The organism is Anoxybacillus pushchinoensis, from assembly GCF_900111795.1.
In the GTDB taxonomy this organism is placed as follows: domain Bacteria; phylum Bacillota; class Bacilli; order Bacillales; family Anoxybacillaceae; genus Anoxybacillus; species Anoxybacillus pushchinoensis.
The window spans coordinates 1-55050 of sequence record NZ_FOJQ01000014.1; the positions used below are offsets into that span (position 1 = coordinate 1).

Consider the following 55050-nt stretch of genomic DNA (forward strand, 5'->3'; position numbering starts at 1 on the left):
AGGTTCTTTGAGATTCAGTACAAATATGAAATGCCTGAAGATCAAAGAGAATTAAATGACCAAAAAGCACTGGCGATTGATTTAGGATTAAATAATCTTGCCACTTGTGTCACATCAGACGGCAAATCGTTCATCATTGACGGGCGGAGATTAAAAAGTATTAATCAATGGTTTAACAAAGAAAATGCCAGACTTCAAAGCATTAAAGATAAGCAAAAAATCAAAGGTACAACTCGTAAACAAGCTTTGCTTGCTATGAATCGCAATAATAAAGTGAATGATTATACCAACAAGACTTGCCGTTACATCATAAACTACTGCATTGAAAATCAAATTGGCAAACTTGTCATTGGCTATGCTGAAACATTGCAGCGCAATATCAATCTAGGAAAAAAGACAAATCAAAACTTTGTCAATATTCCTCTCGGTAACATAAAAGAAAAACTAGAATATCTTTGTGAATTTTACGGCATTGAATTCTTGAAACAGGAAGAATCATATACGTCTCAAGCCAGCTTTTTTGACGGCGATGAGATTCCTGAATATAATGCCGACAATCCAAAAGAATATAGGTTCAGCGGCAAACGTATTAAGCGAGGTTTGTATCGAACAAAGTCCGGCAAACTAATCAATGCTGATGTAAATGGCGCATTAAACATCTTAAAGAAAAGTAAAGCTGTAGACCTGAGTGTCTTATGCTCTAGCGGCGAAGTGGACACGCCTCAAAGAATAAGGATTGTTTAAAGCAGTCAAACTTCTTTGGAAGCCCCCACTTCAAATTTTCGCTAGAAAATTAAGTGGGGGTAGTTCACGGGTTAAGAAAATGGGATCATGACATGGCCATTGTAGCGCAATGTCAATATATTGCATCGTGCGAAAAAATTCAGTGAGATACATTTACTCTAAAATCAACTTACTGAAGGATGAGAAGAACATGAGGATTGTACCAAAGCACATAGTGGCTGTCTCTGGTTATATTGTAAATGACCATGGGGAAGTATTGCTTGTCAAAACACATTACCGTTCCGATACATGGGAACTTCCTGGTGGACAAGTCGAAGAAGGAGAGTCTTTGCATCATGCACTAGTAAGGGAAGTACATGAAGAAACAGGATTGAAAATAGTACCACTAGGAGTAACAGGAGTATATTACAATGCTACGGACCATATATTAGTTGTTGTATTTCGTGCGAAGTATGAAGAAGGTGATTTGAACATTCAGACCCAGGAAATAAAGGAAGCAAATTTTTTTCTGCTAACTAGTAAAAACATTTCAAAATATATAACGAGACCGCATATCGCTTCACGAGTACAGGATGCGATGAAATGTAATTGTTTAGTACCGTATGAAGCATGGGAAGTGTCACCGTGTCGAACGCTAGGAAGGGTGGGCGTATAACCGAACCTGTTTATCACGCCTATTTTCAAGATCATGATCCGAAATCACTTGAACGGTTAGGTGAAACAGAACAGTTAGAGTTGTTTTGAGTATAGGGAAAAAAGAGTCATTGTCTTTGATTTTCAATAATGTGGAGGAAAATGTATGTATCCGAATTATCGAATTTCTGTTGAAGTGATTGTATGGCACGATGGGAAAGTTCTTTTAACAAAACGAGCAGAACATTGTAAGGTAGCTCCGAATGTATGGAACGTTCCGGCTGGAAAAATTAAGTACGAGGAAATTCCTGTCCAAGGTTTGTTCCGAGAAGCAAAGGAAGAAATTAATTTGGATGTACAATTGCTAGAGGAGTTATTTGTTCGCAATTTAAAAAGCAAAAGTGGTGACGAAGATATATATCGGGTTGTTTTCACGTATCTTGTCAAACCAAAAAATGATGATATTTCTTCACTTACACTAAACGACGAACATTCTGAATTTGCTTGGATAACGAAAGAAGATCTCAACGATTCTAAGTATGAAACGCTTCATGACGACATACGACACATTTTGTTGACAAAAGTGTTTGTGTAAGACGATGTGAAACCATCTCTGCAATTTATGGAGGTGGTATTTTTTATTGAGCGAAACTTTTGCTTTTCTTTGTTTCTTCCTTTTTAATGAAGTTACGAGGTATTTTTTGTAGAGGATAGGAGAGAAAGAAATGAAAATTCAATCGATTGAACCAACGCCAAGTCCAAATACAATGAAAGTGTTGCTTGATGAAGAGCTTCCATTTGGCACAAGTTATAACTATAAACCTGCGCAAGCTGCGCATGCGCCTGCCATTATCCAGCAATTGCTGCAAATTGAAGGCGTGAAAGGCATTTATCATGTCGCTGATTTTTTAGCGATCGAACGGCATGCGAAATATGACTGGAAACCGATTTTAACGAAGGTGCGTGAAGTATTTGGCGAGCAGGTGGAGGAACTCCAAGATAATGAGCCCGTACGCAACGATCATTTTGGCGAAGTGAAAGTGTATGTGCAAATGTTGTATGGCTTGCCGATGCAAGTGAAGTTAACGGACGGTCACGAAGAGAGACGTGTTGGCTTGCCAAAGCCGTTTGTCGATGCGGTGCTAGAAGCGCAAAAACATGCGGGGAATATCGTCATAGAGCGAAAATGGGTCGAAAAGGGCGTGCGGTACGGAACGTTTGAAGAAATCGGCGCTGATATTGTTGAGGAATTGTCTGCCGCTTATCCACCCGAACGGCTTGAACGGCTCGTGCACATGTTTAAACAAGGCGAACAGGCAAAAACACAAAAACGAACAAGCATTCAAGTAACAGAACAAATGCTAGAGAACCCAGACTGGACGAAACGATATGCGGCGTTGGAACAAATGATAGAGCCGAAGGAAACCGATTTGCCTGTATTGGCAAAGGCGTTAAAAGACGAAAAAGTCGCCATTCGTCGCTTAGCGACTGCGTATTTAGGAATGATTGGTGGCAAAAGCGTGCTTCCGTATTTATATGAGGCACTAAAAGACCCAGCCGTTTCTGTGCGCCGTACCGCTGGTGACTGTTTGTCTGACATTGGTGACGTGGAAGCCATTCCTGTCATGGTTGAAGCGCTAAACGACGCAAGCAAGCTCGTTCGCTGGCGTGCCGCGATGTTTTTATACGAAAATGGTGATGAATCCGTCTTGCCTGCATTAAAAGCGGCCGAAAACGACCCGGAATTTGAGGTAAGCATGCAAGTAAAAATGGCGATTGAACGCATCGAAGGCGGCGAAGAAGCGAAAGGATCCGTTTGGAAACAAATGACGGAGAGTAGAAAAAGATAAATATCGTTATTTTAGTGGAGAGGAAAATTTTAATGCGAATACGCAAATGCGCTAGGGCAGTAATCACCAATGAATATCATGAAATTCTTCTTCAAAAATTTGAATTTACGGATGTCATAGGAAATGTCGTGTTATGGGTAACTCCCGGAGGTGGCATCAAGGGAAAGGAAACCCCAATCGAAGCTTTGAAAAGAGAACTACGTGAAGAGCTTGGAATTGTTGTTGATATTCGTGACGAACCACTATTTGAAATCGATGTATTCATTGAAGGAAAAAGCGATTCTTTTATAAGCCGGGAGATTTATTATAAGATAACGATTCAATCCGACACGATGTCATCGATTGAAAATATGACTGAAAAAGAGAAAGATACGTTTATTGATTTAAAGTGGTGGAGTAAGGAAGAGTTGAAGAAAATAAAAAACTTTGCGCCACATGAAATATTGAACTATTTTTAGAAGGTAAATACATTTAGATGTGATGCTTGTCACACTTTAAGCAGATGATTTGAAGTGAGAAAGATATGTTCGTTACAATAAGGAAGAAAATTTCCTCCGATCTGGAGGACAAAACTGAGGTGTCACAATGAAAATTGAAGTATGGTCCGATTTTGTTTGTCCGTTTTGTTATATCGGCAAGCGGCGGTTAGAAGAGGCGCTTGCGTCTTTTCCGCATCGGGAGAATGTCAAGGTCGTCTTCCGTAGTTTTGAACTTGATCCGCATGCAAAAAAAGAAACACCATTTAGCATTCACGAAATGATTGCGCAAAAATACGGCATTTCCGTAGAAGAAGCGAAGCGGGCAAACGCCGATATTGGCAAGCAAGCGGAGGCGCTTGGTCTTACGTTCCGTTTTGAGACGATGAAACCGACCAATACGTTTGATGCCCACCGTCTCGCGCAATATGCGAAAGAAAAAGGGAAGCTTGATGAAGTAGTGGAGCGGCTGTTTTACGCCTATTTTACCGAATCGAAGCGAATTAGCGACCGCAACGTGCTACTGGAGCTTGCTGAAGCAGCAGGGCTTGACCGGAAGGAGACGGAAGCGGTGCTTGATAGCGAACGTTATGCCGAACACGTGCGAAACGAAGAAGCGATAGCGGCTCAACTCGGCGTCCGGGGCGTTCCGTTTTTCGTCTTGAATCAAAAATACGCCATTTCCGGTGCCCAGCCTGTCGAAGTATTCAGGCAGGCGCTAGAGAAAGTATGGGCAGAAGAACAGCAGTCCTCATCGCTACAATTGCTTGCGGAAAAAGGAAAAACGTGCACGGACGAAAATTGCGCTATCGACTAAATTTAAGCAAACGAAAAGCCGGCTAGGGAACCCCGAACCCTGACCGGCTTTATCTTATTCCACATCATCCATATGCAAGATGGAATTAAGCGAAATTGCTAAATCTGGATACAAAAAAGACGTTAACACATCTTTCGGGCCGAATACTGCGCGTTTTTGAAACCGCCCGTCTTCTAAGCCGATGACTTCAATCGTCCGATTGCTTGGGTCGACCATCCAATACTCTTTCACGCCGTTTGTTTCATATAAATAATATTTTTGGTTTCGATCTTTAATTCCTGTGCTAGCGGATAACACTTCGATCACGAGATCAGGTGCGCCTTGTACTCGGTTTTTCTTCAGTTGATTTACGTTGCAAATGACGAATAAGTCTGGCTGTACAACGGTTTGCGCTTCTTCTTCATTGTTATCTGTATCGAATTGCACGTCAAATGGGGACAAGATGAGGCGGCATCCACGTGCTTTGAAGTAAGGAGCTAAGGCGAGATGCAGTTCGCCGACGACATATTGATGAATATACGAAGGCGATGCAAGCAAATAAGGAACACCGTCAATTAGCTCCCAATTTCCTTCCCATTGCTGAATATCTTTATATGAATACATACGACCGTGTTGTGCTTTTTCCATCTCTCCCACATCCTTTTTTCTACATTATATCATAATGAGAAAGTACTTTTGACATACGACGAAACCGACACTTCATTTGTTTTGTCTGGACAAATTTCGACAAAATTTTGTCTTCATATTTGCTATAGTAGAATTAATATTGATCGTAAAGGGAGATGGACATGATTCGTAAGTTGAATAGCGCAGATCATCATGTTGTGTTTTCTTTTTTAAGGCAGGAGCCTTCATTGAATCTTTTTATTATCGGTGATATTGAAGCGTTTGGATATGAGCAAGAGTTTCAAGAGTTGTGGGGCGACTTTGATGAGAATGGCAAGTTGCGAGCTGTATTGTTGCGATTTTATGATTCGTATATTCCATATGCTTCGGGGGAGTTTGATATAGAAGGATTTGCGAAAATTATGAGACATGCTGCTCAGCCTGTTCGACTCTCAGGCAAAACCGAGCTTGTCGCAAAATTTGAACCTCTCTTATCACTTGGAAAAAAGCGTGTCACGTATTTTTGTGAATGTAACGAAATCACATTTCCAGGAGCGGAAAACCGATATGAAATAAAACAAGCAACGATTGATGATGTCGATCGAATACTTGAATTGCGCAATCGTATTGCCGAATTTTCGGTGTCCCCTTCATCGCGAGATATGCTTGTCAAATCGTTAGAAACAAATACAGGGCGCGTGTACTATATCGAGGAAGCTGGTCGCATGGTGTCGTCTGTTGCGACAACTGCAGAAAATACGCTATCTGCGATGGTTGTCGGCGTTTGCACAGATCCGAATTATCGGCAAAAAGGGTATGCAAGCGAAATTATGAAACGAGTTATCGAAGATTACGTTCGCGCTGGAAAAACGTTATGTTTATTTTATGACAATCCGAATGCGGGACGCATTTATAAAAGACTTGGTTTTTATGATATCGGGATGTGGACGATGTATGGATAATTTCTAGCTATGATATGAAAAGCGTGAAGTTGCCGAGCTTCACGTTTTTCTTTTGTTGCATAGGTGAGCTATAATGGAGAGGTTAGATGAACGGAAGGGGAAGGATTGGTCGGTCATGCACATCATATTATTTGATGGCATTTGTCATTTTTGTAGTGCAACGGTTCGTTTTATTATTGAAAGAGACGAAAAAGCTTATTTTTATTTTGCTTCGTTGCAAAGTGAAGCAGGGCAAGCGTTGTTGAAAAAATATCATATTCCCCAACAACTCGATAGTTTTATATTAATCGATGAATGTACATACTATGTTAAATCTACTGCAGCGTTACGCGTATGCAAACATTTGCGAGGGTTTTGGAAGTACTTATATTGGCTTATTCTTATCCCTTCTCCTATTCGCGATCGAGTATATGATTGGATCGCGAAAAATAGGTATCGTTGGTTCGGAAAGAAGGATTGCTGCTTTGTTCCGACAGAGGATATAAAGAAGCGCTTTTTATAAGGAGATGTTGTCAGCAAAGGAGGAAAAATGATTCAAGGAGAAAGTTTGTTGCTTGTAGCAAGTTTGGTTATGACATATTTATTTTTTTATTATGGTGTGTTCGTTTTAAAAGCGGAACGACGCATGATGGATGTTATTTTTAACAGTTTCATATATGGCTTAGTCATATGGAAATTGAGTTACGGTATTGTACATCCAAACATGGTGCTGGAAAATCCGTTAACGCTTCTTTATTTTAACGGTGGCGTTGTTGGACTTGTTTTAGCGGCTGTGTTTATTGTTTTTTATACATATTGGCATTTGAAAAAAGAGCATATTTCGTTCGACACTTATATACGTGTAGCTACCCCGATATATTTTGGATATTGGATTGTATTTCTCTTATGGAAGGGAAGTGGATTTCCAGAAGATCGCTTTATTTGGCTACAAGCTGTCGTCGCTGTTGTTTTCTTTATCGTTTCTTCACGTATGAAAACGACGAGAAAGTTATGGCAATTGTTTATTTCGTTCCATATTCTCGTCTTCATCTTCTCATCAATATCGGATATGACAAAAGAAGCAACTTCACAGCAAGCGATTTCGAACATTGGAATTGATGTAGGAGAAATTGCCCCTGATTTCGAGTTAATGACATTAAAGGGTAAGAAAATGAAGCTGTCTCAATTTCGCGGGAAGAAAGTGATTTTAAACTTTTGGGCATCATGGTGTCCTCCATGCCGTGCGGAAATGCCAGAGATGCAACGATTTTATGAACAGTATGGACAACATGTCGCGATTGTAGCGGTCAATTTGACGAATAAAGAAAAAAATCATCAGGCTGTCGAGACGTTTATTAACGAAAAAGGAGTATCATTCGATATTATGCTTGATGAGCAAGGGACGGTTAGTAAAAAATATGAAGTGATCACCATTCCGACTTCGTATATCATTGATGAACAAGGAGTCATTCGTAGCAAACATGTCGGTCCACTTTCATATGATATGATGAAACGAACCGTTTTGTCGGAATGAGGTCGCATGTTGAGCGAACAGCTATTATATCTGTTCGCTCATTTGTTTTTGCGATTTTCTATTTGCCATTTGGGCATATAGTTCAGGAAAGCTGCAATGGGATGCAATTGACTCAATTAATATTTGTTTTGTGTCTCTCTTTTGTAATTTCATATTCATTTGTAATCCGATCTGAAGTAGTTGTTCTTTTTTGAAAGACATTAAAAACGTTGTTGCCTCTTCTTTGTTCATGTTTTTCATTTGTTTTATGACGTTTGCATAGTCCGTTACGTTTGTGGTTTGCTTTTTTCGTGTTTGATTTTGCAACTTTGCAGAAAGATCATCGAGCATTTCTTCGACTGTACAATGCTCATAATGTTTTAAAAGAACGAGTATTTTTTCTAACATATGCGTTAATGTGTTTACGTTCATACAACAATTCCCCCACCAATTCGGTTTAAAAATTCGAGCGTCATTTTCTTCACACATTCACTTTGTTTCCCTTGATGGTTTTCAACAGCAAACACAGGATAACTGAGCATGGATGCGCGCGTGATGGCGTCACCATATGGTAAATAGCTGTTAAATATCATGTCAGACGAAAGCGTACGTTTTAATGTAGTGATCATATTTTCCTGTGTTTGTTTTGGTTGATTTCCGTATTCGCGAATGAAATTGAGGACGATTCCGATCAGTTTTGTATGGCTATATTCTTTTGAACTCGACTGAAATCTTTCGTTTAACTCATCCACTTTATTTTTAATGGCTGAGATACCGTATGAAGAAAGACGATCAGGAATCGCGGGAATTAAATAGTAATCGCTTGCGTACAGGGCGTTTTGCGTAATGTAATTTAAATTCGGTGGACAATCGATAAAAATAAAATCATATTCATGTTTTATCGTGTTTAAAATATGGTGTAGCATTTGAAATTTATAAATGTCCGAACCAAATAAATGTTCTTTGAAATATGGCCTTGAGTAAACGGCAATATCCATGTCTGTATGGATAAGTTCAGCGTGTGCTGGAAGCAAATCAATATGTTCATACACTTTCTCATTTTTACTTCGCACGCACGCTTTTAAAATAAAGTCGTCCACATCTACTTGTGGATGCTCATTTTTCAAGTAATGTTCGATTAAATCTTTCAATGTGCCGATCGGAGGTGTTTTATGATAGGCTAATTGTTCAAACCGTTCGGGTGTTAAACATGAAATAGAGAGGTTACATTGTGCGTCTGCATCTACTAACAACACTTTTGGTTGAGCATGTTCAAAACCAAACAGTTCTAATTCGTCGGATGATAAATGTTGTAGTCCTGTCGCTAAATGATGAGTGACGGTCGTCTTTCCCACCCCGCCTTTCCAGTTGATAATACTAACGACTTTCGCCTGTTGCTCCATGATGATCGCCTCCTGTTGCATATGGACGATTCATGTGTATGAGAAAAAGTGCAAAGTTATGACGAATTATTTGCGTAATATTAGGATGATGGACATATTGTTTTGTGTCATAATGTTGATAGCAGAAGATGAGAGATGTAGCGAGGAGGAACACTTATGGAAGTTTTTGAACAATATTTAGCAAAGATTGATCATGTCGACCATCGCAACCGAGTAGAGGAAATTTTACGGTGGGTTTGTGATACGTTCCCACAGTTACAACCGCAAATCAAATGGAATACACCTATGTTTACCGATCACGGGACATTTATCATCGGCTTTTCTACAGCCAAACACCATGTGAGTGTGTCACCTGAAGAAGCACGCATGGCTCATTTTGCTGATGGGATTGCCCAAGCCCAGTAACAGGTGAAATGTTTTCAAAATATTCCCCATCTATTGGCGGGACCCATTCCCCACCGATGAAATTTTCATATCTCTTTTTGAATGTAATGAGTGAACCAGGTTGTCCCGGCTGGGCGTAAATCATGTAAATTCCTCCTTTTGTATCCGTTTTCAAATAAAAATAAGTGACCAAGTCTGATATAAAAATATGTGTCGATTTGGTGAAATATGATATGTTTGTTGGGGAAACGTTAGAGAAGTCTCATCTGATGTTATTTTATTGGGAATAAATATATTTGGAATGATGGAGGTAGAGAAAGGGAGGAACACTTTGTTCACCTCCCAAAACGGATCCAATATTCGTCTTCTTGTGATGCAACAGTACAAACAAACGAGCAACTTTTATTGCTCTTGTTCAGTTTCCGGGATAAAATGGTTATCGTTTCGTGATGCCACAAGATGAAGCAGGAGTCGAGTTTGTTGTTGATGCGAGGAACCATCGTTATCCTTTTAACCGAATTGTTGGATATCATCAAATAGTACACGTTTAAGTGTTAGTATTGATGTTTTTTGTATTGGGTAGAGCCAGCCCCTATCTTTTCAGTGTACTGGGTTCCTCAGAAGCAGAAAATCACGAATGTCTTTGGGGATATTGTCTAGGCAACATATAGGGATCTTTCAGTAGAAATAATTGAAAAAGGCATTGAAGAGGAAAGCAAGAGCAGGGGGAATGTCCTGCTCTTGTCTTTATTAGAATGACGTATCTTCGGTAATTGAAAATATTTTATAAATCTCTGATCTTCTTCCTTTTTCGATTAATATATAAACAACATCATTTTCGTGTAATCTCACGTTTCCTTTCGGGGTAATAATTTTATCATTACGAATAATAGCCGTAATTAAGCAATCCTTTGGCAATGGAAGTTGACTAATCGTCATATTTAGTAAATGTGACTGCTTATTACTGATATGGACTTCAACAATTTCCTTATTTGCTTTCGTCGTTGACATCAGTTCGATGGAGTGAGCCACTTCCCTCTTTTCTCCGAGTAGCAGTCCTAAATGCTTGGCTAAAAAAGAAGTTGTTGATCCTTGAATAAGGGCGGAAATGAGCACAATAAAGAAAACAATATTAAAAATGAGCTGACTATTTTCAATGTTCGAGGTAAGTGGGTAAGTTGCCAAGACGATCGGAACAGCACCTTTTAGCCCAGCCCAAGAAAGGAATAGCTTTTCCTTAATAGAGAAATTCATGTTTATTGTACTTATCATGACGCTGATCGGCCTTGCCACAACAATAAGTAGGATAGCTAGGGCGACACCTTCCCATGCTACTTTTACTAGTTCATTTGGAAAAACGAGTAGTCCGAGTAAAATGAACATAAATATTTGCATCATCCATGCTAGCCCTTCGTTAAAACGAAAAATAGAATGGCGATAAACGATTTGTGCATTGCCGACAAAAACGCCCATAATATATACCGAAAGAAACCCACTACCTTTTAGCAGGGCTGCTATACTATAAGAGAGTATCGCAAATGATAAAGATAGAGTGGGGTATAATCCCGAGGAATCAAGATTTATTTTATTCAAACACCACACAGTTAATTTTCCTAATCCAAGCCCAACAAGAATACCGATAACGATCTGCCAAATAAAGCTGAGAAAGGTGTGGGAAATAGTTAGTTCTGGCTGTTGGATAAATGTAATCAAGGAGAGGGTTAAAATAACGGCCATCGGATCGTTCATCCCCGACTCAGCTTCTAGTGTTGCTGAGAGACGGCGTTTTACATTGACGCTTCCTAGCGTAGCAAATATTGCTGCAGCGTCAGTCGAAGAAACGATAGCGCCTAATAGAAATCCCTCGGCCCATGAGACGTGTAAAATGTATTTGGCAAATATGCCTACGCAAATGGCAGTAATTAGCACTCCAAACGTTGCAAGGGAGGAAGCGGGAACTAAAACTTTTTTTAATGTATTCCACTTTGTGTTCATCCCACCTTCAAACAAAATAATGATTAACGCAAAAATGCCAACAATCTGGGTGAGAAAAGCGTTATCATAATATATAAATTTGGATAAAATCATTCCGACGAGTATGTAAAATACAAGTGATGGCACGCCTAGCCAAGAAGAAAACTTCGTTGTTAATACACCGATGATTAGAAGTAATCCTAACAAAAAAATGATGAAATCTGTGAGCAAGCAAGTCACCTCTTTCCATACTTTCTACTTAAAGTTACGACTTAAATTTAAGCTATAGTAAGTGGAATGTCAATGAATATGACTTAAATAACATTTTTTGTAAAAAAGTACAAGCTGAGCGCTATCTCTCAGCTTGCATGATGTTTGTATATTCAACAAATTGTTTTGCCTTTTCTTTCATTCCTTCGCTTTGTAGTGTTTTTTGTAATTCATGAGAAATATTCATTGAACAAAATTTCGGACCGCACATCGAACAAAAATGAGCAAGCTTTGCTCCTTCGGCCGGTAGCGTTTCATCGTGATATTCACGTGCGCGCTCAGGATCTAGTGACAAGTTGAATTGATCTTGCCAACGGAACTCAAATCTCGCCTTTGATAATGCATCATCACGCGTTTGTGCGCCAGGGTGTCCTTTTGCTAAGTCAGCAGCGTGGGCAGCAATTTTGTAGGCGATGACTCCTTGGCGGACGTCTTCTTTATTCGGTAGGCCAAGATGTTCTTTTGGTGTCACATAGCAAAGCATGGCCGTACCGTGCCAGCCGATAAGCGCTGCACCGATAGCTGAGGTGATATGGTCGTAACCTGGTGCAATGTCGGTAGTGATAGGGCCTAGCGTATAAAAAGGTGCCCCATGACAAATTTCAATTTGTTTATCAACATTTTCTTTAATTTTATGCATTGGAATATGCCCTGGACCTTCGATCATCACTTGGACATCATGTTCCCAAGCGATTTTTGTCAACTCTCCAAGTGTTTGTAACTCGGCGAATTGCGCCTCATCGTTTGCGTCTGCAATTGAGCCTGGACGTAATCCATCCCCAAGTGAAATAGCAATATCGTAAGTTTTTAAAATTTCGCAAATTTCTTCGAAGTGGGTGTATAAAAAGTTTTCTTCATGGTGTGCTAAACACCATTGTGCCATAATTGAACCACCCCGAGAGACAATACCAGTTGTTCGGTTGACTGTTAGTGGGATATAGCGAAGTAAGACACCCGCATGAATAGTAAAATAGTCTACGCCTTGCTCGGCTTGTTCAATTAATGTTTCTCGATAAATGTCCCATGATAAGTTTTCGACAATGCCGTTCACTTTCTCTAACGCCTGGTAAATAGGTACAGTTCCAATCGGCACAGGGGAGTTTCGAATAATATATTCTCTTGTCTCGTGTATATGTTTTCCTGTCGATAAGTCCATGACTGTATCGGCACCCCAACGAACAGCCCAAAGCATTTTTTCAACTTCTTCTTCTAAGGAAGATGTGACAGCTGAATTTCCGATATTTGCGTTAATTTTCACATGGAATTTACTTCCTATAATCATTGGTTCACTTTCAGGGTGGTTAATATTAGCTGGGATAATTGCTCTTCCTGCTGCCACTTCCTGTCGAACAAACTCTGGATCCATCTGTTCGCGAATAGCAACAAACTCCATTTCAGGTGTAATGATTCCACGTTTTGCATAGTGCATTTGGGTCACAACTTTCCCTTTTTTCGCACGAAAACGTCTAGGTGAAAAAGGAATGTTTGTTCTCACTAATGAAGGGTTATATTCTTCTACATCGCCACGCTCCGTTATCCATTTTTCTCTTAGTTTTGGCAATCCTTTATCAATATTCGGCGTGAAAAGTGGGTCGGTGTATGGTCCACTCGTGTCATAGACTCGAATAGGATCATTTTCTAGCATCGTTGTACCTGTTTTGGTTGGAGAAAGTTGAATTTCTCGCATTGGCACACGAACATCTTCACGCGTTCCGAGCACATACACTTTTTTACTCGAGGGAAATGGCATTGATGAAAATAAGTCTTTCATTTTTAATCGCTCCTTTTCATTTTTTAGTTGGAGCAACGCCAATACGTAAAAAGATCAGGCTCCATAACGAGAACCTGATCTTGTCCGCAAATAGCACAAGTAAAGAACACTCGTGCCATCTACTTCCCTACGCTGGCATCACCCAGATCAGGTTCAAAGGGTCAAAGAACTTTTACGCGTTCCTCTCTCAGTCCAAGCTATTGGACTCCCCTAGTAGATGAGAAATTATGAACTTTAAAAATAGTCTAACATATGATAAAAATGTTGTAAAGTTATAAATGAAAAACTTGTTAAAATGGGGGCATAGTGGACGTACGAACCGATGATTTCGGGATGGAGTTCGTATGTTAGAAGTGCAGTGATAGAAGCATGAAAAAGGGGAGTGTAAGAAAACGGGGAATGTTCTATCGAAACGTGCTGTGTCTATATGGCGCATATATGGAGCTATTCGTTTCATTATTTTTTCCTTTTGTACGTAATTGTTAGTTTTTTCGTTTCAACATGGGTCGTTTTGATGTTTGTCTGTTTGTCGATTGTAGATGGCATGTTATTCGTTTTCTTCGTTCCACGCTGGAAATGGGAACGTTGGCGGTATATGATTACGCGATCAGGAAATCGAGCTTGAGCATGGGGTGTGGATTCGTAAGCGTACGCTTATTCCGCTTCGCTGCGTGCAACATGTTGATGTAAAGCAAGGTCCATTAGCAAGAAAGTATAAACTTGCTTCGCTTTATATTTATACAGCAGCAATGGCACATGAAATTCCGTTCCTTGATGAACAAGAAGCAGAGAAGTTGCGTTACACATTTCTTCTTTAGTAAAGGAAGATGAACATGATGAATGAAGCGAGAAACGGTTACATCCGATTGCGATTGTTATTTACATAACCAAGCGGTTAAAGCATCGTATTCAATCGTTAACAATCTCTCAATCTCGTATGCAACAACGACTCGGATTATGTACCGTACACGCAACGGTCATGCCAGGTATATGCAAAAAAGTCGTTGATGTGGACGAACATGAGGCACAAGCAATATACGAATCGTTTTTGGGAAATAAGGTATGAAAAAGAAATATTTCAAGTGTCCCAAAAGAGCACGCTTTTGGGACACAGTTATTTTTAAAGTAATTCGTCAATTTCCTGCAGCATTTCCCCAATTTTACGGTCATGTATGAGTAAATCTGCCCAATCATCTAATGGAGTCGGTTCCATATTTACGATCACGAGTTTTGCACCTCCTCGTTTAGCGGCGACAGGAAGTTCGTTAGCTGGCGATACTTGTAAAGAAGAGCCGAGTACAATCCATAAATCTGCTCGTTCGGCTGCTGTCCATGCTTGTTCAAACGCATCATACGGCAACGATTCGCCAAATAAAACGACGGAAGGACGCAAAAAGCCACCGCATGTGCACGTAAACTGTTCCTCTACATACCGTTTTGCGTCGTATGTTTGCCTGCAACGCGAGCAATGAACCGTTCGCAATGTTCCATGTAATTCAATGACATTTGTACTGCCTGCTTGTTGGTGAAAGCTGTCAACATTTTGTGTGATAATTTGATGAATAAGCCCTCGTGTTTGCCAATTTGCTAAAATTGTATGTCCAATATGTGGTTGGCATTCAAGAAGTGTGCGAATACGATATTGATAAAATGCGATAAACTCGTCTCGATTATGTTGCATAGCATACGTACTTGCCAATTGTTGTGGATTTTTCGTGCGCCAAAGTCCTGATTTTGTCGAACGAAAATCGGGAAGCCCGCTTTCTGTAGACATTCCTGCTCCAGTAAATACGACTGTATACGAAGACTCTTTCAACCATCTTTCTAGCATTATCTCCCTCCCCTATAGATCAACAATTACTTCTATGTTAGCCCTGTTCTTCCTTTATTTTCACATATGTTTATGAGAAAAAAGGACTTTCGATTCATGTGTATAAAAAATAAGAGCAGCATACCAACCTTGTGGGTGCTCTTTTTTTGTATATTTTTAACGTGAAGCGTAGATGATAATAATCATTTGAAGGGAGGGAAACAACATGAACGTAACACGTGCGCAACAAATTGCTCAATCGCCCGATATGAAAAATGTAACGTATAATGGAAAATCGGTATATATCGAACATGTCGATGCGCAAACGGAAACGGCAACAATCCATTTTTTAGACAATCCGGAAAATCAACAGCGTGTTCCAGTGTCACAGCTAGCAGAGCATTAAGACGAAAAGGGTGTAACAGAGCAGGATAGCCGTGCTCGTTACATCTTTTTTCGTTCGAGAAAATCAATAAATAAATGAACGATTTTTTTGCTTTTCATTGTCGGTGCATAAAGATAAGAAAACGTTCGGTAAAAAGGGGGGTGCTTTAAACAGACGATCGATAAGTGACCTTGTTTTAATTCGCGCTCAATTACATGGCGTGAAAGAAAGGCTAACCCGTTTCCGCGCATTAACGTTTCTTTAATTCCTTGATTGCTGCTGATGATCATGAGCGATTTAATTTTTAATCCATTTGAACGAATAAAATGGTTAAAGTATTCACGTGTGCCAGAGCCTAATTCACGCGTAATCCATATTTGATTTTGTAGATCGCTTATACATACTTCTTGTTTGTGAACGAGCGGGTGATCGTTTGAAGCCACGATGACAAGCTCATCTTGCATGAATGGATAAACAGCCAATTCTTTTTCGTTCGTTTGCCCTTCAATTAAGCCAATATCGGTTTCATATGAACGGACAAGCTCGACGATCTCCTTCGTGTTGCCAATCATCACTTCGAAGTGTAGTTCTGGATAATCGTCTTGTAAAGAAAGTAAAAAAGAAGGAAGCACATATTCCCCGATCGTAAAACTAGCCCCGATTTTCAACGTTCCTTTCACACAATCGTGGTATTCTAAAATATCTTGTTTTGTTTGTTCGTACAAGGCAATCATTTTTTTAGCTCGATCGTAAAGTAATTCGCCAGTCGCTGTCACTTGTAGTTTTTTTGGCGAACGAATAAATAGTTTCGTTTGAAATTCTTTTTCTAAATTTTTAATGTGCAAACTGACGCTCGGTTGGGATAGATGGAGAATTTCCGCAGTTTTTGTGAAGTTTTTCACCTCTACTAAAGTCATAAATGTTTTTAATTCGTCGTACACAGCTATCGCCCCTTAATCATTAAAAAAATAAATAGTTCTGATAATTTATATTTATTTTACTAATTTTATTTTTTGCGGTAAAGTCAAATAAAACATACTTGATTTATAGGAATAGTAGAAAAACGAGAGGTGAAAGATGTTGCCGTTTCAAGTGACGAATAGCCCATTTAACGAACAACAAGTTGACTTGCTCAACCGACTTTGGCCGACATTAACGCCAGCGCAAAAGCTTTGGTTAAGCGGATATTTAGCTGCTACCGAATTTGCGAGCACAGCGGTACAGCAAGAAGCCCACGTATCGAAAGAAATAACGATCCTTTACGGCTCACAAACAGGAAATGCACAAAAATTGGCGGAAAAAACTGGAGAAGTACTCAAAAGCCATGGGTTTCATGTTCATGTTTTATCGATGCTTGATTTCAAACCAAACGACTTAAAAAAAATCGACACGTTGCTTGTTGTCGTTAGCACGTATGGTGAGGGGGAACCGCCAGATAATGCTTTATCATTTTACGAATTTCTCCATAGCAAGCGCGCACCAAAACTTAACCATCTGCGCTTCTCGGTATTGGCGCTTGGCGATACGTCGTATGAACATTTTTGTAAAACAGGAAAAGACTTCGATCAACGGCTAAAAGAACTCGGAGGAGAGCGGTTATACGAACGCGTTGATTGTGATGTCGATTATGAGGAAGCAGCGGCGAAGTGGCTTGATGGGGTGCTTAGTGAGTTGAATAAGCAAGGTGGGGGTTCCGTCACCGTCCTTCCCCAGCAGTCGCAAGTGAAACCTGTTTCTAACTACTCGCGCAAGCATCCGTTTCAAGCGGAAGTATTAGAAAATATCAATTTAAATGGACGCGGCTCGAACAAAGAAACACGCCATATTGAATTATCGCTCGAAGGTTCAGGATTGGTATTTGAACCAGGCGATGCGCTTGGTGTTTTCCCGAAAAACGATCCAGAACTTGTAGATCTCATTATTCAAGAAATGAAATGGAATCCAGACACACCGGTTTCTGTTGAAGGAAAAGAAGAACCGTTACGCGAAGTGCTGCTTTCCCGATTAGAAATTACGGTGTTAACCGAGCAATTATTGCAATCGCTTGTTTCGTTTTCACGCCATCCAGATTTTCATGTGCTCCTTTCTTCTGAGCAAGAAGTGAAAAGAAAGGAATATATGAAAGGGCGTGATGTGCTCGATGTTCTTCGCGATTTCGGTCCGTGGGATATGTCGCCAGATCAGTTTGTTTCTTCTTTACGTAAGTTGCAGCCGCGCTTTTATTCGATTGCAAGCAGCTTGCTTGCTTATCCTGATGAAGTGCATATCACCGTCGGTGCAGTGCGTTACGAAGCGCACGGACGTTTACGTAAAGGTGTTTGTTCGACGTTTTGTGCGGAACGTTTACACGTTGGTGATCAACTTCCGGTGTTCGTTCATCAAAATCCGAATTTTAAGCTCCCAAAAGACACAAATACGCCAATCATCATGGTGGGACCAGGTACGGGTGTTGCGCCGTTTCGCAGTTTCTTGCAAGAGCGCGAGGCAATAGGGGCGAAAGGGAAGTCGTGGCTATTTTTTGGCGATCAACATTTTGTGACGGATTTTCTCTATCAAACAGAGTGGCAAGCGTGGTTGAAAAATGGTGTGTTGACAAAAATGGATGTTGCGTTTTCACGTGATACAGATCAAAAAGTGTACGTGCAGCATCGCATGCTAGAACGAAGCAAGGAGCTGTTCCGCTGGCTTGAAGATGGAGCTGTCGTTTACGTTTGTGGTGATAAGCAGCATATGGCGCGCGATGTACATCAAACGCTTATTCATGTGATTGAAAAAGAAGGAAACATGACAAGCGAACAAGCAGAAGCGTATATAGCTGAGATGCAAAAACAAAAACGATATCAGCGCGATGTATATTAGGGGGGATATGAATGGAAAAGTTTGTATTAACACCACCAGATGGACCACCGAGCGATGTTGAGCGCATTAAACGGGAGAGCAACTATTTGCGTGGCACGTTAAAAGAAACGATGGAAGATCGCATTACTGCCGGTATTCCAGAAGATGATAACCGGTTAATGAAATTTCATGGCAGTTATTTACAAGATGATCGTGATTTAAGAGCAGAGCGGCAAAAACAGAAGTTAGAGCCTGCATACCAATTTATGATTCGCGTTCGCACGCCGGGTGGAGTAGCAACACCAGAACAGTGGCTTGTGATGGATGAACTAGCAAGAAAATACGCCAACGGGACATTAAAGCTTACAACACGGCAAGCGTTTCAGTTTCATGGCGTATTGAAATGGAATATGAAAAAAACGCTCCAAGCGATTAATGATGCGCTATTGACAACGTTAGCGGCATGTGGTGACGTGAACCGGAATGTTATGTGCAATCCGAATCCGTATCAGTCAGAAGTACATGTGGAAGTGTACGAATGGGCGAAAAGATTAAGTGACCATTTATTACCACAAACAAGGGCATATTACGAAATTTGGCTCGATGAAGAAAAGGTGGCAGGAACGCCGGAAGTCGAGCAAGAACCAATTTACGGGGCGCTTTATTTACCTCGAAAATTTAAAATTGGTATCGCTGTACCACCATCTAATGACGTCGATGTATTTTCGCAAGACCTCGGTTTGATCGCTATCGTTGAACAAGGAAAGCTTGTTGGTTTTAATGTGGCAATCGGTGGTGGAATGGGCATGACCCATGGCGACCGTACGACATATCCGCAATTAGCGAAAGTGATCGGCTTTTGTAAACCAGAACAAGTTATTGATGTCGCCGAAAAAGTTGTCACGATTCAGCGTGACTATGGGAATCGTTCTGTGCGCAAACATGCTCGATTTAAGTACACGATCGATCGCCTCGGCCTAGAAGCAGTGAAGGCTGAGCTAGAGAACCGCCTTGGATGGAAGCTAGAGGAAGCGCGCCCATATCATTTCGAGCATAACGGTGATCGTTACGGTTGGGTAGAAGGTGTAAACGGAACGTGGCATTTCACGTTATTTGTCGAGGGTGGTCGCGTGAAAGATACGGATGATTATTTGTTAATGACAGGATTACGGGAAATTGCGAAAGTGCATGTTGGGGACTTTCGATTAACTGCTAACCAAAATTTAGTCATTGCCAACGTGCCAAGCGAGAAAAAAGAAGAAGTTGACGCGCTCATCAAGCAATACAAATTGACAGATGGCAAACATTATAGTGCGCTTCGCCGCAATTCATTGGCTTGTGTTGCGCTACCGACATGTGGGTTAGCGATGGCGGAAGCGGAACGTTATTTGCCAAAGCTACTTGATCAAATTGAAGAAATTGTTGAAGAAAACGGCCTTCGCGATGAGGAAATAACGATTCGCATGACCGGCTGCCCGAACGGCTGTGCACGTCATGTGCTTGGGGAAATTGCATTTATCGGTAAATCGATCGGCAAATATAATATGTATCTCGGGGCTGCATTTGATGGCAGCCGTCTCGGTAAATTGTATCGAGAAAATATCGGAGAAAAAGAAATTTTATCCGAACTTCGTACGCTCTTTTCTCGGTATGCGAAAGAACGCCTCCCTGGCGAACGTTTTGGCGACTTCGTTATTCGTGCGGGCATTGTGAAAGAAACGACAGATGGAATGAACTTTCATGACTAAACAAATCGGCTTCCTGTTTGGGAGCCGATTTTTAATTTTACTGAAACATAAATTAACAAAATATTTAAACAAATATGATATTCAATTAACAAAAGAGAGTTAAAATGAAAAGCAAGAAAAGTGAATACAGAAAAGGTAGAGAAAAGGAGAAACCATAACAACAGCGTAGGGGTCATTCTGCCGTTGTTTTCGGTTTCTCTTTTGTTTATGTGAGGGGGAAGAAGCATGTTTCTACAAGAAAAATTTATTGCAACTATTAAGCATCCAAAGCATATGGAATATTTCCTGAAAACGAGATGGAAAACAGCATTTTTACAAACAGGAACGATTAGTGTCATAAAACGATATGTTGATTTGTTGAAAGAGAACGATCGTTATGTGTTCATACATGTTGAAAAGATCCCTGGTATTACTTGTGATAAAGAGGGGTTGCAATTTTTAGCAAAATTTATCCGGCCACACGGAATTGTCACGACAAAAAGTTCACTTATTCATTTAGCAAAAAAAGAAAAGTTGTGGGCGATCCAACGATTGTTTTTAGTAGATACGGATGCAATGATGAACGGTTTGCATTCAATTCAGCAAGTGGCTCCGGATGCGTTGGAGGTTATGCCCGGCATTGTACCAGAGATGATTGAGCATTTAGTCAAAAAGACGAATATCCCAATTATTACAGGTGGATTAATTCGAAATAAAAACCAAATATTACAATCTATACAAAAAGGAGCACAAGCTGTATCAAGTGGTAACCCAGAGATATGGAAATTAGTTGAGGAAGAAGGGATATAATGATTGAATTAATAAATGTTCGTAAATCGTATGATGGGAAAACATTTGTCATTGATGACATAAGCATACAAATTCGAGAAGGAGAATTTTTTGTGCTTGTTGGACCTTCAGGTTGCGGTAAAAGTACATTACTTCGAATGATTGCTGGATTAGAAACAATTACAGAAGGACAATTAAAAATAGCTGGGAAGGAAATGAATTTTGCTCATCCAAGTGAGAGACATTTGTCAATGGTGTTTCAAAATTATGCTTTATATCCTCATTTAACAGTTGAAGAGAATATTGCACTAGGTTTGTACGGGAAGAAAATGTTGAAAAAAGAGAAAAGAAAAAAATGTTTGGAAGTATCGGAAATGCTCGGTTTAACAGAGTACATGAAAAAGAAGCCGCGCCATCTTTCAGGGGGACAAAGGCAGCGAGTAGCTTTAGCGCGTGCCATTGTTGCAGAAACTCCGATTTGCTTAATGGATGAACCGTTATCGAATTTAGATGCTAAATTGCGTTCACATATGCGTACATATATTCGTCAATTGCAACGGCAATTAGGTATGACAATGATTTATGTTACACATGATCAAGTAGAAGCTATGACAATGTCTGATCGAATGATGGTGTTGTGTGACGGACGAATTCAGCAGGTGGGAGAGCCTCTGCAAGTGTACAACAGTCCTAGCAATGTGTTTGTTGCATCGTTCATAGGGTCTCCCCCGATGAATATGGCAAAAGTACAGCGACTTTACGACTCTTTTTTACTGCAACACGAATGGATTGTGAAAATTGCTGGCGATGCACATGTTCCAAATGAATGCGTCACAATTGGTGTTCGACCGGAGCACATTAGATTGGCTCATTCGCACGAACCTCATGTTTTGTTAGAAGTCATCCATGTCGAAAGATTAGGTACGGAAACACTTGTCACATTAAGATTGACTGAACATGATCAATGGATTGCACGCTGGCATGGACAATATCAGATCGAAGTAGGACAGCAAGTGCGAATTGCTATTGATGACGAACGTATCATATTCTTTGACGACAAAGGAAGAAGAGTGAAAAGGGAGGGAGATTCTTATGCCGCATACGGTGAAACGAGTTATTGAAGGGGGGATGTATATTCTTCCTTCCTTGCTACTATTCTCGATTTTTGTATTTTATCCAATGATTCGCACACTTTATTTGAGTATGCATATGACAGATTTTCAAGGGAATCCAACGACTTATGTCGGATTTGAGCACTTCGTTTACTTATTTGAAGATCGCAATTTTAAAGAAAGTATGAAAGCGACATTTTTGTTTGTGATATATACCGTACCACCAACTGTCATCATTTCTTTATGTTTGGCTCTTTTGGCGAATGAGAAATTACGAGGAATACAATTATTTCGTACATTTTTTTCATCAACGTTAGGGATGAGTGTGGCAGCTTCTTCTGTTATTTGGATGTTTATGTATAACCCTGCTGTCGGAGTAATCAACAAGATTTTAATCGCGCTCGGTGGAGAAGAACGGCAATGGCTACTCAATCCAGATACAGCTTTAGCGGCGGTTGCCGCAGCTACAGTTTGGATGAATATTGGATTTGCTTTTTTAATCTTGTTGGGTGGGTTACAAAATATTGATTCCACATTGTATGAAAGTGCAGAAATTATAGGGATGAGTCGTTTGTATCAACTATGGCGAATTACTTTGCCGCTGTTGTCCCCCACTTTGTTTTTCGTTATAACTGTTTCGCTCATTCACGCTTTTCAAACGTTCGGACAAATTGACATATTGACGAAAGGGGGACCAATGAACACAACGACAGTTCTTGTATACTCTATCTACCGCGAAGCATTCGTTAATTACAACTTCGGATTTGCGAGCGCTCAGGCAATTGTTCTGTTTTTCATCGTTTTAATTGTGACTATTGTACAATTTACTTTTGCTGAAAGGAAGGTGCATTATCAGTGAGCCTTCTAATAAAAAAAATTAGTCTATATGCAATATTGGTTATTTGTACCATCATCATGATGTTTCCAATTGGATATGCATTTTTAATTAGTTTTTTAAGCGGTGCGGAGTTATTACAGGGGAAATGGTGGCCAACAACTTGGTCAATTAAAAATTATGTTATAGCTTTTGAAAAAGTTCCTCTTGGTCGTTATTTATGGAACAGCTTTGTTGTTTCTTTCATCGTTATGGTTGGGCAGCTAGTTGTCTCTAGTTTGGCAGCATTTGCATTTGTATTTCTTCGTTTCCCTGGGAGAGATCTTTTGTTTTTCCTAACCATTTTAACAATGCTGATTCCTTGGGAAGCGACGGTCATTCCAAATTATTTGACCGTTCAATCTTTTGGATGGACAAATAACTATCTTGGTTTGACAATTCCTTTTTTTGCATCAGCATTCGGTATTTTTTTACTCCGTCAACACTTTAAGACGATTCCGTTTGAATTGTATGAATCAGCACAAGTGTCAGGAATGAAACATTTTCGCTTTTTTTGGTATGTTGTTTTACCGCTGTCGAAGACGAGTTTAGCGACTTTAGGAGTTTACAGCTTCTTAACGACATGGAACATGTACTTATGGCCACTTCTTGTGACGAATGATGAGAGTGTGCGTACCGTTCAAATTGGTTTAAAGCAAATGCAAACTCAAGAAATGGCTACTGAATGGGGGGTGGTGATGGCTGCAGTTATGATTATCATTTTGCCAACATTAATTTTGATATTTATCGGACAAAAGCAACTACAAAAAGGTTTAATGCAAGGAGCAATCAAATAATGAATAGGGGGAAAACAGAGTGAAAAAGTGGATATCTACTTTGCTTATTGCATCAACTTTAGTTGGATGTAACAGCGGAAGTGACGAAACGGTATCAAAAACAAATGATCAAAAAGATGAAGAACAACAAGTCCAAAAAACAGAAGTTGTATTTTGGCATGCGATGAGTGGGGACTTGGAAAAGGCGTTAAATGAAATAGTTGCTGATTTCAATGCTTCACAATCAACAATTGAAGTAAAGCCTGTATTTCAAGGGACGTATGAAGAAGCGTTAACTAAGTTCAATGCGGTAGCAGGAACAAAAGACTCTCCGACTTTAATGCAAACATTTGAGATCGGAACAAAGTACATGATTGAAAGCGGAAAAATCGAGCCTGTTCAAAAGTTTATTGATGAAGAAGGATATGACGTATCACAATGGGAAAAAAACATTGTAAACTACTATACAGTAAATGGAACGATCTATTCTATGCCATTTAACTCGTCGACTCCAGTACTCATTTACAATAAAGATGCTTTTAAAGAGGCAGGTTTGGATCCTGAAAAACCACCAATGACATATAGTGAGTTGAAGGCGGCCGCAAAACAGTTAACGAAAGACGGCAAATACGGATTTTCGATTTTAAATTACGGTTGGTTTTTTGAACAGATGCTAGCTGTTCAAGGTGGCCTTTATGTGAATGAGGAAAATGGTCGAAAAGGTGAGGCAACAGAAGTAGCTTTTAACGGAAAGGAAGGGCTACGTGTATTTGAATTAATCTATGATATGTATAACGAGGGTACTTTTTATAATGTAGGTCAAAATTGGGATGACATGCGTGCAGCGTTTCAATCAGGGAAAATGGCTATGTATCTAGATTCATCAGCTGGGGTACGGACGATTGTGGATAGTGCGCCGTTTCAAGTAGGAGTGTCCTATTTACCGATTCCAGATGACGTGGAGCGGCAAGGTGTCATTATCGGAGGAGCTTCATTGTGGTTGATGAAAGATGTAGACGAGGAGAAGAAAAAAGCAGCGTGGGAGTTCATGAAATATGTGACAACACCAGAGGTGCAAGCGAAGTGGCATGTAAATACGGGTTATTTTGCGGTTAATCCATCTGCATATGATTTACCAATTGTGAAAGAGCAGTGGGAGAAATATCCTCAGTTGATGGTGACGGTAAATCAATTAAAAGAAACAAAAGCAACACCAGCTACTCAAGGGGCATTAATTTCTATCTTTCCACAAGCTCGCCAAAAAATTGTAAGTGCAATGGAAAGTCTATATCAAGGTGTCGAGCCAAAGGAAGCACTTGAACGAGCGGCAAATGAAATTAACCGGGAGCTAGAAATGGCGAAAAAAAGATAAGAGGGGTGCCCACTAAGGGCATCCTTTCATCATGTGAGAGGTGAAGTTGTCATGTACATTTATGCGCATCGAGGATTCAGCGGTAAATATCCTGAAAATACAATGATCGCTTTTCAACAGGCATATGATTTAGGTGTAGATGGTATAGAGCTAGATGTGCAAATGACGAAAGATGGGGAGTTAGTGGTCATTCATGATGAACGCATTGAACGAACGACTGACGGAATTGGTTATGTAAAAGACTTTTCTTATCGTCAACTTTGTCGTTTTGACGCAGGAAGTTGGTTTCATCCACGTTTTGCAGGAGAACGTATTCCAGCATTAACAGACGTTTTAGATTGGCTAGCTAATCAAAAGAGATCAATTGTTTTGAGTATTGAGTTAAAAAATGGTATAATTCAATATGATGGGATGGAAGAAAAGTTACTAACGTTGTTGGATTCATATCGTTTATGGAACCATCATGTCATTATTTCATCTTTTTCTATTCAGAGCCTATATAAGATGCGGCAACTCGCGAAAGACATCAACCTTGCCCTGTTAGTGGAAGGAACTGAGCAAAATGTATTAGATGTTGCTCGGTCGTTAAACGTAAAAGAAGTTCACGTCGACTGGACATTTTTTATTTCAGCAGAAGGGGAGAAAGTAAGGCAAGAGGTAGATACTTGTGTATACACAATTAACGAGGTATCATTGCTTAACAAGCTGATCGGAAGTGGCGTGAAAGCAATCATGACCGACTTTCCTGATCGTATGATTAGGAGATGAAAGGGATATGTATTGGTTGTATTTGTCGATCGCAATTGTATTTGAAGTTTTAGGGACGACTGCGATGAAATGGTCGAACGGTCTTACCAATGTGTGGGCAACAGTAACGATGATAATTAGTTACGGGATTAGCTTCACGGCACTTGCTGTAGCTTTGAAAGGAATTGATGTATCAGTTGCTTATGCCATTTGGTCAGGGTTAGGTATTGTTTTCATCTCACTCGTCGGATTTTTCTTGTTTCAGGAAATAATGAGTTCCAAAAAAGTGATGGGGATTATTTTTATTCTTTTCGGAGTTATCCTATTAAAAACAAATTGAATAAATATAGGAGGTCATTTTTCATGATCGTCACAACAACAAATAGCATCGAAGGAAAGCAAATTGAGCAATACCTCGGTTTAGTGTCTGGTGAGGTGATTTTGGGGGCCAACGTTGTTCGTGATTTTTTAGCGAGCATTACAGACATTATCGGTGGACGAAGTGGAACGTATGAAAGCAAGTTAGCAGAAGGACGTGAAATGGCTGTGCAAGAAATGGTGAAAAAAGCGCGCAATATGGGAGCAAATGCAGTAATTGGTGTCGATCTTGATTTTGAAACGTTGCGCGATGGCATGATGATGTGCCTTGCGACAGGTACAGCGGTGAAAGTGAAGGAATAGGGAATGTGAGAAGAAGCGGAATCGGCTTCTTCTCTTTTAATTAAGGTAAGAAAACATTCTTGTTAGAAAGGTTTTCGGGGACTTGAAAGAAAAAAGCTCTCTTGGTATGAAGAGGGGGTGCCGATGAAAAGTTGACCCTAACATCAGACGTACACAAAATTGTGAAATTGAACACTTGTGGTGAAGAACCTTTGTTTTTTTCTCGTGTATGCATGGCTTGGGGTGTCATGAATGATTGACAATACTGACGTAATATATAAAAATCACACAAAGCGTTCAGAAGAACAGGCAGTCATCGCCCTTGGTGGAGATGCGGGAGTGAAAGCCCACCTGAAGTTTTGTGAATGAAGTCGATCCATAGCGGGAGGGGCTATAGATTTTTGTTTTACCACTATGCAATAGGCGAGCTCGTTACGTGACAAGGATGGTGTGTGTTGCCATTGTCGTGTTTTTGTTGTATAATTGTGCATAGAATAAACGCTGTCGTTCGTATGGATGGCAGGTCAAGAAGGGAGCGGCATCGTGTCGCTCCTTTTGTTTTTCATGTGGGGAGGGATGTTTTTGTATTCACGAATCGCCTTATTTATTGATGGCGGGTATCTTGACAACATATTGAAATGGCGTCAACTACCCCCACTTAGCTAACGCTTGAAGCGGGGGCTTGCAACTCCCCAGAAGTGCGAACGGACTTCGTCCTCCTTCCTTGACTTGGGGTTGCATCAGGGGCAGGTTGACGACTACCCAACGACATAGGTCATGCCTATATCGCTACCGAGTGGCTCGGCATGTCTGTAGGCAGTACTTGACTTCCACGCACAACAGACGGATGTACGCTCGATGTTTTACGGTTGCAACGTTTCCTGCAACCAACTCCCTACATCGAGTAACGGGAATTGGAGTGCCTTGATTCAACGGTTTTCTCCACGTTTTTATTCTATCATATACAGAAGAAAGGAGGAAGGGCGATTCCTCCCCGACTTTCGCTCTCGCTTAGAAGCCGGGGTCTCCTCGCCAAAGATGATGAAAAAAGACCGCTATATTTATCCGGCTATTTTCGATGATGACAGTGACGGGATATCTGTGGAATTCCCTGATCTTCCTGGATGTTTCACGTGTGGCGATACAGAAGAGGAAGCGCTGCAAATGGCAAAAGAGGCATTGGCACTGCATTTATACGGATTAGAACAGGAGAATGAAGTCATTCCGAATCCTTCAAAATTGTCGGACATTCCATACAAAAATAATAAAACCGTTGTCTTTATTGAAGTATGGATGCCGCCTTTTCGCTATGAAATGGAAGCTTAGCTATAAAAAAGACGTTAACGATTCCAAAATGGCTTGATGATTTAGTGGAAGAACAGTATGTGAACGATTCGTAAATTTTTTAAGAGATGTTAAAAAGCATTTGCACGGTTACGATTGAGAAATAAAAGAGGATTATGTATAACAGATGTGGGAATGTTTGTATATGAATAAGTTAGGAAAAGATTTGAGAGGATGGAACAGGCAGCCATCGCCCGTGGTGGGGATGCGAGAGTGCCAACCTGCCTGAAGTTTTCTGAATGGAGTGGATCCATAGCGGGAGGGGCTATGGATTTTTTGTTTCACTAACATAATTACATTATTTTTCATACGACAATAATATATATTATGTAAACTGATTAGACAAAAGAAAACAAGGCAGGAAATGTCGTATCTGATTACAAAATGTGAAATATATGGTAAAATGAAACTAATAACGTGATAGTAGAAGAATGAATAATAAAGAATGGTGGGGTATATATGTCGCATAACTTTCGCTTTTTAGAAGAAAAGTGGGAAGTGCTTGCAAGAGTTGGGGAAACGGCAGAACGCAACGTATATGAAAACCCAAATGTAACAATCAGCGAACTTCGGAAATTTGCCGAAACAATTACAAAGTATATTTTAGCACTGGAAGAGATTCGCGAAGAAAAAGGAACGGATCAGCAAGAAAGACTCAAAGTGCTTTTTTATGACCAAATCATCCCAAAAGAAATATACGACTTATTTACGGTCATTCGTTTGAAAGGGAATTTAGCGGTACATAACCCAAGCTATGGGGAAGTAGAGGAAGCAAAAGCGTTATTACATATGGCATTTCGCATCGCTGTTTGGTTTATGGAAGTGTACGGCGATTGGTCATTTCAACCACCAGCATACGTCGAGCCAGTACCACGTGTTAAAATGCAAGAAGAAGAACTGCAGCGCGTGATTCAGTCGTATGAGCAAAAACTTTCTCAGCTAGAAACAGAACTTGAGAAAATACGCAAAGAACAGCTATATGTCTCGAGTGAAGAGAAACAAAAACGCCGTGAACTTTCGCAGCGGGCGGTTATCGATATGGAATTGACCGAAGCGGAAACGCGCATCCTTATTGACCAGCAACTGCAAGAAGCAGGTTGGGATGCCGATTCGGAGAAATTGCGATTTTCCAAAGGAGCTCGTCCACAAAAAGGGCGAAATATGGCGATTGCTGAATGGCCGTTACGAAATGGCTACGCCGATTATGCTTTATTTGTTGGGCTTGAATTGGTTGGAATCATTGAAGCAAAGCGGGCGAGCAAAGATATTCCATCCGATATTGAACAGGCGAAAGAATATGCAAAATCGATTGTTCGCTACGGTAATGAAATCATTCACGAACCGTGGGGCGATTATTTTGTTCCATTTCTCTTTGCGACAAACGGGCGACCTTATTTAAAACAGTTGGAACAAAAATCAGGCATTTGGTTTTTAGATGCGCGAAAATCAACGAACCATCCGCGCCCACTGCAAGGATGGTATACGCCGCAAGGATTAAAAGATTTGCTCAAACAAGATATTGAACGTTCCGAGCAGCTTTTGCGCGATGAAAAGTTCGACTATTTAAAATTGCGCCCTTATCAAGTAAAAGCAATTCAAGCGGTCGAAAAAGCGCTCGAAGAGAAAAAGCGCAGCATTTTAATTGCGATGGCGACAGGAACAGGGAAAACGAGAATGGCGATCGGGTTAGTTTATCGATTAATTAAAGCAAACCGTTTCCGCCGTGTTTTATTTCTCGTGGATAGAAAAGCGTTAGGCGAGCAAGCCGAAGGGGCATTTAAAGAAAGTAAGCTCGAAAACTTCTTGACGTTTACGGAAATTTATCATTTGCAGTCGTTGTACGACCAAAAACCAGACAACGAAACGAGAGTGCACATCGCGACGGTGCAAGGAATGTTAAAACGCATTTTTTATAACGATCGGGCAGAAGATGTTCCGCCAATTGACCAATACGATTGCATTATTGTCGATGAAGCCCATCGTGGATATACGTTAGATAAAGAAATGGATGAAGTGGAACTACAATTTCGCAACCATCAAGATTATGTAAGCAAATACCGCAAAGTACTGGACTATTTTGACGCCGTTCGCATTGGGTTAACAGCGACGCCAGCATTGCATACGACCGAAATTTTCGATCCCCCTGTGTTCACGTATTCGTATCGGGAAGCGGTTATTGACGGATATTTAGTCGATCACGAACCTCCTTACCAATTTGAGACGGTGCTAAAAAAAGAAGGGATTACGTGGACAAAAGGGGAAACGGTCGATGTGTACGACACGGTATCGGGAACGATTTCGCAAGAGTATTTAGAAGACGAAGTGAATATCGACGTGGCACATTTTAATACAAAAGTCATTACCGAAAGCTTTAACCGTGTCATTATTCGTGAGTTGACGAAATACATTTCCCCTGACGATGAAGGAAAAACGTTAATTTTTGCAGCGACGGACGATCATGCCGATTTAGTCGTGCGCATTTTAAAAGAAGAATTTGAAAAAGTATATGGGGCAGTCGAAGATCAAGCCATTATGAAAATTACGGGTTCGATTAAAGACCCTTCTGGCGCCATTCGCCGCTTTAAAAATGAAAAACACCCAACCATTGTCGTGACGGTCGATTTATTAACAACAGGCATCGACGTACCATACATTACCAACCTTGTATTTTTGCGCCGAGTTCGTTCGCGCATTCTGTACGAACAAATGCTAGGACGCGCGACGAGAAAATGCGACGAGATTAAAAAAGACCATTTCAACATTTTCGACGCCGTTGGCATTTATGAGTCGTTAAAACCGTATACAAGTATGAAACCAGTAGTGACACGACCGAATATCTCGTTAACACAACTCGTCGAAGAATTAGAGAAAATGGAGAAACAAGAACATCTCCAATACCAAAAAGAACAAATTATCGCGAAAATACAGCGGAAAAAGAAAACATGGTCAGAGCGTCAACACCAAGACTTTCACGTGCTATCTGGCGGAAAAACGGTCGATGAATTTATTGATTGGATAAAAGACTTGCAGCCGGAACAATTACCTGTAGAATTAAAAGAGTACAAATCAATGTTCCGCTATATGGACGAAAATCGCTACCGAGAAAATAAGCAATTTATTTCGAATCATGAAGATGAACTAATTGAAGTAAAACGCGGATACGGCAACGCAGAAAAGCCAGACGATTATTTGCAGTCATTTGGCGAATTTATTCGCAACAATATGAACAAAATCCCTGCACTCATGGTCGTTTGCCAACGCCCTACCGAATTAACAAGGGAAGAGTTAAAAAAGCTTTTACTTGAATTAGACCAGAAAGGATTTTCTGAGAAAAAGCTACAAGCGGCATGGAGAGAAGCGAAAAACGAAGACATCGCCGCAGATATTATCGCCTTCATTCGCCAGCAAGCATTAGGCGACCCGCTCATTAGCCATGAAGAACGAATTAAAAACGCGATGAAGAAAATTTATCAAATGAAAGCATGGCCGCCGGTGCAAAAGAAATGGCTTGAACGCATCGAAAAGCAGCTGTTGCAAGAATACGTCCTTCACCCCGATCCAGAAAAAGCGTTCGAATACGAGCCATTTAAGAGCCATGGCGGATTTAAGCAAATTAACAAAATTTTCGACGGACAACTCGCGCAAATTGTCCGCGAAATTAACGTCAACTTATATAACTATCACCCAAAAAAGGAGCAAGCCTAAATGAACAACCGAGAAATTGTGCAGAAGCTTTGGAATTTATGTAACGTTCTTCGCGATGATGGAATTACGTACCATCAATACGTGACAGAACTCACGTATTTGCTGTTTTTAAAAATGATGAAAGAAACAGGACGAGAGTATATGATCCCAGAAGCGTATCGCTGGGATTCGCTCGTGACAAAAAGCGGCATTGAGTTGAAAGACCATTATCAACAGCTTTTACTTGCATTAGGAAAAGAAGAAAATGAATTGTTAAAGCAAATTTACACAGACGCTGCTTCGAACATTCGTGAGCCGAAAAACTTAGAAAAAATCATTCAATCGATTAATAGTCTCGATTGGTACAATGCAAAACAAGAAGGACTAGGCGATTTGTACGAAGGGCTTTTAGAGAAAAACGCGAACGAAGTGAAGTCAGGAGCGGGGCAATATTTTACGCCTCGCCCGCTCATTGAGGTCATTGTGGAATTAGTGAATCCACAGCCAGGGGAACGTTGCCACGACCCAGCGGCAGGAACGTTTGGTTTTATGATTGCCGCCGATCGCCACGTTCGCAAGCAAACGGATGATTATTTTGATTTGTCGCAAGAAGAAATAGAGTTTCAAAAATATAAAGCGTTCTCCGGCGTAGAGCTTGTCCGAGATACGCATCGCCTTGCGGTCATGAATGCACTGCTTCATGACATTCATGGGGAAATTGTATTAGGCGATACGCTTTCATCGCTAGGGGAAAGCTTGAAAAACTATGATGTCATTTTAACAAACCCTCCGTTTGGAACGAAAAAGGGCGGCGAACGCGCGACGAGAACAGATTTTACGTTTATGACATCGAACAAACAGTTGAATTTCTTGCAGCACATTTATCGTGCGCTCAAACCAAACGGAAAAGCGCGAGCAGCCGTCGTCGTGCCAGATAACGTCTTGTTTGAAGGCGGAGTCGGGGCAGATATTCGCCGGGATTTAATGGATAAATGTGAGCTCCATACGATTTTACGTTTGCCGACGGGCATTTTTTACGCCCAAGGGGTAAAAACGAACGTCTTATTTTTCACGCGCGGCACAAGCGATGTCGGCAATACGAAAGAAGTATGGGTGTACGATTTGCGGACAAACATGCCGTCGTTTGGAAAACGCAATCCGCTCACGAAAGAACATTTCGCCGATTTTATTAACGCGTATACAGCGGAAGATCGCCATCAAGTGCAAGACGAACGCTGGAACGTATTCACGCGCGAAGAAATTGCGAAAAAAGGCGACAGCTTAGACATCGGCTTAATTGCCGATGAATCGCTATCGATTTACGAAAACTTACCAGACCCGATCGACTCAGCTGAAGAAGCGGTAGAAAAACTGGAATTAGCTATTTCTTTATTAAACGAAGTCATCGCCGAGCTAAAAGCGGTCGAACAACCTAATAGCTACCAAGCAACGAACGAAGTGCTGAAAGTGGCAGAAACATCTGAGGTGCTTAAAAAATGAGCAAAACGAGACAAAAATCGCTGGAAGAACTACTGGAAGAAGCACTAGTGCCGGAAGAAGAACAGCCTTATAAAGCGCCGGAGAATTGGGTGTGGGTTAGACTAGGTAGTATTAGTAGGTTTATTGACTATCGAGGTAAGACACCTAAAAAAACTGAATCAGGTATAAGACTAATCACCGCTAAAAATGTTAGGATGGGTTATATCCAAGACGAACCTAAAGAATTTATTAGTGAAAAAGATTATGATTCATGGATGACTAGAGGGATTCCAAATGTGGGTGATATATTATTTACAACCGAAGCACCTTTAGGGAATGTGGCTCAATTAGATATTAATGAGAAAATTGCGCTCGCTCAAAGGATTATCACAATCTCCCCTTATCAGCCACTTGAAAAGACTTTCTTTAAATATTGTTTAATGAGTCCACAAATGCAAGCTCTAATTAAAAGTAACGCTACTGGAACTACTGTTTCTGGGATAAAAGCGAGTAGGCTAAAGGAAATAGAGGTGCCTTTAGCTCCTTTACACGAACAAAAACGTATTGCTGACAAAGTCGAGAGACTTTTTGCTAAAATTGATGAAGCGAAGCAGTTGATTGAGGAAGTGAAGGGGTCGGTTGAGTTAAGACGGGCGGCGATTTTGGATAGGGCGTTTAGGGGGGAGCTAGGAACAAATGATCCTTTTGAAGCTCCTAATCAAATAAATGAAAAAGAAATCGTTCCACCAAATGAACAACCTTATCAAGTGCCGGAAAATTGGGTGTGGGTAAAATTGAAATCGTGTTTAAAAAATTTGCAATATGGATACACTGCTTCGTCATCAGTATCGGAAGAAGGTCCAAAATATTTGCGTATAACCGATATACAAAATGGTCATGTTGATTGGGAAAAGGTACCCCATTGCAAAATAGATGAAGAGCAACTAGAAAAGTACCGTCTCAATAAAGGGGACATTGTTATCGCTAGAACGGGCGCAACCACTGGAAAGAGTTTTTTGATTGATGACGTGCCTTGTGCAGTATTTGCTTCTTATCTTATTCGATTGACTATAAATGATTATTTAGATGCCCGCTATTTGTGGAACTATTTAAAAAGCCCAATGTATTGGAAACAAATCACTGTTGTGCAAAAAGGAATTGCGCAGCCAGGAGCAAACGCCCAGATTATAGGTGGACTTAGTCTTCCGTTACCCCCTGTTAGGGAGCAACAACGGATTGCAGAAAAAGTAGATTTTCTACTAAATAAGTTGGACTCAGAAAAACAACTCGCTTTAGAAATCGAGCAAAAAATAGACTTAATAAAACAATCCATCCTCTCCAAAGCCTTCAGTGGGGAGCTTGGCACCAATGATCCGAACGATGAACATGCGATAGAGCTACTAAAAGAAGTGCTATTACAAACAAGCGGACAGTCATAGTGCTGTTCGCTTGTTGTGTATTTATACGGCGTGTGGTTTCGGTGCCTGTCACCTGTCGATGATGACTAAACAAATCGGCTTCCTGTTTGGGAGCCGATTTGTTTTTGGAGAAAGGATGATTTTAAACGGTGGAGAATATAATAAAGGGGTTCATTTTATTTACAGAAAGGGGTAATTGACATGATCGTTACAACAACAAATAGCATTGAAGGAAAGCAAATTGAGCAATACCTCGGTTTAGTGTCTGGTGAGGTGATTTTAGGGGCCAACGTTGTTCGTGATTTTTTAGCGAGCATTACCGATATCATCGGTGGCCGAAGCGGAACATACGAAAGCAAGTTAGCTGAAGGACGGGACATGGCTGTAGAAGAAATGGTGAAAAAAGCGCGCAATATGGGAGCAAATGCAGTAATTGGTGTCGATCTTGATTTTGAAACGTTGCGCGATGATATGATGATGTGCATTGCGACAGGTACAGCGGTGAAAGTGAAGGAATAGAAATTTTGGGGAGAAGCCAAGTCGGCTTCTTTTTTCTTTTTTACGGTTGAGCGTGTATTCAAAATTTCGTTGAGAAACTGACATACAATGTTCAATGGTTCCTTTTTGTATATTGACTCATGTATAAAAAAGGGATATTATGTAATTAGAAATTTATCTAAATATCTAAAAGAAAGTAGGTGAAAAAGGATGTCGTTTAACGAAGCGTTTAAAGCGATTGCCGATCCGAACCGAAGAAAAATTCTTTCTTTATTAAAAAAAGGGGACTTAACAGCAGGGGAAATTGCTGAACATTTCGATATGCAAAAGCCGAGTGTTTCCCATCACTTAAAAATATTAAAACAAGCCGATTTAGTGGAAGATCGCCGAGTTGGTCAGCATATTTATTATTCATTAAACACAACGGTGTTCCAAGATTTAATGAGCTGGTTTTATGACATATTACAAAAAGAAGGTGATGAATCATGAAAAAGCACTTATTTATTATTATTCTCATTGCATGCAGCTATGTATTGAGCTTATTAGCGATCCCTTTTTTGCCAAGTGAAGTAGCGATTCATTGGAATGCTGCAGGGGAAGCTGACGGCTTTACAAACAAATGGTGGGGCGCGTTATTACTTCCGATTTTGTTAACAGGAATTGTTGCTCTCATCGTCTTTTTGCCGAAAGTGGATCCACGCAAAGAAAACTACGAGAAATTTGAAAAAGTATATCGTATTTTTTTACATGTATTTGTTTTGTTTTTATTTAGCATACATGTGGTGACGCTTGCGTATAATATCGGAATTCCTGTGCAAGTCGATGTCGTTGTGCCGATTGGAGTTGGAATGTTGTTCATTGTCCTTGGCAATTATATGCCGAAAATTAAACCGAATTATTTCATTGGCATTCGCACCCCTTGGACGTTAGAAAATGAAGTAGTTTGGCAAAAAACGCACCGTGTCGGTGGAAAAGTGTTTGTTATCATGGGTGTATTGATTATGTTCACGATATTTGTAACAAGTGTGTGGCGCTTTATTTTTCTTATGATCATCGTATTTGGTGGCACGATGTATTTGTTTATCCAGTCGTATTTATTTTCGCGTAAATGAAAGGGGAGATCGATTTGGTTGGGATGTCTATTCAGTTGTTTCTTTCTTTGATTGTTCCTTTTGCACTTATCATATATGGACGAAAAAAAGGATGGCTTTCTTGGAAAGCGTTCGGTGTCGGCTTGCTTATTTTTGTTTTATTTTCACAAGTGTTAGAGAAGATGCTTCACTTTCTCGTAATTGATCCGAGCGGCACATCACTAAAAGGAACAAGTAGCGTTTGGGCGTTTGTCGCTTACGGAGCTTTAGCAGCCGGAGTATTTGAAGAGATAGGGAGATATGTTGGATTTCGTTTCATGTTAAAAAACAATCGATCGTATGGGGACGGGCTATCATTTGGCTTAGGACATGGAGGAATGGAAGCTGTGCTAATTGGTGCTTTTAGCGCTGTGAACATGATGGTCATTTCTCATCTCGTTCAAACAGGTGATTTTGAGCAAGTTGCTGCCTCGCTTCCAGCTACGCAAATCGACATGATTCAATCGATGTTGAATCAGCCGGATTGGATGTATGTATTAGGTGGTATAGAGCGAACATTTGCGATAGTGATTCATGTTGCGCTTTCGCTTCTTGTTTTATACGGGGTTCGGAAAGGACAATTCCGTTATGTGGTGTATGCGATTTTGATTCATACGTTAATTGATGTCGTCCCTGCGTTATATCAAGTGAAAATCATTTCGAATGTTTGGGTGATCGAAACAATCTTTGCTTTTTTGGCAATCGCTTCACTTGTCTTCATTCGACGTATAGCAGAAAAATTTTAAAAACATATTGCATCGAAACGCGTTTCATACCTTATGCTTGCGTCAAAAGCATAAGGGAGGAGAATTTTATGGGTATATTGTATATTTTTATTTTATGTGTTATTGAGTTAATCGGAGCACAGTTCGCCATAGAAGCAGCTTCAAAGCGGAAGTAAAAAGGGAGGATGGACAAGTCAACTACCCCAACTTAGCTAACGCTTGAAGTGAGGGCTTGCAAACTCCCCAGAAGTGCAAACGGACTTCGTCCTCCTTCCTTGACTTGGGGTTGCATCAGGGGCAGGTTGACGACTACCCAACGACGCAGGTCATGCCTGCATCGTTACCGATTCTCTCGGTGTGTCTGTTGGCAGTACTTGGCTTCCACACACAACAGACGGACCCACGTTCGATGTTTTACGGTTACAACGTTTCCTGTAACCAACTCCATACATCGAGTAGCAGTTATTGGAGTGCCTTTATTGAACGGTTTTCTCCACGCCTTTATTATATCATACACAAAAGAAAGGGGGAACGCGCATTCCTCTCCCACTTACTCCCTTTGGTCGTTGAAGTGGGAGTCTCCTGCGCGAAATAGGATGAAACAAATAAACATTGGTAACTTTGGGCTAATAGCCTCAGAAATTGTGTTAGGATGCATGCGAATTTAGTGACAAGCGGCATTCAAGCAAATACGCTATTTGATGGAGCAATGAACCGCGACGGACATATTTTAGAATATTATCGCCTAAAAAATATCACCCTCCAAGCATGGTCTCCGTTCCAATACGGCTTTTTCGAAGGAGTGTTTATTGACAACGAAAAATTTCCAGAAGTTAATGAAGTACTCGGACAGCTAGCGGAGGAAAAAGGAGTAAGCAAGTCAGCGATTGCTGTCGCTTGGATTTTGCGCCATCCAGCGAACATGCAAGTGATCGTTGGCACAACAAACTCTGCTCGCTTAAAAGACATTTGCCAAGCAAGCCATGTGCAACTCTCTCGACAAGAGTGGTACGAAATCTATCGTACGGCAGGTCATCGGTTGCCGTAATTGACGAAAACACTTTTTTGGCGATTGCTGAAAAAGTGTTTTTTCATTGCTTAAGCTCTGTCATCTTTTCATACCACCGTGCTAAAATAAGGGGGGATTATTTTTATACTGGGGGACTGAACGATGACAATGACGACGAAGATTAAAACAGACATTGAAATTGCCCAAGAAACGAAATTAAAGCGCATTCAAGACATTGCAAGTGAACTGGATTTGTTAGAAGAAGAGATTGAACCGTATGGGCATTATAAAGCGAAAATTTCCCTTCATGCACTGAAGCGGTTAGCGACGAAACAAGATGGTAAAGTCATCTTAGTGACGTCGATTAATCCAACGCCAGCGGGAGAGGGAAAATCGACGGTCACTGTCGGGCTTGGTCAAGCATTACATAAAATGGGTAAAAAAGTGATAATTGCGATGCGGGAACCTTCCCTTGGTCCGACGATGGGAATAAAAGGCGGTGCGACAGGTGGAGGGTATTCACAAGTGTTGCCGATGGAAGATATTAATTTGCACTTTACAGGAGACTTACATGCGATTACGACCGCGAACAACTCCTTAGCTGCGTTTATTGACAACCACATTCACCAAGGAAATGAATTACGAATCGATACGCGCCGCATCGTTTGGAAGCGAGCAGTTGACTTGAATGACCGTGCACTACGTAAAGTCGTGGTCGGATTAGGCGGACCGACGCAAGGCGTGCCACGCGAGGACGGATTCGATATTACCGTTGCCTCTGAAATCATGGCGGTGTTTTGCTTAGCAACCGATTTGCAAGATTTAAAAAGACGTTTAGCAAAAATGGTTGTGGCATATAACGTGGATCGTCAACCTGTGACCGTAGCTGATCTTGGCGCCGAGGGAGCGCTCACGCTTTTACTAAAAGATGCATTAAAGCCGAATTTAGTCCAAACAGTAGAACATGTCCCTGCGCTTGTGCACGGTGGCCCGTTTGCCAATATTGCTCACGGATGCAATAGCGTTATCGCAACAAAAATGGCGCAAAAGCTTGGGGACTATGTTGTGACAGAGGCGGGATTTGGTGCGGATTTAGGTGCGGAGAAATTTTTACATATCAAAGCGCGCATGGCAGAAATTGAACCGAAAGCTGTTGTCATCGTCGCAACGATTCGGGCGTTAAAAATGCACGGTGGGGTAGGGAAACAACAGCTAGCGAGCGAAAATGTCGAAGCATTAAAAAAAGGATTAGCCAATTTAGAAAAACATATTGAAACGATTCAAGCGTTTGGCTTGCCTTTTGTTGTTGCGATTAACCGTTTCATGACTGATACAGAGAAGGAAATTCAAGCATTGACGGCATTTTGTGAGGAAAAAGGATATCCTGTGTCGTTAACGGAAGTGTGGGAAAAAGGTGGGGATGGCGGAATTGATTTAGCTCGTAAAGTACTGGAAGCGATTGAAAATACAAAAAGCACGTACACTCCGTTATACGAATTAGATGAACCGATTACGGATAAAATTCAAAAAATCGCGCGCAATGTTTATGGTGCAAGCGACGTTTCTTTTTCTGACAAGGCGAAAAAGCAAATCGAACAATTTACATCGTTTGGGTGGGACAAGCTCCCGATTTGCATAGCAAAGACGCAATATTCGCTTTCCGATGACCCAACAAAGCTTGGCCGCCCGACCGATTTCACGATTACAGTGCGCGAATTAAAACCGTCGATTGGCGCTGGATTTCTCGTCGCCTTAACAGGGGATGTCATGACGATGCCAGGCTTGCCGAAACAACCAGCAGCACTTCAGATGGATATCGACGAACATGGAAACGCACGCGGACTTTTCTAAAGGATCAATTAGGAGAACAAGTGCCTTATCAGTAAGATAGGGCGCTTTTTTATAAACAGGCAAAAAAATTGAAAGATTGACAGAAGGTATTATAATGTAAATATTCAATTTGTTTTCTAGGGAGAGAGGAAGATGCAAGCAAGTGTTGAACAACGCACAAATATGCAAACAGTCGTTTATCCGATTTTAATTGCCATTAGTATTGGTCATTTATTGAATGATGCTATGCAAGCTGTGGTGCCAGCGCTATTTCCGATTTTAGAATCATCCATGCGCTTATCTTATACACAAATTGGTTGGATTGCATTTACGCTGAATATGACTTCGTCTATCCTACAGCCGGTTGTCGGATTGTTTTCCGATCGGTATCCATCGCCGAGCTTTTTGCCGCTTAGTATGGGAGCGAGCCTATTAGGTATGATTGGATTAGCGTTTGCACCTAATTTTTTCTTTGTGTTATTGTCCGTTTTATTCATTGGATTTGGTTCAGCTATATTTCATCCAGAAGGTTCGCGCGTCGTTTATTTTGCCGCTCGGGCGAGAAGGGGGTTCGCTCAATCCATTTATCAACTTGGCGGAAATACAGGCAACGCTCTTGCACCATTGTTTACAGCGCTCATTTTTGTTCCATTTGGTCAAAAGGGAGCAGGTTGGTTTGTCATTGTTGCGGCGCTTGGGATGGTTGTTTTATTTTGGGTGTCGAAGTGGTATGCTGTTCAATTGCATCAAGTGAACGAACGCCGAAAGGAAACGATGGAAGAAAAGAAACAAATAAGTCAAAAGATTATATTTGCACTTATTCTCCTAGTTCTTTTAGTATTTGCACGCTCATGGTATTATGCAGGAATTTCGAATTACTATCAGTTTTACTTAATGAAGTATTACGGTATTTCTATTCGTCAAGCGCAACTTTATTTGTTTGTTTTTATGATTGCTGGAGCGATCGGTACCGTTTTTGGCGGTCCGCTTGCTGATCGATTTGGGAGACGAAATTTAATTTTTGCATCCACGCTCGGTACGGCACCGTTTGCGCTCATTTTGCCATATGTGCCACTTCATTTTGTTTTGCCAATTGTTTTTGTTACAGGCTTTATTTTATCGTCTAGTTTTGCTACGTTTGTCGTCTATGCACAAGAATTGCTTCCAGGAAATGTTGGGATGGCTTCAGGATTAATTGTTGGTCTTGCGTTTGGGATGGGGGCGCTTGGAGCGGTTGCACTTGGAAAAATTGCTGATGTGTATACGTTAAAAACACTTATGGTTATGTGTAGTTTCCTTCCCTTATTTGGTGTCTTGACATTTTGGCTACCTAAGGAAACGTAAGTATCGCTTGTGGCTATACAGATGCCCGTTCAATAAGGCGAACGGGCATTTTTTCTTTTTGGGACTGTGTAAAAAGGTCATGCATTCGCATGTTAAAGTAATGAAAAAGCATATAGACATCAATCCAGCTTGCCCGTTTTTCTAGGCAAGTTGGCAACTATGGTAAGTCGATAAGCATAAATTGGCTATCCGCTTTTGCGGTAATATGCAATATTGGCGTATTTGTTATACGGGCGGCGTCACGACGGTGTAATATCGTTTCGTCGTTTAACGTAATCTCCCCCTCGATAACAAACAAATATATTCGACGTCCTTCTTGTTGTTGGAATGTAACGTGCTGGTTACTTTCTAGATTAGATAAATACATCGTTATGTCTTGATGAATGTAGGCAACTTCATTTCCGGCCTGTGTTTTCGAAACAATAGGCAATAAACGGTTCTTCATTTTTTGAATATCGTATGAAACTTGTTCATATGACGGGGTAAGGCCGCGTGCTTCAGGTAGAAACCAAAGTTGTAGAAGATTGACTTCTTCTGTAGCAGATGGATTCATTTCTGAATGTACAATGCCTGTTCCGGCTGTCATCCGTTGTACTTCACCGAATGAAATGATGCGATGATTGCCTAGATTATCGTGATGTTCGAGCTGTCCCTTTAAGACGACTGTCACAATCTCCATTTCTTGATGAGGGTGCGCTCCAAAACCACGTTGTGGCGCGATGATATCATCATTAAATACGCGTAATGGACCAAAGTGCATATTGTTTCGATCAAAGTATTCAGCGAATGAAAAACTAAAATAGCTTTGTAGCCAACCGTGGTTTGATTGAAACCGTTTATGTCCAGGATATACATGAATCATGGAACAATCTCCTTTCTTACTTTATGAGTCTTACTTTATGAGTGCATCGAGTGAATAGTCGCCTGCACCGATGAGCGCGATACCGATCACAACAACAATCAAAATAAAGTTGTACTCAAAGCCATTTTGAGTGACCCAAAATCCGTTCGGAGCGTGCACTTTTACGATAGCGACGACCATTGTAGCAGCGAGCAACAAAGCTGCAAATGGGGTGAACAGCCCGAGGGCAAACAACAATCCCCCAACGAACTCCGCTAGGCCAGCAATGAGTGCCATTGTCACTCCCGGTTTTAACCCAATGGACTCAAGCCACCCACCTGTTCCTTTTAAGCCGTATCCCCCGAACCATCCAAACAACTTTTGAGCCCCATGACCGACAAACGTTAAACCAACAGCGAAACGAATAAGTAAAATACCAATGTGCATCATGATGATCTCTCCTTTCATATATCTTGATTTCAAGATAAAAGTTGTGCGATAGGCCTTTAGAAAGGCGACAATGAAAGACCTATCTTTTTGAGCAAGTGAATAGCTAATTCTTTTTCCTCTGTAGATAAAGAACGGAAAATATCCGACATTCTTTGGGCGTGTTGCGGAAAAATGTGATCCATTAGTGCTTTTCCTTCGTCAGTAATAACAGCGTACGTAATGCGCCGATCTTTTTCACAACGTTGCCGGACAATATATCCTTTTTCTTCGAGTTTGTCGACGACATATGTCATACTTCCACTAGTGAGTAAAATTTTGTCACCTATTTGTTGAATCGGTTGCGCTCCTTTATGATATAACAAGTCGAGAACACCGAATTCTGTTGGGTTTAGTCCGTAACGTTGGATGTCATGCTTAACATGTTCGGATACGGCTTTATGTGCCCTAGAAAGAACAACGAATAGTTTTAACGATAATGTTTGCTCGTTTTGATTCATACGCATCAACCTTTATCTTGACTTCAAGATAATTATAAACTTACGAAAAGTAAGTTGTCAACGATTAATATGTCATCATTTGTTCAAAAAATTCCATCGTCAAGTGATTTGTAGCACAACTTGAATTTTATGTAAGACATTATGATAGATGTGAAGGAAAAATGAAAAGAGGTGAGAAAATGAAACAGTCACTATTTATTTTTTTACTTAGTGCCGTTATAGGCTTGGCGGGAGGATATACATATTCAAGTCCCTGAACAGCATCCATAATCTTTTGGAATGGTTCTAATTTTTTCTGCAAATCATCACGAACATCTAACTCCACGATTTTTCCCATCACGCCCACCCTTTCATCTTCTTTTCATTTTCTATGATAGTCATTTTCATTCACGAACGTTGTGATCTTGATCACAGGTTATAAAAGATCTCTTTTTCCAACTTTTCTGCATCAATTAAATAGTAGCCATTGTCATCAAGATCGATAAACCCCTTACGTTTCAAGTGGCTGAGCGTACGACTCATTGTTTCGCGCGATGTTCCAATCATATTGGCGAGTTCACGGTTGGTAAAATGTGTCGTTAAGCGATGATGGCGCCCTTGCAAGACCGCGTTTGTTCTCGAGAGCCGCAAGAGAAGCAAAATAATTTGTTCGTACGTATTATGGAGAATTTGTTCTTCTAAGCGATTTTGCAAGTCGATAATTTTTTCACCCATAACGCGGAATAATTTTATACATAGTTCTGGATAGGAAATAAGCGTCTGTTCAAAGTCAGCTATGGGAATGGAGATGAGTGTTGCTTCTTCCATCACTTCCGCATGAGCTGGATAGCTCCCTCGACGGAAAAAACCAGCGTGAGGGAACATCTCGCCCGTTTGTAAAATTGATACAATTTGCTCTTTTCCGCTTGCGTCTGTTTTATAAATTTTGATCGTCCCGGATTGAATAAAAAAAACTCGCTCTAGTGGATCGGCTTGCATAAAGACAAATGTCCGTGGTTTATAGATGCGCACTTGAGAAATCTTAACGATTGCTTCAAGTTCTTGATCAGATAATTCCCGAAAAAGCACGACATTTTTCAGCCTCGTTTTAATCCAATCACCCATCATATCGTCCGCTCCTTATAGAATTTCTAAGCAAGATTTTACGTTGTTTTCTATTGAAAAGCTGTGACAAGAATCATAACTTTTTGTGAATATGTGATAAAAATCATAACAAATGTTTGCGATACCCCACATAACATCTGTTTTTTAAGCGCTACAATTAGGAACGAAATGAACGAAAAAGGGCAGTGTAAAAATGTGATAAAATTTATGATTTTTTTCCGGAATTCTGTATGATGAGGAGAACAGCAACGCCTAGAATTATTGTAGGTGGGATTGCCTCTTTGCGTTTTGATTGGATTGTTAGCCGATCCTTTTCGCAAAAAAAAGGTATTAATTGTAAGAATGTTATTAACGACAGTTTTACCTCTTTGAGGCTGGTGATTGTTGAAGGGTAGTTTACCGCAAATTTATGAACACGGTTCATATGTTGGTATAGTTTTTATTTTTTCGTATATGGCCGTTTATGCGACTTGTGTATGTGTGAAATATTCCACTTTATTACTTGAATAGATGATATGTTGTATATTGTGGAATGGGGGAGAGAAAAACTATGGATGAGGTGCCCAAAGAGTATTTGGACACCCTATTTTATTTTTCATGATTATACACGCGTTATTATCAATTAATAAACAAATTTTCCAGACGATTTATCGTGTCCTTAAATATTATTCGGTAAGAATGCGTGGAAATAAAATATTATTTTCTAAATGAATGTGGGTAAACAAGTCATCTTCTAGTGCTTCGAGTCGATTATACACTAGACGATATGTTCCACAAGCATCGACAGGGGGGGTAAAGTCATTTGTGATCTCTCGTATGTTCTTTATTATATCCCCGGCATGTTCATGCTCAGCAATAAGCTCTTCGATTGCTCGTATCATCATTTGTCTATTTTCTTCTGTTGGATGTTTTTCAAATTGTATAATAAGTGGAAATACATCTTTTTCTTCTTTCATTAGGTGTTGTTCTAACTCGATTTTTAACTCATGGAACAGCTGGTGCACCTGAATTAGGTGCGTCTGTGTTGGGCCGTGAACACGCGCAACTTTTGTTACATAAGGGGTAAGCTTTGGTAGTTCTTCTAACAAAAATTGATGGTGCGTTTGAATAATATGCTCAATTAATTCTGTATGCGGAACATCAAGCCAGTTTTTTTCTACCTTTTCAAGTGACTTTTCATACATGGACTGGAGTTGTTGTAAAATAACATCTACCTCCAATTGTTTTTCAGTAAGTACGTCACACAAGGGGCGATTTCCACCACAACAAAAATCAATTTTATATGTCTTAAACAGATCACTTGCTTTTGGGAACAAAGTAACGATTTCACCAACAGTTGATTGTGCTGTAAATATCTTTTCCATGTTTTTTACCCTCCATCTCGAATTTTGCTTTTACAATGTAAGCATAACTGCTTTTAATTTATGAAGTTGTGATGTGCATCACACATTCGAGAAGATTTTGAACAATTCATGCCAGTTGTTTTTTGTAAAGAACGAATGTGATAGACGTCACAACTGTTTTGGACAATTTCCACTACAATAACAATTAGGAAATATGAGGAGGGAAAAGAATGAGATTATTGCAACGAATAAATGATATAAGACAGCTAGAAGAAGAAAAAAAGCAGTTAGAAGAGGAGTTAAAGGAAGTAAAACATAGGTTAAGAAAGCGGGAAGAGGCTTTTCAACGGTTCATTCAATATCTATATGACGAAATTTTAGCGACCATGCAACAACATGAGTTAGTTAATGGTCAACATAATGTACTAGAGAATCTTGTTGAAGAAATTAAAGGTAAATTTAATAGTGTGAATCAATTAAGTAAAGATTCTAGCAAAATTTCCGAAACATTGCTTGATAAAGGAACAGAATTGACAGCTTCAGCGATGGAAATGGTGCAATGTTCAGAGGAAGGGCTACAAATGGTTAATGAAGTAGAAAAGTTAATGCATCGCCTTGGTGATGAAATGGATGTAACATCGAATAAAATGGAAGGGCTAAACATAAGGTCAAAAGAGATAGAAGAAATAGTACAAGTTATCAAGGAGATTGCGAATCAAACGAATTTATTAGCACTAAATGCCTCTATTGAAGCAGCGAGGGCAGGTGAACATGGGAGGGGGTTCTCTGTTGTTGCTGCTGAAGTGCGTAAGTTGGCAGAAAGCACGGCGAAAAGCACAGAATCGATTACTATGTTAACACAGGTGGTTCAGCATGAAATCAAGCAATCGTTGCATCAAACTGAAACGATATCCGCTTTGATTCAATCTGCAATGAAACGGAGCGATCAAGCGTCGGAAAAATTAACAAATATTTTATTGATCATCCATGGAGTACAAAAACATATTGAGGATGTTTTACATGAGATACGAACACAACATAAATACTCGAAAGACGTCATGAAAAAGATTGAACAGTCAACATCTCTCTTTGTTGATGCAAGAAATATGATTATAAAACACATTGAAGATGCCCATCTTGTAGACGAAAAACTGCAAAAAGGAATAGAACAATTACATAAATGGAAAGAAACGGTTTATTACCGCGACATGTACTTGACAAATGATTCGCGCTTCTGAACAAGAATGTGAGAGTATCATTGATTTGCTGATTGTTTCTCACAAACGTCAGTAGAGTGTGTTGTAAAAAATCAAGTACAACTTTTGGTGAAGGGCTAAAGAAGTTTAATAAATGAATAAATTTCCATATGCCGTCCCGATCGTTGCATACCATGTATTTTGAGATTTTTCCATAAATTAGATAATGATAGATTGCTAAATCCCTGCTAGTCTTATAAGCGAGCAACGGACTAGGAGGGATAATATGAGGAAATTGCTAGCACTTGCTTCTGTCTTTGTAGCAGCTTTTTGTTTTTCAACAACTGAAGTAGCTGCACAAACGACAGTTCATTATGTAAAACAAGGGGAAACGTTTTGGACGATTGCAAAAAGTTACAATGTTTCATTGCTAGAACTCCAACGAATCAATCAAAAACAATCCGATATTTTATTCGTTGGTGAAGCGTTGCGTATTCCGCAACCTATTTCTCAAGCCGATAAAGATTTGTTAGCTCGCCTCGTTCATGCGGAAGCAAAAGGAGAGCCGTTTGCAGGAAAAGTAGCGGTGGCAACTGTCGTTTTGAACCGTGTCGATCATCCGAATTTCCCGAATACGATTCGTCAAGTCATTTATGAACGTTCTGGGGGATATTATGCGTTCACTCCTGTACAAAATGGAGAGATTAACAAACCAGCAGATCGTGAAGCATATCGAGCGGTTGAAGAAGCCATTGCTTTTCGCGGGTTAGGAAGTGGTTCGTTGTACTTTTACAATCCAAAGACGGCGAAAAGCGAATGGATCCGCTCGCGCCAAGTGACAGTTGTGATTGGAAACCATGTATTTGCGAAATAGTTTTTTTCTATGTAGGTGGAGAGCGCTGAAAAAGTTCACGAGAACTGTGAACTTTTTCAGCCTTTTTTATTTCTGGTGATTTAAGTCTATATCTTGAGATTGAAAATTTTTCCGTATTGTGCGCTTGCGTTTAGGCTTGTGTTGCACCCAGCATAAAAGCTGGGTGAGGATTGAAACTGCAGAAGGAAGTATTGCGTAATAACGTATGTGCTGAAACTGTCGTGCGCATGACGATGTTGATCGTTGAACAATTATCGAATAAGTACATGCAATTGTATAAAAAAATAAACAATATCATCCAATTGAACATGTAGATTTGGTTATGCAAGAGTTAGATGAATATGTGAACATTATAAAATATGGGATTTACAAGTAAGGCGGGACTTTTCTCGCCTTTATTCATTATAAGAAAAAATGTTGAAATTTTCTGTTTTTGTATGCTATGATATTATTAATAAATTTGAAACATTGTTTCATAATACGCAACAAAAGAAAGGGGAATGATGATGGGGGAATATGTGAAAATAGGTCGTCTACAGGTAGCTGATATTTTTTATGATTTTATGACAAATGAAGTGTTGCCGAATAGTGGGGTAGATACAAATAAGTTTTGGGGCGATTTTGAACAGCTTATCGTCGAATTAACACCAAAAAATAAAGCGTTGCTTGCGAAGCGCGATGAGCTGCAAGAAAAAATTCATGAATGGCATAAACAACATCGTTCGCAGTTCAATTTTGAACAATATAAATCATTTTTACAGGAAATCGGCTATTTAGAGCCGGAAGTCGAGGACTTTGAAATTACGACAGAAAATGTCGATGATGAAATTGCTAAACAAGCGGGGCCACAACTTGTTGTTCCGGTTACAAACGCACGTTACGCGCTCAATGCAGCCAATGCCCGTTGGGGAAGTTTGTACGATGCGTTGTATGGAACAGATGTCATTAGTGAAGAAGATGGTGCAGAGCGCGGAAAAGGATACAATCCGATACGTGGGGAAAAAGTTATCGCTTACGTTCGTGCCTTTCTGGATGAAGCGGTACCACTCCGCGGATATTCGCACAAAGATGCCGTTCAATACGCCGTTGTAAACGGTGTGCTAACTGTGACAACGAGAGATGGACAAACGACAACGTTACAACATGAGGAAAAATTTGTCGGATATCAAGGTTCGCCAACACAACCATCCGCTATTTTATTAAAAAACAACGGCCTACATATTGAAATACAAATTGATCGTACTCATCCAATTGGACAGACGGATCCAGCAGGTATTAAGGACGTTTATTTAGAGTCAGCTTTAACAACGATTATGGATTGTGAAGATTCCGTTGCCGCAGTAGACGCGGAAGATAAAGTGCTTGTATATCGCAATTTGCTCGGCTTAGTTCGTGGTGACTTAACGGCGAGCTTTACAAAAGGAAACAAAACCGTTACGCGCGAATTAAATCCAGATCGTGTATATACAACGCCAAGTGGCGAGACGCTCACATTGCCAGGACGGTCGCTTATGTTTGTACGCAACGTCGGACATTTAATGACAAACAATACAATTTTGCTTGAAAACGGAGAAGAAATGTATGAAGGCATTTTAGATGCGGTTGTGACGACGTTAATTATGAAGCATTCGCTTCTTGGTAATGGAAAATACGTCAATTCAAGAAAAGGTTCCATTTATATTGTAAAGCCGAAAATGCACGGTTCAGAAGAAGTAGCATTTGCGAACGAATTATTTGATCGTGTGGAAGATATGCTCGGTCTTGAACGAAACACGATTAAAATTGGTGTAATGGATGAAGAACGACGGACAACGTTGAATTTAAAAAATTGTATTTATCAAGTAAGAGATCGAATTGTTTTTATTAATACAGGCTTTTTAGATCGCACAGGAGATGAAATTCATACGTCCATGGAAGCGGGTCCGATGATTCGGAAAAACGAAATGAAATCATCGACATGGCTGCAAAGCTATGAAAAATCAAACGTTAGTGTGGGATTGGCGACAGGCTTTCAAGGACGCGCTCAAATTGGTAAAGGCATGTGGGCAATGCCTGATATGATGGCCGAAATGTTAAAACAAAAAATTGCTCATCCGCAAGCAGGAGCGAATACAGCGTGGGTGCCGTCCCCAACAGCAGCGACGTTACATGCACTCCATTATCATAAGGTCGACGTATTTGCGGTGCAAGATGAGTTGAGAAAACATATAAAAAATTATCGTGACGACATATTACAAATTCCTGTCGCGATTCATCCACGATGGACACCAGAGGAAATTCAACAAGAGTTGGATAACAACGCACAAGGTATTCTCGGTTACGTCGTTCGTTGGATTGATCAAGGGATTGGGTGTTCGAAAGTACCGGATATTCATAACATCGGTCTCATGGAAGATCGTGCAACGTTGCGTATTTCAAGTCAACATATTGCCAACTGGTTGCATCATGGCATTTGTACGAAAGAGCAAGTACTTGAAACGTTAAAGCGAATGGCGAAAGTTGTTGATGAACAAAATGCAGACGACCCAGCATATCGGCCGATGTCGGTTGATTATGACAACTCAGTTGCTTTCCAAGCAGCGTGCGACCTCGTTTTTAAAGGGTACGAACAGCCAAATGGCTATACGGAGCCAATCTTACATCGCCGCCGTTTAGAAGCAAAAGCAAAATATGCACATGTAAAACAATAGTAAGATGGAGGGCATTCTATACGAGTGCCCTCGTTATTATGTTAAAGGTGGGAAATGTAATGAGGGAAGATTCGTTTGTGAAATCAGTCAGCCGAGCATTGCAAATTGTCGATATGGTAAGCAACTATCGTCATGGCGTAGGGGTAACCGAAATTGCTAAGCAAATTGGCATTCATAAAAGCTCGGTGTATCGGTTATTATCAACGCTTGTTGAGCATGGGTATATTGAACAAGATGAAGAAACAGAGCGTTATAAACTTGGCTATAAATTTTTAGAAATGAGCTCGAAGTTGTTAGAATCGATCGATTTACGAAAAGAAGCAAAACCGTATTTACGCAAGCTCGAACAAATAACGAACGAAGTTGTTCACCTTGTCGTGTACGATCAAGGGGAGGTCATTTACATTGAAAAGTTAGACGGGAATGAAACATTACGCATGCATTCAAAAGTCGGAAAGCGAGCACCGATGCATTGCACAGCCGTCGGTAAGGCGATTTTAGCACATTTGCCCAAGCATGTTGTAATGGACATTTTAAAAAGAAAAGGATTACCACCACATACTGATTATACGATTACAGATCAACGTATGTTTCTCAGCGAGTTAAAGCGTGTTTGTGAAGCCGGTTATGCGCTTGATTTAGAGGAAAACGAGTACGGCATCCGTTGTATAGCTGTGCCTATTTTTGATCACACAAAGCAAGTTGTTGCAGCAGTCAGTGTGTCTGGGCCGACGATTCGTATGACGGATGAACGACTAGAACAACTTCGCATACAAATGAAAGCGATTGGAAAACAAATTTCTGAGCGGCTTGGGTATATTGATAAATGACGTATACGTGCGGTCTCCAACTATAGTATAATGGTAAGAAAGCGAAGTTTAAGGAGGCCGTTATATGGCGCAACGCATTGTGAAAACAACCTACTTGCTTGGGCTTTTGTTCCTCGCTGCCGCGTTTGTTTATTTTTTCGCTTCGAATTGGCCTGAACTTGGACGATTGACGAAAGTTAGTATTGCAGCTAGCTTTATGGTTTTATTTTATGTTATGAGCGCGACTGTTTTTCATTCTCATTTATTAAGCAGATGGTTGTTTATTTTCGGAGCCATTACATTTGGTGTTTGTGTTGCGTTAATCGGGCAAGTGTATAACTCACATGCTGATAGCTTTTTATTGTTTTTTGTTTGGCTTATTCCTACTTCTATTTTTGCTCGGCTTACTCGCGACCGATTTCTTGTTGTGTTTAGCCTCGGATTGCTTCAACTAACGTTTTGGTTTTACTACTTTCCTTCTTCGTATCACATTGAAAGGGGAGAATGGACGTCATTTTTCATTTTATTGTTTTTTGTGATCATCAATGGCATCGTTGCATTGTTCAGTCGTCCATCTCTACTTTCTATTCTCGCTTATATGGCGATGCATAGTTGGCTGTTTGTTATCTTTATACAAGGAATATCATTTGAGCAATTTCGCTTTTGGCCATACGTGTATACCATCCTTTTCGTATTGTTTTTGTTATATGTAAAAAAACAGCCATATTTTATATGCACAGTATTGTTTACAGGTATGTTTGGGATCATTCAATATTTTCGGTTTGTTGAGCAGTATTTTGGTGGGAATGGGTATATATTCGGTCTTGTGCTAGCTGTCATCATCGTCTATATCGGTATTTACGGATTGCGATGGATGACAAAACGTAGTAATGGAAAGGTAGAGAAATTTTTTATCGTTGCTTTTCAAATCATTGTCACCGTCGTTGCATCGATGATTGCTGTTGGAAGTATTATGCAGCTTCTTTCGTTTTGGTTCGATGCGTTTTCACCGTATGTATTGCTAAGCATATGTATTTTGCTATTTGTTACACCCGCATTATTATGGAAAAGACAAAATGATGTTGTTCGTTACACGTTGCTTGCGATTGGATATATACTTGGGGCGTTTAGTGTAACTGAGGTTTCCTTGATTGTGATGAGTGCATATGTCGCTGTCTTGTTTCTTATTTCATGGCGTATGCCAGCAGGTGTACGAACGATGACGAATATCGCTGTTTCGCTTTACGCTGCTATGATGATGCTTGCTGAATGGAGCGACATTCGTTTCACGTTATTTGCTGTATTTGTTTTTTACGGCATTATTTATTGGGTTACAAAACATACGTATGAGCGACTCGTGTTCCTCATTTTTTCATTCACTTCGTTTCTGTTATTGACGAGTGCTGATTTAGTTGAGATGGATTGGACGTATGTTGTATGGAACGTACTGTTTCTTTGCTTTGTTGCCTTTGTTCTCTTTTTCCGTACAAATGAAAAGGAACAATCGATTGCTTGGTTATATACTTTTTTGTTTTTGATTCTAAAGTATTATGAGTGGCTTTGGAGTTTATTGCATAAATCCATGACGTTAGCGATTGTTGGGGTATGTTTATTGATCGTTGCTACATTTGTACAAAAAAGAAAAGCGATTTCGTTTTCCGTCCGTGAACAAAAATGGTTACCCCTTTTGGTCGTCATCACCTTACAAGTTGTATTTATCGCGTATGTGACATTTGATAAGGAACGACATATTCGGCATGGTGAGCAAATCAAACTGCAGCTTGAGCCCATCGATCCACGTTCACTTATTCAAGGAGATTATGTTCGTCTTCAGTACGATATTTCAACAATTGAAGGGATTGATGAATGGGGCAAAGTTCAAGTCATTTTACGAAAAGACGATACGGGGGTTCATCGATTTGTCGGTATTTATTCGGTTAATGGAAAGAAGCGCAATCCGCATTTGTACCGCGAGAGCGATGTGTTAGTGAATGGGAATATATATGGAAACACGATCATTTACGGAATTGAAACGTACTTTGTTCCGGAGAAGACAGGATTAGATATACAGCAACGTGCTCGCTTTGCGTATGTACGCGTCAGTCAATCAGGCGATGCGTTGTTAGAGAAAATTGTTGAGCAGTGAGAAGACCCGCCGCCTCACACCGAGACGGCGAGTTTCTTATTTCCCAATAAACATTTGTGTCCAATAATTCCCGTTTCCGTCAAATCCGACGCCAATATGTGTGAAATTGCGATTTAAAATGTTCGCTCGATGTCCTGCGCTATTCATCCATGCATTGACAACCTCTTGGGGTGTTCGCTGCCCTTTTGCGATGTTTTCCCCAGCTGTTCGATAAGAAACACCAAAATCGCGCATCATATCAAATGGGGAGCCATATGTTGGGCTTGTGTGCGAGAAATAATTATTTTTTCGCATATCTTCCGATTTTTTCTGAGCGACAAAGCTAAGTTGGGCATCAGCACGTAAGGCTGGAAGCCCGGCCCGAGCACGTTCTCTATTTGTCAAATCAATGACTTGTTGTGCATATTGGCTAATACTTGTTGTTGGTGTTGTCTGTCTTGGTTGCTGCTGAGCTGGTTGTTGTGTTTGTCTGTTCGGTTGTGTTGGTGTTACTTGATTTGGACGTTGATACGCGTTTGGTGCTGGCGTATAAGGTCTTGGTTGCATATACATTCTTTGCTGTTCGGTTAGGGATCGCAAATTTGCCGCGTCTTTCGGATCAATTGGAACAAATTTATAGCGAGCCTCTTGAATCAATATCGCTTTTGTATGCGGATATTGATCGCTTGATAGCGTTGTATGCAAAGCAGAAATGTTTGAACGGTTATTCATATCCATTGCGTTGTTACAACCGACAATGGTCAACAAACTTAAAACAACAATGGATTTCGTCAGTTTCGTTATCATTTGTTCATCCCTCCTTAGCATGTACCATCCTCATGCATCATTAGTTTTTACAGCAATGAGGCAAACTAAAGATGGGAATGGTTGAGAAATGTTTTTTCCTCTTTCTGTTTTTTAAAAATGACAAGATTGTGACAGACAAAATGATGTTTACTTTACATTGAACACAATCTGTAAGCGTTTTAATATTAAGCTATAGCAAGACAAAAATGAAAACGAGGAGGAGAGAACATGGAAAATCAAACAGGTTTTCGTGTTAAAGTGCAACGTTTTGGCGGTTATTTAACTTCCCTCCGAAAGAAGTCTCCCACTTCTAAACGAAGTGAAAGTGGGGGATGAATTTCGGTTAGGTATAGCCTAAAATTGTATCTTTTTTGTGTGTTATGATATAATCAGTTTTAGAAAAATGGAAGGCCATTGTATCAATGAAATTAGACAATAATAACCATTCATTGTTCCTATTGTATTATTATCTTGTGCTGGTTGTAAAATATCGCAGACAAGTGATTGATGATACCATATCTGACTATGCAAAAGATATGTTTGTGAGATTGGGTAAAAATTACAATATTTCCTTGGTCGAATGGAATCACGATATGGACCATGTGCATATTTTGTTCAAAGCACATCCAAATAGTGAATTATCAAAGTTCATCAATGCCTATAAAAGTGCAAGTTCTCGACTGATCAAAAAGCATTTTCCGCAAGTGAAAAGAAAACTGTGGAAAGAATATTTTTGGTCAAGAAGCTTTTGCCTGCTTACAACGGGTGGTGCGCCCATTGAAGTAATAAAAGAATATATAGAAAATCAAGGTATGAAGTGATGTGGTGTCGATATGGCAAACAAAGCCTATCAGTTCCGCCTATACCCAACAAAAGAACAAGAACAACTGCTCGCCAAAACCTTCGGCTGTGTCCGTTTTGTGTATAACAAAATGCTTGAAGAGCGCATACAAATGTTTGAAAAGTCCAAGGACGATCAAGAATCCTTGAAACACCAAACATTTCCGACCCCTGCCAAGTACAAAAAGGAGTTTCCTTGGCTAAAAGAAGTGGACAGCCTTGCGCTGGCAAATGCTCAACTAAATTTGCAGAAAGCGTTTCAACACTTCTTTTCTGGCCGTGCTGGATTTCCCAAGTTCAAAAACCGCAAGGCGAAACAGTCGTACACCACAAATGTGGTAAATGGCAACATCAAGCTTTCAGATGGCTATATCAAGCTGCCCAAACTGAAATGGATCAAGCTCAAGCCACATCGGGAAATTCCTGCCCACCATATCATCAAGTCTTGTACGATCACGAAAACCAAAACAGGAAAATACTATATTTCTATTCTCACAGAGTACGAACATCAACCTGCCCTAAAAGAAGTGCAAACGGTTGT

Annotated in this window: 54 protein-coding genes, 3 pseudogenes and 1 riboswitch; of the genes and pseudogenes, 42 read left to right on the forward strand and 15 right to left on the reverse strand. The window is 40.3% G+C overall.

Features of this window, described 5'->3' with window-relative positions:
- From BM213_RS05665 to BM213_RS05690, 6 genes are all read left to right on the forward strand, one after another.
- On the forward strand, nt 1-744 hold a 744-nt coding region (locus BM213_RS05665), incomplete at its 5' end, for an RNA-guided endonuclease TnpB family protein (protein ID WP_143091177.1).
- Nucleotides 745-934: 190 nt separating this feature from the next.
- Nucleotides 935-1399 (forward strand): NUDIX hydrolase, encoded by a 465-nt coding sequence (locus tag BM213_RS05670; RefSeq protein WP_091701835.1) that lies wholly within the window; start codon nt 935-937, stop codon nt 1397-1399.
- A 144-nt stretch (nt 1400-1543) separates the two neighbouring features.
- Complete coding sequence (locus BM213_RS05675; protein ID WP_091701837.1) at nt 1544-1972, forward strand: NUDIX domain-containing protein; 429 nt, start codon at nt 1544-1546, stop codon at nt 1970-1972.
- Nucleotides 1973-2102: 130 nt separating this feature from the next.
- Complete coding sequence (locus BM213_RS05680) at nt 2103-3227, forward strand: conserved virulence factor C family protein (RefSeq protein ID WP_091701839.1); 1125 nt, start codon at nt 2103-2105, stop codon at nt 3225-3227.
- A 32-nt stretch (nt 3228-3259) separates the two neighbouring features.
- The gene (locus tag BM213_RS05685; RefSeq protein WP_091701841.1) at nt 3260-3685 is read left to right on the forward strand and encodes an NUDIX domain-containing protein; all 426 of its coding nucleotides are present in this window, start codon (nt 3260-3262) and stop codon (nt 3683-3685) included.
- Between the two features lie 127 nt (nt 3686-3812).
- Nucleotides 3813-4520, forward strand: a complete 708-nt coding sequence (locus BM213_RS05690) for a DsbA family oxidoreductase (protein WP_091701844.1) — start codon at nt 3813-3815, stop codon at nt 4518-4520.
- 54 nt (nt 4521-4574) lie between these two features.
- On the opposite strand, the gene BM213_RS05695 is transcribed toward BM213_RS05690, so the two are convergent.
- Nucleotides 4575-5147 (reverse strand): Uma2 family endonuclease, encoded by a 573-nt coding sequence (locus BM213_RS05695; RefSeq protein WP_091701847.1) that lies wholly within the window; start codon nt 5145-5147, stop codon nt 4575-4577.
- Between the two features lie 161 nt (nt 5148-5308).
- On the opposite strand from BM213_RS05695, the gene BM213_RS05700 reads away from it, so the two are divergent.
- From BM213_RS05700 to BM213_RS05710, 3 genes are all read left to right on the forward strand, one after another.
- Nucleotides 5309-6088: a GNAT family N-acetyltransferase gene (locus BM213_RS05700; protein WP_091701849.1), complete on the forward strand. Its 780-nt coding sequence runs from the start codon at nt 5309-5311 to the stop codon at nt 6086-6088.
- 73 nt (nt 6089-6161) lie between these two features.
- The gene (locus BM213_RS05705; RefSeq protein WP_077428220.1) at nt 6162-6590 is read left to right on the forward strand and encodes a thiol-disulfide oxidoreductase DCC family protein; all 429 of its coding nucleotides are present in this window, start codon (nt 6162-6164) and stop codon (nt 6588-6590) included.
- Nucleotides 6591-6617: 27 nt separating this feature from the next.
- Entirely contained in the window at nt 6618-7601 is a 984-nt protein-coding gene (locus BM213_RS05710) for a TlpA family protein disulfide reductase (RefSeq protein ID WP_091701852.1), read from the forward strand.
- A gap of 24 nt (nt 7602-7625) precedes the next feature.
- Here the strand turns inward: BM213_RS05710 and BM213_RS05715 are convergent, their stop codons facing one another.
- Both BM213_RS05715 and BM213_RS05720 read right to left on the reverse strand, forming a co-directional pair.
- Nucleotides 7626-8012 (reverse strand): hypothetical protein, encoded by a 387-nt coding sequence (locus BM213_RS05715; RefSeq protein WP_091701854.1) that lies wholly within the window; start codon nt 8010-8012, stop codon nt 7626-7628.
- Nucleotides 8009-8983, reverse strand: coding sequence for a ParA family protein (locus BM213_RS05720; protein WP_091701857.1), 975 nt, complete (start codon nt 8981-8983; stop codon nt 8009-8011). The genes BM213_RS05715 and BM213_RS05720 overlap by 4 nt, the downstream gene beginning before the upstream one ends.
- Nucleotides 8984-9139: 156 nt before the next feature.
- Between BM213_RS05720 and BM213_RS05725 the strand changes: the two are divergent.
- Nucleotides 9140-9382: pseudogene (locus BM213_RS05725) on the forward strand (iron chaperone); the annotation flags it as partial.
- On the opposite strand, the pseudogene BM213_RS14460 reads toward BM213_RS05725, so the two are convergent.
- The 3 genes and pseudogenes from BM213_RS14460 to thiC form a co-directional block, all read right to left on the reverse strand.
- Nucleotides 9381-9512: pseudogene (locus BM213_RS14460) on the reverse strand (aldehyde dehydrogenase family protein); the annotation flags it as partial. The pseudogenes BM213_RS05725 and BM213_RS14460 sit on opposite strands and share 2 nt — an antisense overlap.
- Before the next feature lie 605 nt (nt 9513-10117).
- Nucleotides 10118-11581: a potassium/proton antiporter gene (locus BM213_RS05735; RefSeq protein WP_081253642.1), complete on the reverse strand. Its 1464-nt coding sequence runs from the start codon at nt 11579-11581 to the stop codon at nt 10118-10120.
- Between the two features lie 112 nt (nt 11582-11693).
- Nucleotides 11694-13382, reverse strand: a complete 1689-nt coding sequence (thiC, locus tag BM213_RS05740) for a phosphomethylpyrimidine synthase ThiC (protein WP_091701862.1) — start codon at nt 13380-13382, stop codon at nt 11694-11696.
- 107 nt (nt 13383-13489) lie between these two features.
- Nucleotides 13490-13604, reverse strand: a riboswitch (TPP riboswitch).
- Between the two features lie 197 nt (nt 13605-13801).
- Between thiC and BM213_RS15295 the strand changes: the two are divergent.
- Together BM213_RS15295 and BM213_RS14465 are read left to right on the forward strand one after the other, a co-directional pair.
- Nucleotides 13802-14226 (forward strand): annotated as a pseudogene (locus tag BM213_RS15295) (PH domain-containing protein).
- 63 nt (nt 14227-14289) lie between these two features.
- On the forward strand, nt 14290-14448 hold the full coding sequence (locus tag BM213_RS14465) for a PH domain-containing protein (protein WP_279625317.1): 159 nt from the start codon (nt 14290-14292) through the stop codon (nt 14446-14448).
- A 54-nt stretch (nt 14449-14502) separates the two neighbouring features.
- Here the strand turns inward: BM213_RS14465 and BM213_RS05750 are convergent, their stop codons facing one another.
- Nucleotides 14503-15213, reverse strand: a complete 711-nt coding sequence (locus BM213_RS05750; protein WP_091701865.1) for an NAD-dependent deacylase — start codon at nt 15211-15213, stop codon at nt 14503-14505.
- Nucleotides 15214-15418: 205 nt separating this feature from the next.
- Between BM213_RS05750 and BM213_RS05755 the strand changes: the two genes are divergently transcribed.
- Nucleotides 15419-15598, forward strand: a complete 180-nt coding sequence (locus BM213_RS05755) for a small acid-soluble spore protein H (protein ID WP_003397457.1) — start codon at nt 15419-15421, stop codon at nt 15596-15598.
- Between the two features lie 38 nt (nt 15599-15636).
- On the opposite strand, the gene BM213_RS05760 is transcribed toward BM213_RS05755, so the two are convergent.
- A complete protein-coding gene (locus BM213_RS05760) occupies nt 15637-16518 on the reverse strand; it encodes a LysR family transcriptional regulator (protein WP_003397454.1) in 882 nt (293 codons plus the stop codon).
- A gap of 136 nt (nt 16519-16654) precedes the next feature.
- Between BM213_RS05760 and BM213_RS05765 the strand changes: the two genes are divergently transcribed.
- From BM213_RS05765 to BM213_RS05875, 21 genes are all read left to right on the forward strand, one after another.
- Nucleotides 16655-18436 carry an assimilatory sulfite reductase (NADPH) flavoprotein subunit gene (locus BM213_RS05765; RefSeq protein ID WP_091701868.1) on the forward strand — a complete coding sequence of 594 codons (1782 nt, stop codon included), beginning with the start codon at nt 16655-16657 and terminating at the stop codon, nt 18434-18436.
- Nucleotides 18437-18447: 11 nt separating this feature from the next.
- Entirely contained in the window at nt 18448-20163 is a 1716-nt protein-coding gene (gene cysI, locus BM213_RS05770; RefSeq protein WP_091701869.1) for an assimilatory sulfite reductase (NADPH) hemoprotein subunit, read from the forward strand.
- A gap of 225 nt (nt 20164-20388) precedes the next feature.
- Complete coding sequence (locus tag BM213_RS05775; RefSeq protein ID WP_021094813.1) at nt 20389-20952, forward strand: glycerol-3-phosphate responsive antiterminator; 564 nt, start codon at nt 20389-20391, stop codon at nt 20950-20952.
- Complete coding sequence (locus BM213_RS05780; protein ID WP_091701870.1) at nt 20952-22052, forward strand: ABC transporter ATP-binding protein; 1101 nt, start codon at nt 20952-20954, stop codon at nt 22050-22052. The genes BM213_RS05775 and BM213_RS05780 overlap by 1 nt, the downstream gene beginning before the upstream one ends.
- Nucleotides 22024-22902 carry a carbohydrate ABC transporter permease gene (locus BM213_RS05785; RefSeq protein ID WP_091701873.1) on the forward strand — a complete coding sequence of 293 codons (879 nt, stop codon included), beginning with the start codon at nt 22024-22026 and terminating at the stop codon, nt 22900-22902. The genes BM213_RS05780 and BM213_RS05785 overlap by 29 nt, the downstream gene beginning before the upstream one ends.
- A gap of 56 nt (nt 22903-22958) precedes the next feature.
- Nucleotides 22959-23714: a carbohydrate ABC transporter permease gene (locus tag BM213_RS05790; protein ID WP_051157477.1), complete on the forward strand. Its 756-nt coding sequence runs from the start codon at nt 22959-22961 to the stop codon at nt 23712-23714.
- Between the two features lie 19 nt (nt 23715-23733).
- Entirely contained in the window at nt 23734-25065 is a 1332-nt protein-coding gene (locus BM213_RS05795; RefSeq protein WP_021094817.1) for an ABC transporter substrate-binding protein, read from the forward strand.
- 51 nt (nt 25066-25116) lie between these two features.
- On the forward strand, nt 25117-25833 hold the full coding sequence (locus BM213_RS05800; protein WP_091701874.1) for a glycerophosphodiester phosphodiesterase: 717 nt from the start codon (nt 25117-25119) through the stop codon (nt 25831-25833).
- 7 nt (nt 25834-25840) lie between these two features.
- Nucleotides 25841-26152, forward strand: coding sequence for a DMT family transporter (locus BM213_RS05805; RefSeq protein ID WP_091701876.1), 312 nt, complete (start codon nt 25841-25843; stop codon nt 26150-26152).
- Nucleotides 26153-26175: 23 nt separating this feature from the next.
- A complete protein-coding gene (locus BM213_RS05810) occupies nt 26176-26493 on the forward strand; it encodes a YbjQ family protein (RefSeq protein WP_091701878.1) in 318 nt (105 codons plus the stop codon).
- A gap of 1017 nt (nt 26494-27510) precedes the next feature.
- On the forward strand, nt 27511-27798 hold the full coding sequence (locus BM213_RS05820) for a type II toxin-antitoxin system HicB family antitoxin (RefSeq protein WP_244149198.1): 288 nt from the start codon (nt 27511-27513) through the stop codon (nt 27796-27798).
- 477 nt (nt 27799-28275) lie between these two features.
- Nucleotides 28276-31521, forward strand: coding sequence for a type I restriction-modification system endonuclease (gene hsdR, locus BM213_RS05825; protein ID WP_091701882.1), 3246 nt, complete (start codon nt 28276-28278; stop codon nt 31519-31521).
- Nucleotides 31522-33000: a class I SAM-dependent DNA methyltransferase gene (locus BM213_RS05830; RefSeq protein WP_091701885.1), complete on the forward strand. Its 1479-nt coding sequence runs from the start codon at nt 31522-31524 to the stop codon at nt 32998-33000.
- Nucleotides 32997-34418, forward strand: a complete 1422-nt coding sequence (locus BM213_RS05835; RefSeq protein WP_091701888.1) for a restriction endonuclease subunit S — start codon at nt 32997-32999, stop codon at nt 34416-34418. The genes BM213_RS05830 and BM213_RS05835 overlap by 4 nt, the downstream gene beginning before the upstream one ends.
- 180 nt (nt 34419-34598) lie before the next feature.
- Entirely contained in the window at nt 34599-34916 is a 318-nt protein-coding gene (locus tag BM213_RS05840) for a YbjQ family protein (protein WP_091701891.1), read from the forward strand.
- Between the two features lie 189 nt (nt 34917-35105).
- The gene (locus BM213_RS05845) at nt 35106-35384 is read left to right on the forward strand and encodes an autorepressor SdpR family transcription factor (protein ID WP_003397448.1); all 279 of its coding nucleotides are present in this window, start codon (nt 35106-35108) and stop codon (nt 35382-35384) included.
- The gene (locus BM213_RS05850; protein ID WP_091701894.1) at nt 35381-36007 is read left to right on the forward strand and encodes an SdpI family protein; all 627 of its coding nucleotides are present in this window, start codon (nt 35381-35383) and stop codon (nt 36005-36007) included. Before BM213_RS05845 ends, BM213_RS05850 begins: the two co-directional genes overlap by 4 nt.
- Nucleotides 36004-36771 carry a YhfC family intramembrane metalloprotease gene (locus BM213_RS05855; RefSeq protein ID WP_091701897.1) on the forward strand — a complete coding sequence of 256 codons (768 nt, stop codon included), beginning with the start codon at nt 36004-36006 and terminating at the stop codon, nt 36769-36771. The genes BM213_RS05850 and BM213_RS05855 overlap by 4 nt, the downstream gene beginning before the upstream one ends.
- A 631-nt stretch (nt 36772-37402) precedes the next feature.
- Nucleotides 37403-37798, forward strand: a complete 396-nt coding sequence (locus BM213_RS05865) for an aldo/keto reductase (protein ID WP_244149199.1) — start codon at nt 37403-37405, stop codon at nt 37796-37798.
- A 123-nt stretch (nt 37799-37921) separates the two neighbouring features.
- On the forward strand, nt 37922-39610 hold the full coding sequence (locus BM213_RS05870) for a formate--tetrahydrofolate ligase (RefSeq protein WP_091701900.1): 1689 nt from the start codon (nt 37922-37924) through the stop codon (nt 39608-39610).
- A gap of 132 nt (nt 39611-39742) precedes the next feature.
- Nucleotides 39743-40933, forward strand: a complete 1191-nt coding sequence (locus tag BM213_RS05875; RefSeq protein ID WP_091701903.1) for an MFS transporter — start codon at nt 39743-39745, stop codon at nt 40931-40933.
- A 157-nt stretch (nt 40934-41090) separates the two neighbouring features.
- On the opposite strand, the gene BM213_RS05880 is transcribed toward BM213_RS05875, so the two are convergent.
- The 6 genes from BM213_RS05880 to ric form a co-directional block, all read right to left on the reverse strand.
- Complete coding sequence (locus BM213_RS05880; RefSeq protein WP_091701906.1) at nt 41091-41795, reverse strand: pirin family protein; 705 nt, start codon at nt 41793-41795, stop codon at nt 41091-41093.
- A gap of 30 nt (nt 41796-41825) precedes the next feature.
- Nucleotides 41826-42224, reverse strand: coding sequence for a DoxX family protein (locus BM213_RS05885; protein ID WP_091701909.1), 399 nt, complete (start codon nt 42222-42224; stop codon nt 41826-41828).
- A gap of 56 nt (nt 42225-42280) precedes the next feature.
- The gene (locus tag BM213_RS05890) at nt 42281-42721 is read right to left on the reverse strand and encodes a MarR family winged helix-turn-helix transcriptional regulator (protein ID WP_167357376.1); all 441 of its coding nucleotides are present in this window, start codon (nt 42719-42721) and stop codon (nt 42281-42283) included.
- A gap of 139 nt (nt 42722-42860) precedes the next feature.
- Nucleotides 42861-43058, reverse strand: a complete 198-nt coding sequence (locus BM213_RS14925; protein ID WP_244149200.1) for a hypothetical protein — start codon at nt 43056-43058, stop codon at nt 42861-42863.
- A gap of 71 nt (nt 43059-43129) precedes the next feature.
- On the reverse strand, nt 43130-43825 hold the full coding sequence (locus BM213_RS05905) for a Crp/Fnr family transcriptional regulator (RefSeq protein ID WP_003397430.1): 696 nt from the start codon (nt 43823-43825) through the stop codon (nt 43130-43132).
- Between the two features lie 665 nt (nt 43826-44490).
- The gene (ric, locus tag BM213_RS05910; protein WP_091701915.1) at nt 44491-45189 is read right to left on the reverse strand and encodes an iron-sulfur cluster repair di-iron protein; all 699 of its coding nucleotides are present in this window, start codon (nt 45187-45189) and stop codon (nt 44491-44493) included.
- A gap of 209 nt (nt 45190-45398) precedes the next feature.
- Here ric and BM213_RS05915 point away from each other — a divergent pair, with 209 nt between their 5' ends.
- The 6 genes from BM213_RS05915 (at nt 45399) to BM213_RS05940 (ending at nt 52883) form a co-directional block, all read left to right on the forward strand.
- Nucleotides 45399-46406: a methyl-accepting chemotaxis protein gene (locus BM213_RS05915; protein ID WP_091701917.1), complete on the forward strand. Its 1008-nt coding sequence runs from the start codon at nt 45399-45401 to the stop codon at nt 46404-46406.
- 244 nt (nt 46407-46650) lie between these two features.
- Complete coding sequence (locus BM213_RS05920) at nt 46651-47238, forward strand: cell wall hydrolase (RefSeq protein WP_003397426.1); 588 nt, start codon at nt 46651-46653, stop codon at nt 47236-47238.
- Between the two features lie 170 nt (nt 47239-47408).
- Nucleotides 47409-47552, forward strand: coding sequence for a hypothetical protein (locus BM213_RS05925; RefSeq protein ID WP_244149201.1), 144 nt, complete (start codon nt 47409-47411; stop codon nt 47550-47552).
- Nucleotides 47553-47744: 192 nt separating this feature from the next.
- Complete coding sequence (locus BM213_RS05930; protein WP_091701920.1) at nt 47745-49928, forward strand: malate synthase G; 2184 nt, start codon at nt 47745-47747, stop codon at nt 49926-49928.
- A gap of 59 nt (nt 49929-49987) precedes the next feature.
- Nucleotides 49988-50758 carry an IclR family transcriptional regulator gene (locus BM213_RS05935; protein WP_167357377.1) on the forward strand — a complete coding sequence of 257 codons (771 nt, stop codon included), beginning with the start codon at nt 49988-49990 and terminating at the stop codon, nt 50756-50758.
- Nucleotides 50759-50822: 64 nt separating this feature from the next.
- Entirely contained in the window at nt 50823-52883 is a 2061-nt protein-coding gene (locus BM213_RS05940; protein ID WP_091701925.1) for a GDYXXLXY domain-containing protein, read from the forward strand.
- A 36-nt stretch (nt 52884-52919) separates the two neighbouring features.
- Here the strand turns inward: BM213_RS05940 and BM213_RS05945 are convergent, their stop codons facing one another.
- The gene (locus tag BM213_RS05945; RefSeq protein WP_091701928.1) at nt 52920-53669 is read right to left on the reverse strand and encodes a CAP domain-containing protein; all 750 of its coding nucleotides are present in this window, start codon (nt 53667-53669) and stop codon (nt 52920-52922) included.
- 422 nt (nt 53670-54091) lie between these two features.
- Here BM213_RS05945 and tnpA point away from each other — a divergent pair, with 422 nt between their 5' ends.
- Nucleotides 54092-54490, forward strand: coding sequence for an IS200/IS605 family transposase (gene tnpA / locus BM213_RS05950; protein WP_091701930.1), 399 nt, complete (start codon nt 54092-54094; stop codon nt 54488-54490).
- Between the two features lie 12 nt (nt 54491-54502).
- On the forward strand, nt 54503-55050 hold a 548-nt coding region (locus tag BM213_RS05955; protein WP_167357378.1), incomplete at its 3' end, for an RNA-guided endonuclease TnpB family protein.

Bases quoted from the DNA above. Each gene is read 5' to 3' on its own strand.
- BM213_RS05670 (WP_091701835.1), top strand. From the start codon at position 935: ATGAGGATTGTACCAAAGCACATAGTGGCTGTCTCTGGTTATATTGTA.
- BM213_RS05675 (WP_091701837.1), top strand. From the start codon at position 1,544: ATGTATCCGAATTATCGAATTTCTGTTGAAGTGATTGTATGGCACGAT.
- BM213_RS05680 (WP_091701839.1), top strand. From the start codon at position 2,103: ATGAAAATTCAATCGATTGAACCAACGCCAAGTCCAAATACAATGAAA.
- BM213_RS05685 (WP_091701841.1), top strand. From the start codon at position 3,260: ATGCGAATACGCAAATGCGCTAGGGCAGTAATCACCAATGAATATCAT.
- BM213_RS05690 (WP_091701844.1), top strand. From the start codon at position 3,813: ATGAAAATTGAAGTATGGTCCGATTTTGTTTGTCCGTTTTGTTATATC.
- BM213_RS05695 (WP_091701847.1), bottom strand. From the start codon at position 5,147: ATGGAAAAAGCACAACACGGTCGTATGTATTCATATAAAGATATTCAG.
- BM213_RS05700 (WP_091701849.1), top strand. From the start codon at position 5,309: ATGATTCGTAAGTTGAATAGCGCAGATCATCATGTTGTGTTTTCTTTT.
- BM213_RS05705 (WP_077428220.1), top strand. From the start codon at position 6,162: ATGGAGAGGTTAGATGAACGGAAGGGGAAGGATTGGTCGGTCATGCAC.
- BM213_RS05710 (WP_091701852.1), top strand. From the start codon at position 6,618: ATGATTCAAGGAGAAAGTTTGTTGCTTGTAGCAAGTTTGGTTATGACA.
- BM213_RS05715 (WP_091701854.1), bottom strand. From the start codon at position 8,012: ATGAACGTAAACACATTAACGCATATGTTAGAAAAAATACTCGTTCTT.
- BM213_RS05720 (WP_091701857.1), bottom strand. From the start codon at position 8,983: ATGGAGCAACAGGCGAAAGTCGTTAGTATTATCAACTGGAAAGGCGGG.
- thiC (WP_091701862.1), bottom strand. From the start codon at position 13,382: ATGAAAGACTTATTTTCATCAATGCCATTTCCCTCGAGTAAAAAAGTG.
- BM213_RS05750 (WP_091701865.1), bottom strand. From the start codon at position 15,213: ATGCTAGAAAGATGGTTGAAAGAGTCTTCGTATACAGTCGTATTTACT.
- BM213_RS05755 (WP_003397457.1), top strand. From the start codon at position 15,419: ATGAACGTAACACGTGCGCAACAAATTGCTCAATCGCCCGATATGAAA.
- BM213_RS05765 (WP_091701868.1), top strand. From the start codon at position 16,655: ATGTTGCCGTTTCAAGTGACGAATAGCCCATTTAACGAACAACAAGTT.
- cysI (WP_091701869.1), top strand. From the start codon at position 18,448: ATGGAAAAGTTTGTATTAACACCACCAGATGGACCACCGAGCGATGTT.
- BM213_RS05775 (WP_021094813.1), top strand. From the start codon at position 20,389: ATGTTTCTACAAGAAAAATTTATTGCAACTATTAAGCATCCAAAGCAT.
- BM213_RS05780 (WP_091701870.1), top strand. From the start codon at position 20,952: ATGATTGAATTAATAAATGTTCGTAAATCGTATGATGGGAAAACATTT.
- BM213_RS05785 (WP_091701873.1), top strand. From the start codon at position 22,024: ATGCCGCATACGGTGAAACGAGTTATTGAAGGGGGGATGTATATTCTT.
- BM213_RS05790 (WP_051157477.1), top strand. From the start codon at position 22,959: ATGATGTTTCCAATTGGATATGCATTTTTAATTAGTTTTTTAAGCGGT.
- BM213_RS05800 (WP_091701874.1), top strand. From the start codon at position 25,117: ATGTACATTTATGCGCATCGAGGATTCAGCGGTAAATATCCTGAAAAT.
- BM213_RS05805 (WP_091701876.1), top strand. From the start codon at position 25,841: ATGTATTGGTTGTATTTGTCGATCGCAATTGTATTTGAAGTTTTAGGG.
- BM213_RS05810 (WP_091701878.1), top strand. From the start codon at position 26,176: ATGATCGTCACAACAACAAATAGCATCGAAGGAAAGCAAATTGAGCAA.
- BM213_RS05820 (WP_244149198.1), top strand. From the start codon at position 27,511: ATGATGAAAAAAGACCGCTATATTTATCCGGCTATTTTCGATGATGAC.
- hsdR (WP_091701882.1), top strand. From the start codon at position 28,276: ATGTCGCATAACTTTCGCTTTTTAGAAGAAAAGTGGGAAGTGCTTGCA.
- BM213_RS05830 (WP_091701885.1), top strand. From the start codon at position 31,522: ATGAACAACCGAGAAATTGTGCAGAAGCTTTGGAATTTATGTAACGTT.
- BM213_RS05835 (WP_091701888.1), top strand. From the start codon at position 32,997: ATGAGCAAAACGAGACAAAAATCGCTGGAAGAACTACTGGAAGAAGCA.
- BM213_RS05840 (WP_091701891.1), top strand. From the start codon at position 34,599: ATGATCGTTACAACAACAAATAGCATTGAAGGAAAGCAAATTGAGCAA.
- BM213_RS05845 (WP_003397448.1), top strand. From the start codon at position 35,106: ATGTCGTTTAACGAAGCGTTTAAAGCGATTGCCGATCCGAACCGAAGA.
- BM213_RS05850 (WP_091701894.1), top strand. From the start codon at position 35,381: ATGAAAAAGCACTTATTTATTATTATTCTCATTGCATGCAGCTATGTA.
- BM213_RS05855 (WP_091701897.1), top strand. From the start codon at position 36,004: ATGAAAGGGGAGATCGATTTGGTTGGGATGTCTATTCAGTTGTTTCTT.
- BM213_RS05865 (WP_244149199.1), top strand. From the start codon at position 37,403: ATGCATGCGAATTTAGTGACAAGCGGCATTCAAGCAAATACGCTATTT.
- BM213_RS05870 (WP_091701900.1), top strand. From the start codon at position 37,922: ATGACAATGACGACGAAGATTAAAACAGACATTGAAATTGCCCAAGAA.
- BM213_RS05875 (WP_091701903.1), top strand. From the start codon at position 39,743: ATGCAAGCAAGTGTTGAACAACGCACAAATATGCAAACAGTCGTTTAT.
- BM213_RS05880 (WP_091701906.1), bottom strand. From the start codon at position 41,795: ATGATTCATGTATATCCTGGACATAAACGGTTTCAATCAAACCACGGT.
- BM213_RS05885 (WP_091701909.1), bottom strand. From the start codon at position 42,224: ATGATGCACATTGGTATTTTACTTATTCGTTTCGCTGTTGGTTTAACG.
- BM213_RS05890 (WP_167357376.1), bottom strand. From the start codon at position 42,721: ATGAATCAAAACGAGCAAACATTATCGTTAAAACTATTCGTTGTTCTT.
- BM213_RS14925 (WP_244149200.1), bottom strand. From the start codon at position 43,058: ATGGGAAAAATCGTGGAGTTAGATGTTCGTGATGATTTGCAGAAAAAA.
- BM213_RS05905 (WP_003397430.1), bottom strand. From the start codon at position 43,825: ATGGGTGATTGGATTAAAACGAGGCTGAAAAATGTCGTGCTTTTTCGG.
- ric (WP_091701915.1), bottom strand. From the start codon at position 45,189: ATGGAAAAGATATTTACAGCACAATCAACTGTTGGTGAAATCGTTACT.
- BM213_RS05915 (WP_091701917.1), top strand. From the start codon at position 45,399: ATGAGATTATTGCAACGAATAAATGATATAAGACAGCTAGAAGAAGAA.
- BM213_RS05920 (WP_003397426.1), top strand. From the start codon at position 46,651: ATGAGGAAATTGCTAGCACTTGCTTCTGTCTTTGTAGCAGCTTTTTGT.
- BM213_RS05930 (WP_091701920.1), top strand. From the start codon at position 47,745: ATGGGGGAATATGTGAAAATAGGTCGTCTACAGGTAGCTGATATTTTT.
- BM213_RS05935 (WP_167357377.1), top strand. From the start codon at position 49,988: ATGAGGGAAGATTCGTTTGTGAAATCAGTCAGCCGAGCATTGCAAATT.
- BM213_RS05940 (WP_091701925.1), top strand. From the start codon at position 50,823: ATGGCGCAACGCATTGTGAAAACAACCTACTTGCTTGGGCTTTTGTTC.
- BM213_RS05945 (WP_091701928.1), bottom strand. From the start codon at position 53,669: ATGATAACGAAACTGACGAAATCCATTGTTGTTTTAAGTTTGTTGACC.
- tnpA (WP_091701930.1), top strand. From the start codon at position 54,092: ATGAAATTAGACAATAATAACCATTCATTGTTCCTATTGTATTATTAT.